The 45972-nt window shown below is 57.5% G+C and carries 41 protein-coding genes, 5 tRNA genes and 1 riboswitch (1 of these 47 only partly in view); of the genes, 27 read left to right on the forward strand and 19 right to left on the reverse strand.

The window, feature by feature from the left end:
- Positions 1-298, forward strand: partial view of a 4-hydroxy-3-methylbut-2-enyl diphosphate reductase gene (gene ispH, locus IV01_RS17300; protein ID WP_032627402.1) — the end only. It extends 650 nt beyond the left edge of the window; 298 of the gene's 948 nt are visible here — the last part of the coding sequence; the start codon falls outside the window, past its left edge; its stop codon occupies positions 296-298.
- A gap of 232 nt (positions 299-530) precedes the next feature.
- Here the strand turns inward: ispH and IV01_RS17295 are convergent, their stop codons facing one another.
- Positions 531-1031 (reverse strand): GspH/FimT family pseudopilin, encoded by a 501-nt coding sequence (locus tag IV01_RS17295; RefSeq protein WP_032627468.1) that lies wholly within the window; start codon positions 1029-1031, stop codon positions 531-533.
- 133 nt (positions 1032-1164) lie between these two features.
- Between IV01_RS17295 and IV01_RS17290 the strand changes: the two genes are divergently transcribed.
- Genes IV01_RS17290 through thiO form a run of 7 tightly spaced genes read left to right on the forward strand, consistent with a single transcriptional unit; the run spans position 1165 to position 8141 of the window.
- Positions 1165-1626 carry a GspH/FimT family pseudopilin gene (locus tag IV01_RS17290; RefSeq protein WP_032627403.1) on the forward strand — a complete coding sequence of 154 codons (462 nt, stop codon included), beginning with the start codon at positions 1165-1167 and terminating at the stop codon, positions 1624-1626.
- 19 nt (positions 1627-1645) lie between these two features.
- On the forward strand, positions 1646-2167 hold the full coding sequence (gene pilV, locus IV01_RS17285) for a type IV pilus modification protein PilV (RefSeq protein WP_032627405.1): 522 nt from the start codon (positions 1646-1648) through the stop codon (positions 2165-2167).
- Positions 2164-2868: a PilW family protein gene (locus IV01_RS17280; RefSeq protein WP_032627407.1), complete on the forward strand. Its 705-nt coding sequence runs from the start codon at positions 2164-2166 to the stop codon at positions 2866-2868. Before pilV ends, IV01_RS17280 begins: the two co-directional genes overlap by 4 nt.
- Positions 2869-2882: 14 nt before the next feature.
- A complete protein-coding gene (locus IV01_RS17275) occupies positions 2883-3377 on the forward strand; it encodes a pilus assembly PilX family protein (RefSeq protein ID WP_032627408.1) in 495 nt (164 codons plus the stop codon).
- Positions 3364-6603 (forward strand): pilus assembly protein, encoded by a 3240-nt coding sequence (locus IV01_RS17270; protein WP_032627410.1) that lies wholly within the window; start codon positions 3364-3366, stop codon positions 6601-6603. Before IV01_RS17275 ends, IV01_RS17270 begins: the two co-directional genes overlap by 14 nt.
- A 12-nt stretch (positions 6604-6615) precedes the next feature.
- Complete coding sequence (locus IV01_RS17265) at positions 6616-7011, forward strand: type IV pilin protein (RefSeq protein ID WP_032627412.1); 396 nt, start codon at positions 6616-6618, stop codon at positions 7009-7011.
- A 23-nt stretch (positions 7012-7034) separates the two neighbouring features.
- On the forward strand, positions 7035-8141 hold the full coding sequence (gene thiO, locus IV01_RS17260) for a glycine oxidase ThiO (protein WP_032627414.1): 1107 nt from the start codon (positions 7035-7037) through the stop codon (positions 8139-8141).
- A 115-nt stretch (positions 8142-8256) separates the two neighbouring features.
- Here thiO and IV01_RS17255 read toward each other — a convergent pair whose 3' ends face one another.
- From IV01_RS17255 to IV01_RS17240, 4 genes are all read right to left on the reverse strand, one after another.
- On the reverse strand, positions 8257-9588 hold the full coding sequence (locus IV01_RS17255) for a sigma-54-dependent transcriptional regulator (RefSeq protein ID WP_032627416.1): 1332 nt from the start codon (positions 9586-9588) through the stop codon (positions 8257-8259).
- 2 nt (positions 9589-9590) lie between these two features.
- On the reverse strand, positions 9591-11183 hold the full coding sequence (locus IV01_RS17250; protein ID WP_032627417.1) for a sensor histidine kinase: 1593 nt from the start codon (positions 11181-11183) through the stop codon (positions 9591-9593).
- Positions 11173-11418, reverse strand: a complete 246-nt coding sequence (locus tag IV01_RS17245; RefSeq protein WP_032627419.1) for a PP0621 family protein — start codon at positions 11416-11418, stop codon at positions 11173-11175. The genes IV01_RS17250 and IV01_RS17245 overlap by 11 nt, the downstream gene beginning before the upstream one ends.
- A gap of 246 nt (positions 11419-11664) precedes the next feature.
- Positions 11665-12678, reverse strand: a complete 1014-nt coding sequence (locus IV01_RS17240) for an outer membrane protein assembly factor BamD (protein ID WP_032627421.1) — start codon at positions 12676-12678, stop codon at positions 11665-11667.
- Between the two features lie 148 nt (positions 12679-12826).
- On the opposite strand from IV01_RS17240, the gene rluD reads away from it, so the two are divergent.
- The 7 genes from rluD to IV01_RS17205 all read left to right on the forward strand — a co-directional run bounded on the left by rluD (position 12827) and on the right by IV01_RS17205 (position 17967).
- On the forward strand, positions 12827-13789 hold the full coding sequence (rluD, locus tag IV01_RS17235) for a 23S rRNA pseudouridine(1911/1915/1917) synthase RluD (RefSeq protein WP_032627422.1): 963 nt from the start codon (positions 12827-12829) through the stop codon (positions 13787-13789).
- On the forward strand, positions 13786-14514 hold the full coding sequence (gene pgeF, locus IV01_RS17230) for a peptidoglycan editing factor PgeF (RefSeq protein ID WP_032627423.1): 729 nt from the start codon (positions 13786-13788) through the stop codon (positions 14512-14514). The genes rluD and pgeF overlap by 4 nt, the downstream gene beginning before the upstream one ends.
- Before the next feature lie 171 nt (positions 14515-14685).
- A complete protein-coding gene (gene clpB / locus IV01_RS17225) occupies positions 14686-17250 on the forward strand; it encodes an ATP-dependent chaperone ClpB (RefSeq protein WP_032627424.1) in 2565 nt (854 codons plus the stop codon).
- Positions 17251-17535: 285 nt separating this feature from the next.
- Positions 17536-17611, forward strand: a tRNA-Asn gene (locus tag IV01_RS17220).
- Between the two features lie 21 nt (positions 17612-17632).
- Positions 17633-17709 (forward strand) — tRNA-Pro (locus IV01_RS17215).
- A 5-nt stretch (positions 17710-17714) separates the two neighbouring features.
- A tRNA-Lys gene (locus IV01_RS17210) sits at positions 17715-17790 on the forward strand.
- 100 nt (positions 17791-17890) lie between these two features.
- Positions 17891-17967, forward strand: a tRNA-Pro gene (locus IV01_RS17205).
- A gap of 233 nt (positions 17968-18200) precedes the next feature.
- On the opposite strand, the gene IV01_RS17200 is transcribed toward IV01_RS17205, so the two are convergent.
- Positions 18201-19691: a diguanylate cyclase domain-containing protein gene (locus IV01_RS17200; protein ID WP_032627425.1), complete on the reverse strand. Its 1491-nt coding sequence runs from the start codon at positions 19689-19691 to the stop codon at positions 18201-18203.
- A 177-nt stretch (positions 19692-19868) separates the two neighbouring features.
- A riboswitch (yybP-ykoY riboswitch) is annotated at positions 19869-20040 on the forward strand.
- 4 nt (positions 20041-20044) lie between these two features.
- On the opposite strand from IV01_RS17200, the gene mntP reads away from it, so the two are divergent.
- On the forward strand, positions 20045-20611 hold the full coding sequence (gene mntP / locus IV01_RS17195; protein ID WP_032627428.1) for a manganese efflux pump MntP: 567 nt from the start codon (positions 20045-20047) through the stop codon (positions 20609-20611).
- A 153-nt stretch (positions 20612-20764) separates the two neighbouring features.
- On the opposite strand, the gene IV01_RS17190 is transcribed toward mntP, so the two are convergent.
- The 4 genes from IV01_RS17190 to IV01_RS17180 form a co-directional block, all read right to left on the reverse strand.
- Entirely contained in the window at positions 20765-22063 is a 1299-nt protein-coding gene (locus IV01_RS17190; RefSeq protein WP_032627429.1) for an NAD(P)/FAD-dependent oxidoreductase, read from the reverse strand.
- A 69-nt stretch (positions 22064-22132) separates the two neighbouring features.
- Complete coding sequence (locus IV01_RS0124830) at positions 22133-22306, reverse strand: DUF3094 family protein (protein WP_032627431.1); 174 nt, start codon at positions 22304-22306, stop codon at positions 22133-22135.
- A gap of 23 nt (positions 22307-22329) precedes the next feature.
- Positions 22330-22839 carry an MOSC domain-containing protein gene (locus IV01_RS17185; protein WP_032627433.1) on the reverse strand — a complete coding sequence of 170 codons (510 nt, stop codon included), beginning with the start codon at positions 22837-22839 and terminating at the stop codon, positions 22330-22332.
- Positions 22836-23465 carry a DUF1780 domain-containing protein gene (locus IV01_RS17180; RefSeq protein WP_032627434.1) on the reverse strand — a complete coding sequence of 210 codons (630 nt, stop codon included), beginning with the start codon at positions 23463-23465 and terminating at the stop codon, positions 22836-22838. Before IV01_RS17180 ends, IV01_RS17185 begins: the two co-directional genes overlap by 4 nt.
- A gap of 251 nt (positions 23466-23716) precedes the next feature.
- On the opposite strand from IV01_RS17180, the gene IV01_RS17175 reads away from it, so the two are divergent.
- Together IV01_RS17175 and IV01_RS17170 are read left to right on the forward strand one after the other, a co-directional pair.
- Positions 23717-24184, forward strand: coding sequence for a hypothetical protein (locus IV01_RS17175; RefSeq protein WP_032627436.1), 468 nt, complete (start codon positions 23717-23719; stop codon positions 24182-24184).
- Complete coding sequence (locus tag IV01_RS17170) at positions 24181-24867, forward strand: energy-coupling factor ABC transporter permease (RefSeq protein WP_032627437.1); 687 nt, start codon at positions 24181-24183, stop codon at positions 24865-24867. The genes IV01_RS17175 and IV01_RS17170 overlap by 4 nt, the downstream gene beginning before the upstream one ends.
- Before the next feature lie 167 nt (positions 24868-25034).
- Here the strand turns inward: IV01_RS17170 and yacG are convergent, their stop codons facing one another.
- The 5 genes from yacG to pilB are packed head-to-tail and all read right to left on the reverse strand — an operon-like array spanning position 25035 to position 29647.
- Complete coding sequence (gene yacG, locus IV01_RS17165; RefSeq protein WP_032627438.1) at positions 25035-25235, reverse strand: DNA gyrase inhibitor YacG; 201 nt, start codon at positions 25233-25235, stop codon at positions 25035-25037.
- Complete coding sequence (coaE, locus tag IV01_RS17160; RefSeq protein ID WP_032627441.1) at positions 25232-25855, reverse strand: dephospho-CoA kinase; 624 nt, start codon at positions 25853-25855, stop codon at positions 25232-25234. The genes yacG and coaE overlap by 4 nt, the downstream gene beginning before the upstream one ends.
- Positions 25852-26724 (reverse strand): prepilin peptidase, encoded by an 873-nt coding sequence (locus tag IV01_RS17155; RefSeq protein WP_032627442.1) that lies wholly within the window; start codon positions 26722-26724, stop codon positions 25852-25854. The genes coaE and IV01_RS17155 overlap by 4 nt, the downstream gene beginning before the upstream one ends.
- A gap of 2 nt (positions 26725-26726) precedes the next feature.
- Positions 26727-27947 carry a type II secretion system F family protein gene (locus IV01_RS17150; RefSeq protein WP_032627444.1) on the reverse strand — a complete coding sequence of 407 codons (1221 nt, stop codon included), beginning with the start codon at positions 27945-27947 and terminating at the stop codon, positions 26727-26729.
- A 2-nt stretch (positions 27948-27949) separates the two neighbouring features.
- Complete coding sequence (gene pilB, locus IV01_RS17145; protein WP_032627447.1) at positions 27950-29647, reverse strand: type IV-A pilus assembly ATPase PilB; 1698 nt, start codon at positions 29645-29647, stop codon at positions 27950-27952.
- Between the two features lie 224 nt (positions 29648-29871).
- Between pilB and IV01_RS17140 the strand changes: the two genes are divergently transcribed.
- Complete coding sequence (locus tag IV01_RS17140; RefSeq protein WP_032627448.1) at positions 29872-30303, forward strand: pilin; 432 nt, start codon at positions 29872-29874, stop codon at positions 30301-30303.
- A 61-nt stretch (positions 30304-30364) separates the two neighbouring features.
- A tRNA-Thr gene (locus IV01_RS17135) sits at positions 30365-30438 on the forward strand.
- Positions 30439-30504: 66 nt separating this feature from the next.
- Here the strand turns inward: IV01_RS17135 and IV01_RS17130 are convergent.
- On the reverse strand, positions 30505-30783 hold the full coding sequence (locus tag IV01_RS17130) for a hypothetical protein (RefSeq protein WP_195758766.1): 279 nt from the start codon (positions 30781-30783) through the stop codon (positions 30505-30507).
- A gap of 234 nt (positions 30784-31017) precedes the next feature.
- The gene (gene nadC, locus IV01_RS17125; RefSeq protein ID WP_032627451.1) at positions 31018-31866 is read right to left on the reverse strand and encodes a carboxylating nicotinate-nucleotide diphosphorylase; all 849 of its coding nucleotides are present in this window, start codon (positions 31864-31866) and stop codon (positions 31018-31020) included.
- Between the two features lie 325 nt (positions 31867-32191).
- Between nadC and IV01_RS17120 the strand changes: the two genes are divergently transcribed.
- The 3 genes from IV01_RS17120 (at position 32192) to ampE (ending at position 36084) form a co-directional block, all read left to right on the forward strand.
- Positions 32192-34456 carry a DUF1631 domain-containing protein gene (locus IV01_RS17120; RefSeq protein ID WP_032627452.1) on the forward strand — a complete coding sequence of 755 codons (2265 nt, stop codon included), beginning with the start codon at positions 32192-32194 and terminating at the stop codon, positions 34454-34456.
- 227 nt (positions 34457-34683) lie between these two features.
- Entirely contained in the window at positions 34684-35232 is a 549-nt protein-coding gene (gene ampD / locus IV01_RS17115) for a 1,6-anhydro-N-acetylmuramyl-L-alanine amidase AmpD (RefSeq protein WP_032627454.1), read from the forward strand.
- A 15-nt stretch (positions 35233-35247) separates the two neighbouring features.
- Positions 35248-36084: a regulatory signaling modulator protein AmpE gene (gene ampE, locus IV01_RS17110; protein ID WP_032627456.1), complete on the forward strand. Its 837-nt coding sequence runs from the start codon at positions 35248-35250 to the stop codon at positions 36082-36084.
- Between the two features lie 164 nt (positions 36085-36248).
- Here ampE and IV01_RS17105 read toward each other — a convergent pair whose 3' ends face one another.
- Both IV01_RS17105 and cra read right to left on the reverse strand, forming a co-directional pair.
- Positions 36249-37028, reverse strand: coding sequence for a TatD family hydrolase (locus IV01_RS17105; RefSeq protein WP_032627457.1), 780 nt, complete (start codon positions 37026-37028; stop codon positions 36249-36251).
- Between the two features lies 1 nt (position 37029).
- Complete coding sequence (gene cra / locus IV01_RS17100) at positions 37030-38025, reverse strand: catabolite repressor/activator (protein ID WP_032627459.1); 996 nt, start codon at positions 38023-38025, stop codon at positions 37030-37032.
- Between the two features lie 350 nt (positions 38026-38375).
- Here cra and ptsP point away from each other — a divergent pair, with 350 nt between their 5' ends.
- The 4 genes from ptsP (at position 38376) to IV01_RS17080 (ending at position 45834) form a co-directional block, all read left to right on the forward strand.
- Positions 38376-41237: a phosphoenolpyruvate--protein phosphotransferase gene (gene ptsP / locus IV01_RS17095; RefSeq protein ID WP_032627460.1), complete on the forward strand. Its 2862-nt coding sequence runs from the start codon at positions 38376-38378 to the stop codon at positions 41235-41237.
- Positions 41238-42179, forward strand: a complete 942-nt coding sequence (gene pfkB / locus IV01_RS17090; protein WP_032627461.1) for a 1-phosphofructokinase — start codon at positions 41238-41240, stop codon at positions 42177-42179.
- 180 nt (positions 42180-42359) lie between these two features.
- Entirely contained in the window at positions 42360-44102 is a 1743-nt protein-coding gene (locus IV01_RS17085; protein WP_032627462.1) for a PTS fructose-like transporter subunit IIB, read from the forward strand.
- A gap of 169 nt (positions 44103-44271) precedes the next feature.
- The gene (locus IV01_RS17080) at positions 44272-45834 is read left to right on the forward strand and encodes an alkaline phosphatase D family protein (RefSeq protein WP_032627464.1); all 1563 of its coding nucleotides are present in this window, start codon (positions 44272-44274) and stop codon (positions 45832-45834) included.
- Positions 45835-45972: the final 138 nt, after the last annotated feature.

Here is a 45972-nt window from a genome sequence, read left to right on the forward strand (position 1 = left end):
GGTACTGGTGGTCGGCAGCCCGAACAGCTCCAACTCCAATCGCCTGCGGGAACTGGCTGAACGCATGGCGACTCCGGCTTACCTCATCGACGGCGCCGAAGACATGCAGCGCAACTGGTTCGATGGTGTTGAGCGCATCGGCATCACGGCAGGTGCCTCGGCGCCTGAAGTCCTGGTGCGTGGTGTGATCCAGCAACTGCACGCCTGGGGCGCAACCGGCGCAGACGAACTGGCTGGCCGCGAAGAAAACGTCACCTTCTCCATGCCCAAGGAGCTGCGGGTCAAGTCGTTGTTGTGATGCGCTGAAGTTGTAGGGTTGGAATAAAGCTACACGTGGGAGCGAGCTTGCTCGCGAAAGCGGTGTTCCTCTCTCAACAGATGTTTTTTCCGATCCGGCCTCTTCGCGAGCAAGCTCGCTCCCACGGATCTTGCGCATTTCCAGAGATAAAGCTGTCCTGGAGGCGCCAAACGTCTTGGCGGGGCGGTGTGTAAGGTTCCGCGCCTCGCCAATACGTTGGTTCTTACCGGTTTCAGCCACAACGCTCTTCGGGCTTTTTCTGGCTTTCAATCGTCACACGCCCGGTAACTGCAATGATCACCTCGTAATGGCTGACAGCTTCCTCTTGATCGCAGATGAATAGCCTGCCGTTCGACGTACTTGTAGCCCCCAGGCTATTGAAGCTTACGTAAGGTCTGTGTCGAAGCCTCGCCGCTATCGGAATTTTTCCGCCAAAGCTTCGTTCTGTCAGCAGCACATTACGCTCATCACCCGCACCCTTGCCGCTAGGGTTGGTGCTGATCCTCCAGCCTTTGCTCCAGTCCTCGTCGATTGCGTGCAGCAGTATGACCTGATGGCGTGTAATCGCTTCAACCCGCGCCGTGCGTAATCCACTCGCCAACTGCTGCGCCACATCAAACCGTCTCTGCGCCGTGACCATTTCAGCCATCGCGGGAAGCGCGAGACTCGCCATAACCCCAATCACCACCAACGTTACAAACAGCTCGATCAGCGTAAAACCTGACTGTTTCATGTGCTTTCCTCCCTGGAAATATTTTCCGCAGAACCCCATCCGGGCATTCGTCCCAGCCAAACAACCGTATATCCTCCTGTCTGCCTTGGGACGCGACTGCTGCCCTATAGTCGTAACGTTAAGGAGACACTCAATGACCCGCCGCGCCAAGGGCTTTACCCTCATCGAATTGTTAATCACTGTGACGCTGGTGGGGATACTGGCGGCCATTGCTGTGCCGAATTTCAGCAGCATGATTCAGAAATCCAAGGCCGATTCCGAAGTGAGTGACCTGCAGCGGGCGCTCAACTTTACGCGGTTAGAGGCGATAAATCGGGGTGTGAACATGACGGTGTTGCCGAGCACAGGCGCCACCTGGACCACCGAATTGAAGGTGGTGTTGTCGTCTGACACGACCACCGCTATCCGGGTCGTTGCCCCTATGAGCAGTGGCGCCAAGGTGGCCATGGCGACCACGGGCGGTACCAGCGTGAGTGCCCTTCAGTTTAATAACCTGGGCGGTCTGTCTGCGCCTGCCGAGGCTGTCGTAATGACTTACACATTGGGCAGCAATGTCAGGACCTTGAATATAGGCTTGAACGGTCGAATTCAATAGCTTTGAGTGGAAACTGAATATGCGCAAGGGATGTAAACGTCGCCAGAAAGGCATGACGCTGATCGAAGTACTGGTTTCAGTATTGATTCTGGCCATTGGCATATTGGGTGCCGCAGCAATTCAATTGAATGCCCTCAAATACACCGACAGCTCGGCCATGACCAGCCAGGCGAGTTTTATTGCCTACGACATGATGGACAGAATTCGGGCGAATGTGGACGGCAACGCAGTGGGTAACGGGGCAACCAATGTCTTGGCAACTTATGCTCTGAGTTCGCTGGCGGCTGCGCCTGCCGCAGGCAGCGACGCCAGGTCTGAGGACTTGGCGAACTTCAGGGCCAATGTCTCTGCATTTGCAGGCGCCGATGGCGCGAACAGCAGTATTGCCATCAATGGTCGTGAGGTGAGGATTACCATCTTCTGGAATGATGCCCGAGCTACGGGGGCCAGCGACGTTGCCCTCACCGGTTCCGCAACGAGCGGTACTCAGAGAAGTTTTGTGCTGATATCTCAGGTTGGCGTGAATGTGGTGACACCATGAAGAAGTATTCCAGAGGCTTCGGCCTGATCGAAATCATGGTTGCCCTTGTGCTGGGGCTGGTGATTTCCATGGGAGTGATCCAGATTTTCGTTGCCTCCCGTGGCACCTACACCACCCAGAACACCTCGGCCCGAATGCAGGAAGACGCTCGGTTTGTGTTGAGCAAATTGATGCAGGAAATCCGCATGACGGGCATGTTCGGCTGTTTGAGCGTGGATAACCTTACGGTGGCAAACGGCTCGATGCCTGTGAAGCCTGCAGCGTTCAACACTCCTATCCTCTGGAATAACGCCAACAACACGTTGACCCTTATCACCGCCGATATCGGCGGGTCCGGCGGTGTACCAAACTGGACGGTTGTGTCGAACTGCCAAAGCACCACTGAGCTCTACGCAGGTAACCGGGCACCGGCAGCAGGCCAAGTCGCGTTTCCGCTGCGTCAGCTGATCTATGTGCTCAACGGCCCGGTGTTAGGCGTGGGTCCTGACGCGAACAACATTCAGCCATTACTCAACAACGTCGGAGGCTTGGTGATCGACTTTGGTATTGCAGGTACACCAATGACCTATACCCCCGTAATCAACGCTGGCAACGCCGCCAATATCCGCAGTGTGCGCATCCGACTGACCCTCACCGACCCCAACGGCAGGGTCAGAGATCAGGTTTATAACGTAGTAGCTGCCGTGCGTAACCGGTTTTGAAGGGGCTTCATGCAATGAGTACACAAAGACGCAGTTTACCGTCGTCCCAGAAAGGCATGGTGCTGGTGGTCAGCCTCATATTCCTGCTGTTGCTGACATTGCTGGGCGTATCGGCGATGCAGAACGCAACCATGCAGGAAAAAATGTCCGGCAGCGTGATGGTGCGTAATCAGTCCTTTCAGTTTGCCGAGGCGGCGTTGCGGTTGGGCGAGTCAGAGATACAGAAGACGGGCTTCGTTCTCGCGAAATGCGCCCCGGTAGCGAACTGCGCGCCCCCTGGCGATTCCACTGGTTTCCCGAGTGCGGGCGGTGGTGCTTCAGGTGTGACCTGGGTCCAGGCCGGCACAAATGCGGTATACGCTTTGCAAAATATCGGCACTACGACAACACCTGTTGCCCGCCCCCCCACGTGTTCCTCAGGGAGTTCTGTGACGCTTTATAGAGTGACCGCATCCGCCAGACAAGGCTCGTCGATAACGGTTCTGGAGAGCATTTATGCCAATTGCTAAGACGCTACGCTGTGGGTTGAAGTATTTCTACGGGGTGTTGTTGGCGTTGTATTTCATTGTTCCTGCGCAGGCGGCGTTTGCTCCGTCGCAAGTTCCGTTATTGAGTGCCCCAGCGGTACCTCCAAACTTGATGCTGTTGGTGGATAATTCGGGCAGTATGAATAACATCATTTGGGCGTCGGATTTCAATCCGAATACGGTGCGGCCTAAAATAACGTATTTGTATAAATACAATGTTTGTGGCTGGTATTATTGTGATGGTGAAAAAGATATATTGGGTGATGACACTTTAATTTTAAGTCAGGCCTCCTCGAATCGTTGTGATTCGGGTTATTATTACATTAAACGTAATGGCGTTGAGTATTGTTTCAAACTTCCGGATCCGGTGGATGATGCTAATGAAGGGTCGACTCGATATACAGCAGACTACCTTTCATATCTGATCGATCTGGCGCCAACCGTAAAAAAGAAAGATTTTACGAAAGGTCTTATTCCAAACGATTTCCGCATGAATGTCGCTCGTGCCGTTGCTAAGGATCTTGTTGTTAACACCACCAAAATTCAGGGTAATACCAGTATTCGAATTGGATTGGCAAATTTCAATCCTCCTACGAATGACGATGCTGGTCCTGGCGGCAAAATTTCGGTAGACGTAAAAGACCTTGCTGAAGTTAAAAAAACAACTTACCAGGCAGCAGTTTCTGCGACTACGGCTGCGCAGAACGTGACGGATCTGACGACGGCAATTGGTAAGTTGAGAAGCGATTCCAATACGCCGCTTGCGGAAACATATTATGAGGTAACGCGATATTTCAGGGGCATGAAACCGTACTACAACACAACACCCGCTAAATATACGAGCCCTATACAATATCGCTGTCAGAAAAACTTCACTGTTATTGTTACCGATGGTCTTCCGACCTATGATCGTAATTTTCCCGCTCCTGATGAGGACCCTGACGATAAGCTGAACACGGACAGGTCGTTACCTAACTGGGACTTGAAGGCCAATGATGGTGCCAATCCGAAAGGGGATGGCGAGGGAGACACGCTTTACCTGGACGATATTGCAAAATTCGCCTATGACATTGATATGCGCAAGCCTGCCGATGGAACTGATTTGACGCTGAAGAACTGGGATACCGCGGGTTTCAACCCTCAGAACATGATCACCTACACGGTTGGTTTTACCGTAGCCAATCAGATGCTGATGGATGCTGCTGATATAAATCATGGGCACGGTACTTATTTTCAGACAAATGACAGTGCCGGTCTGACTAACTCTATGGCAGCAGCATTGAGGGATATCAACGCCAAGGCTGGTTCCGGTGGTGGCGGGGCTACGAACTCGACAACATTGGTGCCGGGGATAAAGTTCTATCAAACCCTCTATGATCCCGCTGATTGGCGCGGGACAATTAAAGCCTACAACATCAATACAACCACGGGGGCGACTGAAGGGCTTGCCTGGAATACGGATGAGACGATTACGTCGGCCGCGCCGAAGTATGAGTCTTTCAATACTTCAACCTTCAAGCCGATTCCCCTGTTGATGACACGTTTTTCTACAGACCAGCAGACGGTATTGAATAACGCAGTTACTCAGAATCAGCGCACCCAATACGGAATTGTAGGTTCAGATTTCATCGCATGGGCGGCGGGCACCAACAAAACAGGGTTGCGTCAGCGGACAAGGTTACTAGGAGATATCGTCAACTCGCCCCTCACTAGCGCATTGCCTACCAGCAAAACCGCCTCCGACCTAGCGGACGACACCAGCTATACAAACTATCTCAATACAAAAGCATCCGGCATGTCTTATAGCCTTTTGGTGAATGCCAATGATGGGTTCATGCATGTAATTAATCCGGTGGACGGATCGCGGCGATACGCCTATATGCCATCCACGGTTTTACCGTCGCTGGTTACCTTGTCCGCGCTTGATTACGGTGGCGGCTCTCATAAATTTACCGTTGATGGGCAGCTTTCAGTGATGGACGTTAAACCATCACTATCCGCCCCTTGGCAGACCGTAGCGTTTGGCGGGACGGGAGCGGGTGGTAAAGCCTATTACGCGGTGAACCTGTACACGGCGGGCAGCAATGATATTTCGGCCCTTTGGGAAGTCCAGGCTCCCGCATCCGCCAATGCTTTGAACGTGTTCAACGATTTAGGCTTTGCTTATTCAAAACCGGATGTCGCCAGCATGGCGGATGGCACCGGTATCGTCGCTATTGGTAATGGGTACGGGAGTAATACAGGACTGGCTGTGCTTTATATCTTGAACTCCACGACGGGAGCGCTCATCTCTAAAATTTCGATACCCGCTAGAACGGGCGAAACTGATAATGGCCTGTCCTCGGTCAAACTGCTCACCGACTCAAAAAACGTCGTGCAGGCCGCCTATGCTGGTGATCTGAGAGGGCGGTTATGGAAGTTCGACCTGAGCTCCACTACGCCACTCGGTTGGAAAGTCGCTTACGGGACGGCATCAAATCCGTTGCCTTTGTTCACCGCCTCAGGCGGTGTTGCCCAGCCCATTACCGTACAGCCTGTGTTGGTTGATCACCCTAGTAGAACCGGAAAAATGGTCTACTTCGGGACCGGGAAGTTTATTGAAGCTGCGGACAAGACCACTACAGATCAACAGGCATTTTATGCCGTTTGGGATAATGGCGTGGGTAACCTGGCCGAATCCAATCTGGTTGCGCAAGCCGTCAACAGCACAGGTACTGCGGGTTCCGGGATCAATAACGGCAATACCTATTTCACATCGACAAGGAATGACGTCGACTGGGCTACCAAGAAAGGATGGTATTTACCATTGGCGACTTCATCACCTTACTTGGGTGAAAGGATTATTTATCCAGCGCAAACCAGTCGCGAACGGATCATTTTTACAACGGCCGCAGTCAGCTCGGGGGATCCTTGCGAAAGTACAGGTACGGGCAGGATTTTTGAGCTGGATGCCGCCAAGGGCGGCATGCTCAGCTACCAAGTGCTCGACACCAATGGCGACAACGACGTAAATAATTCTGACAGCATCGTTTCCGGGCTTGCGTTCAACTCTGGTATTCCGAATCTGGCGGCCATTGTCGCGGGCGTTTCTCCAGGCAATGACAACAAATACATCATCGACTCAAGTGGCGGTGGCGTTACTAAGCTTCTTGAAAAAGGCGGCACCGCCAACGTCTACCAACGCATCATGTGGCGACAAATTCAGTAAGGAGTGCGGTCCATGCGTTTCAGATCCAAAGGCTTTACCTTGATCGAGCTCATGATTGTGGTGGCGATTGTCGGTATTCTGGCGGCCATCGCTTACCCCAATTACACCGAGTACACGAAGCGTACCCAGCGGTCTGCCATCGCAAGTCTATTGGCGGAACAGACTCAGGCGCTGGAACGTTACTATTCAGGGGCTGGCAATGGCACGTATACCAACGCGACCGTCAGCGGAGGTAATGATTACTATACGATCGTTGGCACATTGACTCCCCAGACCTACTCCTTGGCTGCCACCGGCAAAGGCCTTATGGCTAACGATAAGTGCGGTGTTTTCACTATTACCAACACAGGTTTGCGAACCAACCCCGGTGCTACCGGGGTAACAACCAAAGACTGCTGGGGCCGCTGAGCCCTCTTCAAAACGAGAACACGATGTCCAAGCAGGTTGTGATTGTCGGTGGCGGTGTCATCGGTTTGTTAACAGCGTTTAACCTCGCCTCCGAGGCAGAGCATGTGACGCTGCTGGATCGTTCCGGGTTGGGGCGAGAGGCTTCCTGGGCAGGAGGCGGGATCGTTTCGCCGCTTTATCCCTGGCGCTACAGTTCGGCAGTCACGGCGCTGGCTCATTGGTCCCAGGACTTTTATCCGCAACTGGCCGAGCGTCTTTTTGCCCGGACGGGTATTGATCCTGAGGTCCATACCACTGGCCTGTACTGGCTGGATCTGGACGACGAGCAAGAAGCGCTGGACTGGGCCACTCGCGAACACCGGCCGCTCAGCGCGATAGATATTTCAGCCGTGCACGATGCGGTGCCTGTGTTGGGTGAGGGCTACAGCCGCGCGATTTATATGGCCAATGTCGCCAACGTGCGCAATCCGCGCCTAGTCAAATCCCTGAAAGCAGCCTTGATGGCCATGCCCAATGTCACGCTGATGGAACAGTGCGAAGTATCGGGCTTTGTCCGGGACCGCGAGCGGGTGACGGGCGTAACGACGGGCGTCGGCAACATTCTTGGGGATGAAGTTGTGCTCACGGCCGGCGCCTGGAGTGGCGAACTGCTCAAGACCCTTGGCCTTGAATTGCCGGTCGAGCCGGTCAAAGGGCAGATGATTTTGTACAAGTGCGCGGCGGATTTTCTGCCGAGCATGGTGCTGGCCAAGGGGCGTTATGCGATTCCGCGCCGGGACGGCCACATCCTGGTGGGCAGTACGCTGGAACATGAAGGCTTCGATAAAACCCCTACCGTTGTGGCGCTGGCAAGTCTGAAGGCTTCGGCGGTGGAGCTGATCCCTGCGTTGGCGGATGCCGAGGTGGTTGCGCACTGGGCGGGCTTGCGTCCGGGGTCGCCAGAAGGGATCCCTTATATTGGGCCGCTGTCCGGATTTGCCGGGCTTTGGCTAAACTGCGGGCATTATCGCAACGGTCTGGTACTGGCCCCCGCATCGTGTCAGTTGCTGGCGGATCTTCTGCTGGGACGTGACCCCGTGATTGATGCCGCCCCGTATGCGCCGCAGGGTAGGGTTCTGCAGAGCCATTAACGAACATGTGGGAGCGAGCTTGCTCGCGAATGCGGTGGGTCCGGCAAAAAAATACTTGTCGGATGTGCAGCCCCCTTCGCGAGCAAGCTCGCTCCCACGGGATACCGAGTCCCCTCTACTCCAACCCCAACTTCTTCAACCGATAACGCATCGACCGAAACGACAGGCTCAGGCGTTGGGCGGCGGCGGTTCGGTTCCAGCGGGTTTCTTCCAGTGCCTGGAGGATCAACTTGCGTTCGATGCTTTCCAGGTAATCTTCAAGGTTGTCGATGTCGGCGAGGTTGGCGCTGTCCTGTTCGGCTGGGGCGGTGTGGGCCAGACGCAGGTCGGAGACGTTGATCTGATCGTTTTCACACAGCGTATGGGCGCGCTCAAGGATGTTCTCCAGTTCGCGCACGTTACCGGGGAAGCGGTAGCTTTTCAGCGCTTCCATTGCCTGGGGCGCAAGATGAACGACGGCCTGAGTGCCCGTCAGGCGTTTGAGAACATGGGCGGCCAATTGCTCGATATCTTCCCGGCGTGCGCGCAATGAAGGGACCTGCAGCTCAATAACGTTCAGCCGGTAATACAGATCCTGACGGAAGCGTCCGGCAGCGACTTCAGCGCTCAGGTCCTTGTGGGTGGCGCACAGCACCCGAACATCCACCACCGACTCTTGTTGATCGCCAACACTCCTGATGGATTTCTCCTGAATCGCCCGCAGCAGTTTGACTTGCATAGCCATGGGCAGATCGGCGACTTCATCGAGAAACAGCGTTCCGCCATTGGCCGCCTGGAAGAGCCCGGGTTTGTCTTCGTGGGCGCCGCTGAAGCTGCCTTTGCGGTGGCCGAAGAACTCGCTTTCCATCAGTTCCGTCGGGATCGCACCGCAGTTGACCGGGACAAAAGGCCGGTCAACCCGTGGCCCTTGTTCATGAATCAGGCGGGCGACCAATTCCTTGCCGCTGCCGGACTCACCACTGATGTAGATGGGAGCCTGACTGCGGGCCAGTTTGCCAATCTGTTGGCGCAGGGCGCGAATCGGAGCGGAGTTGCCGAGCAGCTGCCGGTCGATGGCGCGTTCGGGTTGGCTGGGTGACTGCAGGCGTAAGGCGCTGCCGACCAGTTCCCGCAGGCGACCAAGATCAACAGGCTTGGTCAGAAAGTCGAACGCACCAGCCTTGAGCGCGTGGATCGCGGTATCAAGGTTGCCGTGGGCCGTGATCATAGCTACCGGCACCTGGGCATGGCGCTGCTGGATATGCTGCACCAGTTCCAGGCCATTGCCGTCGGGCAGGCGCATGTCGGTCAGGCACAGGTCGAACGGCTCCCGCGCCAGCCAGTCGTGGGCTTCCTTGACGTTGCGGGCGCTGCGGGTATCGAGTTTCATCCGGCCCAGCGTGATCTCAAGGAGTTCACGGATATCGGGCTCGTCATCAACAATCAGGATTTTTGGCCGTTGGCTCATGGTCAACTCAACTTCAACGGGTGGGCGAAGGTAATCCGCAGGCAACTGCCGCCACCTTCCCGAAATGTGTAGTCCAGATGCGCCTGATTGCTCTCGCAAAGCTCCCGTGAAAGATAAAGGCCCAGGCCGGTGCCTTTACTTTCGGTGGTGAAAAACGGTTCGAACAGCTTGGTCATGTGCTCACTCGCGACGCCGGGGCCATCGTCAAGTACTTCCAGAATCGGCTGGTCGTTCAACGGGTCTTGGAACAGCCTGAGCCAGACCTGCGCTTGCTCGTGATGCTTACCACTGTAGCGCAAAGCGTTTTGCAGCAGATTACTCAATACCTGATTGAGCTGTTCGGCGTCCATGCGCGTGGTCAACGATGCGGGGTAGATTTCCAGGTGAATGCTTTGATGCGGCGCAATGTGGCACCGAGCTTCGCCGACGAAGGCCTCCAGCCAGGTTTGCAGATCCAGCAACTCGGGTTCGGCATCGCGTCTGCGGGACAGCTGCAAGACGTTTTCGATCACCCGGTTCATGCGGCGTGACTGGTGCTGAATGATTTGCCCTAGGCGACGATCCTCGCTGTCCAGCTCCTCGGACTCGTTGAGCAACTGGGCCGCGTGGCTGATCGCGCCTAAAGGATTGCGGATCTCGTGGGCAATACTTGCGGTCAGCCGGCCCAGTGCCGCGAGTTTGAGCTGCTGGGCCTGGCGCGATACCAGAGACAAGTCTTCAAGGAAAATCAGTGTCTGACGCTGGTCCCCGCGATTGAGTGCGACGAAACCGGGTTGCAGGATCGGCCCGCTGGCGCTGGTGGAGATGCTGCGTGGGTCCAGCGCCGGGTTGACCAGCCATTGGCGCAGCCGCGTGACTAACTGGGGCGTGTAGCTATCAATGACCTCTCCAGTCAGATGATCGTGGCCCAGTAACGTGAGCGCGCTCTGGTTGGCCAGTAGCACCCGCCGCCTCGCGTCGAGGACGATAATGCCGGTGCGCATACGGTGCAGAATCAGCGCGTTCAGTTCTTCAAGATTGTCGACGTCGGCGGCACGTCGCTCTGCCAGGGCCTGGCTGATCAGCAGGCGACGGGTCAGGGCCTGGACCATCAATGCCGCGGCGAAACATAACGCCCCCAACGAGCCGGCTTGCACGTAGTGGTTGGCAGCGGAGGGGCTGTTGAAGCTGAGGTAAAACGTCAGATAGATAATGCCGATCGCCGATACAGCTGCGATCAGCAGGCCGATGCGACCGCGCAACAGCACGTTGCTGATGGCAACCGAGGCAATCAAGACGTTGCCGATACCACTGGGAGGGCCGCCGCCTGCGTAGAACAGCACGGAAAGCAGCAGCGCATCGGCCATGGCCAGGGCAAACAGTCGTCCGTTGTTGCTGGGACGGTCCAGCAGCACCACAACCAGAATATTGAATACGAGATACAACCAGCACCCGGCGCGAAACAGAGCCGGGTTGGCCATTTCCAGCAGCTCGGTATCGAGGCTGGTCGAAACCAACAGCACCAGCATGATGCCGATGGTCAGTCGATAGAGGTGATACAGCCGCAGTATTCGCTGAGCCTGAGGACTGCCGAGTGACAGTTTGTCAGCGATCACGTGCAGCAGGGCCTTCTAGCCGATGCGCCTCGCTGCAATACCATTGATTGGCCTCGCCAAGCGCTCGGTCCTGTGGCAGATGAACACCGCATTGGGCGCAGCGGACCATGGGCGTCGCGGCGTTTTCAGTGGCTGAAGCAGTGGGCTTGCGGCGCGGTGCGGGAGGGTTGATCAGACGCTTGATAAACCACACAGCCGCCGCGATCAGCGCGACCCACATAATTAAGCGAACCATGATTTCCAGCTTAGTGATTTGAGATTTTGGCAGTGTAGCGAAGGAGGGGGGTTGTGTCTCTGGGGGCGATACAGTCGTGGGAAAAACCTAACCTGTGGGAGCGAATTTATTCGCGAAGGCAATGATAAGGCCAACGAAGATGTTGGAATGTAATGGCCTCTTCGCGAATGAATTCGCTCCCAGAGTCATCCCGTATTCAAACCCAAAAAAAAGAGGCCCGAAGGCCTCTTTTTATTAACGCCTGGATCAGTCGAACAGACCCAGTGTCATGTAGCTGAACCACGAGCGATCGTTGTTACCTTCTGCTTCGTGTTCCTGTTCGTCGAGTTCGGCCTGATTTTCCGGCAGCAGCTCTTTCGGGATTGCGTCTTTGGCGTCCTGATACTGACGGATCACATCCTGGTTGGCGCGGGTCTGGCCCGGCGGCAGCGGCGGATTGCTTTCGATCAGACCCAATGTCGCCTTGGATAGCCACGAGCGGTTGTCGGCTTCAGCTTCACGAGGTACGAACTGACCGTCCACCAGTTGCGGGTGGTTCGGGTAGTTGGCTTTGAGCACTTCCAGACTGGTGGCAGCCAGGTCGTCCAGATGCAGGCGCTGGTAGGACTCGACCATCACTGCCAGGCCGTCGCCCACGGATGGGGTTTCCTGGAAGTTCTCGATCACGTAACGGCCACGGTTGGCAGCGGCTACGTAAGCCTGACGAGTCAGATAGTAGTCGGCTACGTGGATTTCATAGGAAGCCAGCAGGTTGCGCAGATAAATCATGCGCTGCTTGGCGTCCGGCGCGTAGCGGCTGTTTGGGAAACGACTGGTCAGCTGCGCGAACTCGTTGAACGAGTCACGTGCAGCGCCCGGGTCACGTTTGGTCTGATCCAGTGGCAGGAAGCGCGCCAGCAGGCCAACGTCCTGGTCAAAGGATGTCAGGCCCTTCATGTAATAGGCGTAGTCGACATTCGGGTGTTGTGGGTGCAAACGGATGAAACGTTCGGCAGCAGACTTCGCGGCCTCCGGTTCGCCGTTCTTGTAGTTCGAGTAGATCAGCTCGAGCTGAGCCTGATCGGCATAGCGCCCGAACGGATAACGCGACTCCAGCGCCTTGAGCTTGTCAGTGGCGGTCGAATAGCTGTTGTTGCCCAGGTCGGCCTGCGCCTGCTGGTACAGCTCGACTTCGCTGAGGTTTTCGTCGATCACTTCCTTCGACGAACAGGCAGCGGTGAGTGCGAGGATGGCGATCAGCAGCAGGTGTTTCACTTGCATGGCGGCTTGCGTCCCTATAACGGTCGCTGTCTTGGGCGAGACCGTCCTGTTATGATGAGCACCCCGCGGAACCCCCGGGGCAAAAGACGCCGTATTTAACCACAAGCGCGCTGCCGAAACCAAAGGCTAGCCGCCACCTAGTCTGGCCATGTCCGAAAATATAGAACTTCGCGCAGAGGTGCCGTCCGAATTGGGCGGTCAACGCCTCGATCAAGTCGCTGCACAATTATTCGCTGAGCACTCGCGCTCGCGCCTTTCTGCCTGGATCAAGGACGGCCGTTTGACGGTGGACGGAGGCGTATTGCGCCCTCGTGACATCGTGCACGGTGGTGCTGTTCTTCAATTGATTGCCGAGCAGGAGGCCCAGGGAGAATGGGTCGCCCAGGACATCGAGCTCGATATCGTCTACGAAGACGACCAGATTCTGGTGATCAACAAGCCCGCCGGTCTGGTAGTTCATCCTGCTGCCGGTCACGCCGACGGCACGCTGCTCAATGCCTTGCTGCACCACGTTCCTGACATCATTAACGTGCCGCGTGCCGGCATCGTGCACCGTCTCGACAAGGACACCACCGGTCTGATGGTGGTGGCCAAGACGATTCAGGCGCAGACCCAGCTCGTGACCCAACTGCAAAGCCGCACCGTCAGCCGCATCTATGAATGCATTGTGATCGGCGTCGTGACGGCGGGCGGCAAGATCGATGCACCGATTGGCCGTCACGGTCAGCAGCGTCAGCGCATGGCAGTGATGGAAGGCGGCAAGCAGGCGGTCAGTCATTACCGCGTGCTCGAACGTTTCCGATCCCACACTCACGTGCGGGTCAAACTGGAAACCGGCCGTACTCACCAGATTCGCGTTCACATGGCGCACATCAACTATCCGTTGGTGGGCGATCAGGCCTACGGTGGCCGCTTCCGTATTCCACCGGCAGCCAGCGTGACCATGGTTGATTCGCTGAAAACCTTCCCGCGTCAGGCGCTGCATGCACGCTTCCTGGAGCTGGATCATCCGACCACCGGTAAGCGCATGAGCTGGGAATCGCCACTGCCTGACGATTTCGTCTGGCTGCTGTCGCTGCTCAAGCAGGACCGTGAGGCGTTCATCGGGTGAATGACTGGCTGATCCCTGACTGGCCCGCGCCTGCGGGGATCAAGTCGTGCGTCACTACCCGTAGCGGCGGCGTCAGCCTGGCGCCGTTCGACAGTTTCAATCTGGGCGATCATGTCGATGACGATCCGGAGGCCGTTGCTGCCAATCGCCTTCGTCTGACCTCTCAGCTGGATATTAAGGCGGCGTGGCTCAAGCAGGTGCATGGCATCGTGGTAGCAGAAGCCGATCCGACTCAGGTTGTTGAAGCGGATGCCAGTTGGACCGCCACCCCCGGAATCGCCTGCACGATCATGACCGCTGATTGCCTGCCGGCCCTGTTCTGCAACAGGGCCGGGACTCGCGTAGCAGCAGCGCACGCAGGCTGGCGCGGTCTGGCGGCGGGCGTGCTGGAAGCAGCTGCCGATAGCCTCGAAGTCGCGTCCGACCAAATTCTGGTCTGGCTTGGCCCGGCTATTGGTCAGCCATCATTCGAAGTCGGTGGGGAAGTCCGCGAGGCTTTTATAAGCACCCATCCGCAAACCAGTGCTGCTTTTATACCGAGCAAGAATCCTGGCCGTTTCATGGCCGACATTTATGCCTTGGCCCGCTTGCGTCTAGCTGCTCACGGAGTTACTGCCGTCTACGGTGGTGGTTTCGACACCGTTACCGATCCACGCTTCTATTCCTACCGCCAAAGCGCCCGCAATGGCCGCTTTGCTTCCCTGATCTGGATTGATCGCGCCTGATCACCACGCAAGCTGTGCGCAAGCCAGCTAGGCTTGCTGGCATATCTCTGACCTGCATCAATCATGTCCTGCTTGAATCCCAGATAATTGCCCGCATGTACTGGGCATCCAGCAGGTTTTCGTTATAGGTGTGTTCATTGCTCCGGCCTGCTTATAGAAGGAAGGTGACTAATGCGTATCGATAGATTGACGAGCAAATTACAGTTAGCGTTATCGGATTCCCAATCCCTGGCGGTTGGTCTCGACCATCCGGCCATTGAGTCTGCGCACTTGATGCAGGCGTTGCTTGATCAGCAGGGCGGCACCATCAAGCCATTGCTGCTGCAGGTGGGCTTCGACATCAACAGCCTGCGTAAAGAGTTGAGCAAAGAGCTCGACCAACTCCCCAAAATCCAGAACCCCACCGGCGACGTGAACATGTCCCAGGATCTGGCGCGTCTGCTCAATCAGGCGGATCGTCTGGCGCAGCAGAAAGGCGACCAGTTCATTTCCAGCGAACTGGTGTTGCTGGCAGCCATGGACGAGAACAGCAAGCTGGGTAAGTTGCTGCTCGGCCAGGGCGTGAGCAAAAAAGCGCTTGAAAATGCAATTACCAACCTGCGCGGCGGTTCGGCGGTCAATGACCCGAATGTCGAAGAGTCCCGCCAGGCGTTGGACAAATACACCGTTGACCTGACCAAGCGTGCCGAAGAGGGCAAGCTTGACCCGGTGATCGGTCGTGATGACGAAATTCGTCGGACCATTCAGGTATTGCAGCGCCGGACCAAGAACAACCCGGTGTTGATCGGCGAACCTGGCGTGGGTAAAACCGCCATCGCCGAAGGTCTCGCGCAGCGCATCATCAATGGTGAAGTGCCCGATGGCCTCAAAGGCAAGCGTCTGCTGTCTCTGGACATGGGCTCGTTGATTGCCGGTGCGAAATTCCGCGGGGAGTTCGAGGAGCGCCTGAAGTCGTTGCTCAATGAACTGTCCAAGCAGGACGGGCAGATCATCCTGTTCATCGACGAACTGCACACCATGGTCGGCGCCGGTAAAGGCGAAGGCTCCATGGACGCAGGCAACATGTTGAAGCCCGCACTGGCCCGCGGCGAGCTGCATTGCGTGGGCGCCACCACGCTGAATGAATACCGCCAATATATAGAGAAGGATGCGGCTCTCGAACGTCGCTTCCAGAAAGTCCTGGTGGATGAGCCGAGCGAGGAAGACACCATTGCGATCCTGCGTGGCCTGAAAGAGCGCTATGAGGTTCACCACAAAGTGGCGATCACTGACGGCGCGATCATCGCTGCCGCGAAATTGAGCCATCGCTACATCACGGATCGCCAGTTGCCGGACAAGGCCATCGACCTCATTGACGAAGCCGCCAGCCGCATCCGCATGGAGATTGACTCCAAGCCGGAGGTGCTCGACCGTCTTGAGCGTCGCCTGATTCAGCTGAAGGTCGAATCCCAGGCATTAAAGAAAGAAGACGACGAAGCCGCGATCAAACGCCTGGAAAAACTTCAGGAAGAAATCGTCCGGCTCGAACGTGAATACGCTGACCTCGAAGAAATCTGGACTTCGGAAAAAGCTGAAGTCACCGGTTCGGCGCAAATTCAGCAGAAAATCGAGCAGTCGCGTCAGGAACTGGAATCCGCACGCCGTCGTGGTGATCTGAACCGCATGGCTGAATTGCAGTACGGCATCATCCCGGATCTGGAACGCAGCCTGCAAATGGTCGACCAGCATGGCAAGCCTGAAAACCAGTTGCTGCGCAGTAAAGTGACCGAAGAAGAGATTGCCGAGGTGGTGTCCAAGTGGACGGGCATTCCGGTGGCCAAAATGCTCGAAGGTGAGCGCGACAAGCTACTGAAGATGGAAAGCCTGCTGCACAACCGTGTTATCGGGCAGGACGAAGCGGTGGTCGCCGTTTCCAATGCGGTGCGGCGCTCCCGTGCCGGGTTGTCGGACCCGAATCGCCCAAGCGGCTCGTTCATGTTCCTGGGCCCTACCGGTGTTGGCAAGACCGAGTTGTGCAAGGCCCTGGCCGAGTTTCTGTTCGACACCGAGGAGGCCATGGTCCGTATCGATATGTCCGAGTTCATGGAGAAACATTCCGTGGCCCGTCTGATCGGTGCGCCGCCAGGTTATGTGGGCTACGAAGAGGGCGGTTATCTGACCGAGGCTGTGCGTCGCAAGCCTTACTCGGTGATCCTGCTGGATGAAGTCGAGAAGGCTCACCCGGATGTGTTCAATATCCTGCTGCAGGTGCTCGAAGACGGCCGACTGACCGACAGTCACGGGCGTACGGTGGATTTTCGCAATACCGTGATCGTCATGACCTCCAACCTGGGGTCGGCACAGATCATCGAGCTTTCGGGGGATCGCGAAGCGCAGCGCGCGGCGGTGATGGATGCGGTGAGTACTCACTTCCGACCGGAGTTCCTGAACCGGATCGACGAAGTGGTGATCTTCGAACCTCTGGCCCGCGACCAGATTGCCGGCATCACGGATATTCAGCTGGCTCGCCTGCGCAGCCGTCTGACCGAACGTGAGCTGTCGCTGGTGCTGAGCCCCGAGGCGATGGATAAGCTCATCGCCGTAGGTTATGACCCGGTGTATGGCGCACGCCCTCTTAAACGTGCGATCCAGCGCTGGATTGAGAACCCGTTGGCGCAGCTGATTCTGTCGGGTGGCTTTATGCCGGGTTCGAGTGTTACCGGCACCGTGGTCGATGACGAGATCGTTTTCAACTGATAGGATTCGCCGCTCAGGTTCGCCGGTGATGTTTTATCGCTGGCGACCCTGGCGCTGTGAAGAGACTCATTTGCGAGGGCTGAAAGGCCATCTGAAAAAAAATCGCAAATCATTGTCTTAAAAGCAATTTAAAGGGTTGACACCTCTTTTTAAAATTGTAGAATAGCGCGCCTCAGAGACGTGAACGCAGCGATGCAAACACATCGAAGAGGTTGAATTAACAAGTTAACAGCGCGTTAGTTCAAGGCTGTAAAGTTGTAGAAGTTGCATCTGAAATCGATAAGTTCCGCGATAGCTCAGTTGGTAGAGCAAGTGACTGTTAATCACTGGGTCCCTGGTTCGAGTCCAGGTCGTGGAGCCAGATTTCAATATGTAGCTGTATCGGGGTATAGCGCAGTCCGGTAGCGCGCCTGCTTTGGGAGCAGGATGTCAGGAGTTCGAATCCCCTTACCCCGACCATTTTTGGGTCGTTAGCTCAGTTGGTAGAGCAGTTGGCTTTTAACCAATTGGTCGTAGGTTCGAATCCCACACGACCCACCATTTTTGGCCTCAACAGCAATGTTGGGGCCGAATCTTACAGATTTGATGCCATTTGCATCAAATCGCAGACGGCTAGTTGAGGCGTCTTTAAAAGTTTCACCGGGGTATAGCGCAGTCCGGTAGCGCGCCTGCTTTGGGAGCAGGATGTCAGGAGTTCGAATCCCCTTACCCCGACCATATTTACAAAGAAGCCTGATTTAAGCCTTGTGCGCAGATCGGGCTTTTTTGCGTCCATACGTTTAGATCGTGAACAAGCTACCCCTGTAGGAGCCATCGGAGGTTACGACGGCGACGAATGCAGTTGTTCTGAAAACACACGACAACTGTAGGAGCTCACGAGCACCGCGAGGCAGCGATGGCTCGGTGTATCATGCAGATCGCCATCGCTGCCTCGCGGTGCTCGTGAGCTCCTACAGGAGGTTGCTGGCGTCACCCTCAGCTACTTCAACCCGATTACGTCCGCGCTGTTTGGCGTAGTACAGCGCCGTATCGGCAGCTTTCAGCAGGCCGGTGGTGGTGTTCTGTTCGTCGGGGATCATGAGAGCAACTCCCAGGCTGACAGTGAGAGTTTTGAACGGTGATGTCGCATGGGGCAGATTCAGGCCCTCAATGGCCTGACAAATCATCTCGGCGGTCATTATCGCGTGGCTTTCGCTGCCGGACTGAGAAATGATGGCGAACTCTTCGCCGCCGTAGCGCGCAACGAAATCGCCGCTACGACGCACGTGGCTCTGAAGCGCCAGAGCAACCTGGCGCAATGCATCGTCACCGGCCTGATGCCCGTAGTGATCGTTGTATTGCTTGAAATAATCCACATCGAGCATCGCCAGCATTAACCCATGGCCATTGCGTCGCGCGCGGTTCCACTCGCTCATGAGGGTTTGATCGAACTGACGGCGGTTGGGGATACCGGTCAAACCGTCGGTATTACTGATCGCCGCCAATTGCTGATTCGAGCGTTCCAGCTCCAGCGTCCGACCCCGAACGCGGCTCTCCAGCTCAAGCTCGCGCACCTGTAACTCCTCAAGCAAAACCGCAAAGCCGATGCCGATCAGACATAGCGTGAAGATAAACTCCTGCGCGCGCAGCACTTGTAATTGCATAGGCAAATCACCGAACGGCTTGAGCCCGGAGGTCATCATCAAGGTGATTGACAGGGAAATGATTGCTACGAAAATCGCTGTCCAACGGATGCCAAAGCGAAAGGCAATGACCGCAGCACCTGGCAATAGCAGCGTCGGTGAGACGGTAAACTCATCCATGCCGCCGCCATAGTTGGCGGCGGCGGCGGCAACCAACAGCAGGAGGGTGACGGCCAGCAGGATATGGTCGAATCGGGTAATGCGTTTTTGCTGGCGTAGTGGCTGGATGAATGCCAGCAACAGCGGGGTATAGATCAGCAGGCCAAGGGCGTCACCAAACCACCATAAGCGGACCAGCGTCAGATAAGCACTGGTTGCACCTGAGACCTGCTGCAGAACCAGGGCCGCCAGCAGACTGGCCGTCAGTGCGCCGATCAATGGCCCGACGAGGATGAACTTGACCAGATCTTCCAGGCGCTGCAATCGCAGGTTGGCACCGGTACGTTTCAATAACAGGAAGGTGATGGTGACTTCAGTCAGATTGACGGCGCTGAGCAGCACGGCTTCCATCAAGCCGAATTCACTTAGATTGCCCAGCACATCAGAACTGAAGGTGACGGCGGCCAGGAGCGGGGCGCGTCGACCTTCGGAGCGCAGCAGTGCCGCCAGCAGAACGGCATTGGGCAGCCAGACGACCACGACATTGTCCTGCGTAACGGCGCAGAGGAAAGTCAGCTTGACGCTGGCAAAGTGAATAAGCAGAAGCAGCGCGCAGAATAACCAACCGGGTCGCTTCCAGAATGTTTCCGAGGTGATCATCACCGCTTCCAGGTCCGGTTCGGCGCGAATGATCGTCTGGCGCTGCTTAGGTTGTCAACGTTGGGCACAGATCCGTACAGGCTCGTCGACTGGACAAGTCTGTAATCCGAACAGGCAGATGAGCAGTGAAAATTATCTGCGGTTTAACAGTATTTTCATAAAGGAGCGGCTATGATGCCGGTCCTCGTTGGGGAGTAACCTGCTTCTGAGTTATCTCGGGAGCGTTCGTATCAACATTCTCGGCAGCAGCCGTGGTGCGAACACCTTTTGGTTGGTGAGACCAGCGACACATCCATGCCGAAAGTCGGGCGTGTGGACGTGTCGTTGACTCATAGCCCGACTGAGAAGTAACCGTGAATCCCATTTCCCTGATTTTCCTTGCCCTGGCCATGTCCACAGACGCTTTCGCAGCGGCTATCGGAAAAGGCTCCAGTCTTCACAAGCCACGTTTTATCGAAGCCCTGCGCACCGGTCTTATCTTCGGTGTCATCGAGGCGATTACCCCTATCATTGGTTGGGCCATCGGCCACGCGGCATCGCGGTTTGTGGAAAGTTGGGATCACTGGATCGCATTCACGCTGTTGCTGATCCTGGGGCTGCACATGATCTATAACGGCTTGAAACACGAAGATGAAAGCGACGAAGAGAAACCCGGCCAGCATTCATTTCTGATTCTCGCCGTCACCGCGTTCGCGACCAGTATTGATGCGCTGGCGGTTGGGGTAGGGCTGGCCTTCGTCGATGTGAATATTCTGGTCGCCGCAGCAGCCATCGGTCTGGCAACCATGACCATGGTGACCATCGGCGTCATGCTTGGCCGAGTGCTGGGCACCATGGTCGGCAAACGAGCGGAAATCGTTGGTGGTGTTGTGTTGATGCTGGTGGGTGCGACGATTCTGTACGAGCATTTGTCGGTTTAAGGTCGTCGCGGCTCACTGATCTGGAGTGGAGCACCTGTAGGAGCGCGCTTGCCCGCGATAGCGTTGGATCAGGCGATAATTTTTCGACTGAACCACCGCTGGCGCGGGCAAGCGCGCTCCTTCGGATCAAATGGTCCTACAGGGTCAGGCCTGTCAATGCAGCTTCATGCGCGGCTCGGTGCCTTTGCCGATGCGGCTGCCCAGCATCAGCATCAGGGTGCGGAAGGTGCCGTATAGTGCCATCTGGTGCATACGGTACAGCGAAATGTAGAACATCCGCGCCAGCCAGCCTTCGAGCATTACGCTGCCGGTGAGGTTGCCCATCAGGTTACCCACGGCAGAGAACTTCGACAGTGAGATCAGCGAGCCGTAATCGGTGTACTTGTACTCCGACAATGGCTTGCCTTCGATGCGCTGGCGCAACGACTTGACCAGCAAGGACGCCTGTTGGTGCGCGGCTTGGGCTCGTGGCGGGACATTCCGGTCCGAGCCTTTCTGGGGACAGGCCGCGCAGTCGCCGAAGGCAAAAATATTGTCATCGCGGGTGGTCTGCAAAGTCGTGCGTACTTGCAGCTGGTTGATACGATTGGTCTCAAGCCCGTCGATTTCCTGCAGGAAGCCTGGCGCACGAATGCCTGCTGCCCAGACCTTGAGCTGCGCCGGAATCACTTGGCCACTGGCGGTGATCAGCGAGTCGGCGGTCACTTCACTCACTGCGGCATTGGTCAGCACAGTCACTCCGAGCTTTTCCAGGGTTTTGTGCACAGGCCCGCCGATACGCTCGGGCAGAGCAGGCAACACCCGCGGACCTGCTTCGATCACAGTGATGCGCAGGTTTTCCGGCTTGATCCGGCCCAGGCCGTAGGCCGCCAATTCGTGAGCCGCGTTGTGCAGTTCCGCCGCCAGCTCGACACCGGTTGCCCCGGCACCGACGATGGCGACAGTGATTTCCTTGGTGACATCGGTTTGCCCTGCGTGGGCACGCAGGTAGTGATTGAGCAGTTGCTGGTGGAATTTCTCGGCTTGCGCGCGGCTGTCGAGGAACAGGCAATGATCGGCCGCGCCCAGCGTGTTGAAGTCGTTGGTAGTGCTGCCGACGGCAATCACCAGCGAGTCATATTCAAGGCTGCGGGCCGGAACCAGTTCCAGGCCATTTTCATCCAGGGTTGCCGAGAGATGAATCTGCCGCGTCGTGCGGTCCAGGCCGGTCATGCGGCCGAGCTGGAACTGGAAGTGATTCCACTTCGCCTGAGCCACGTAATTCAGCTCGTCTTCATAGGAATTGAGCGAGCCAGCTGCCACTTCGTGCAGTAGTGGTTTCCAGATGTGCGTCAGGTTGGCGTCGACCAGGGTCACGGCTGCGCTGCCTTTTTTGCCCAGGGTCTTACCCAGGCGGGTCGCCAGCTCCAGACCGCCAGCGCCGCCGCCAACGATGACAATACGATGAGTCATAGGGATATCTCATAAGGTTTAAGGAATTCAGGGAGGCTGAGTCGATCTGCGCGAGCGGCCAAGTGCTGCTCATAGCGTCAGATAACTCAAAAGTCGGCTCAACAGGCCAAGGGCAACCACCACCGCAACCACCACGATCAGGAGCAGCCATGGCCGGAAAGGGCGGCGCTCGACTTGATGCTGCGGGGCTTGCAGGTACTCTTCGACACGCTTTTGGTCTTCAGGGTTCAGGCGGCTGGACATGGGAGCCTCACAAAAGAGGACGATTATTCAACGATGATCTCCAGCGGTTCGACACGCAACGGATCATCAAGGCGAATGATTCCGCTTTGTATCACTCGCGCAGTAATTCCGCCATGGCCGCGCACCGCCTGAAAAGTGCCGTGGCCCAGGCGCTGCTCAAGGCGGGCGCAGGGCTGGCACCAGCCGGTGGTTTCCAGAATGGCCTGGCCAATCTTGAAGCGACGACCCTTGAGGCTGAATAGATTGATGCCGCTGATCACCAGATTGCGCCGTAGGTCCTGAGGCACGATGGGCTGATCGGCGGGGCGATCCAGCAGAGAACTGACGACCGCCAAGTGTTCCCACTGAATCAGCGTCACCTGCCGGGCATTGCGTGGGCCTGGGCGGGCGTGGTCGCCGGTCAATCCAGCTTCACGGCGAGCTTCCACGGCTTCCAGCTCGATCATCTCGCCGCGTGATTCGGGGCGGACCCCGATCCAGCGCACACGGCCAGTCTGTGGTACATCGGCCAGGAGTTCTTGCAGGGGGCTCATAAGCTGATTCCAACATCAAATACGACACTGCGACCCAGGTTGGTCCGCAGGAAATCTGGTGCATCGGGGTGGGCAAACAACACGCGGGCAAAGGTCGGGCCGACCAGCGACAGCGAGCGCCAGCCCTGGCGCAGGTATTCGGTGGGCGGGGGAAAGTGGCTGTTCAAGTCCAGTACTTCGCGTTTCAGGCTGGTGAAAGCAATGATATCCAGCTCGCCAAGGTCCAGGCCGCGCTCTTTATAGTTTTGCGCTTTCTTGCGCAAGGTTGGCCCCAGACGTTGCAACAGCTCAGATGCGGGGATGCGTTTGGGCTTGGCTTCGCGGCGCACCAACTGGCTCAGGGAAAACGCCCCACGTCGCCGTGCCAGCTCTTCGCGCCACTCGTCATTCAGGCGACGGCCTTCGTCCAGCACAAAAAATACTTCGAAGCAGGCATCGCGAAACAGCACATCCGGGGGTTCCTGCCCGGCGGCGGTGAAGTCTTCGTTGCGGTGGGCGATGTTCAAACCTTGCAGTAATCGCTGACAAACCCATCGCTCACGCTCCCACTTTCGCGCATTGGAAAGAAACGCGTTGGCTTGTTCGGCCTGGATCGTGAGCAGGCGAAGGTAGTCTGAGTCATCCATAGGGCCAAGCTTAGCGTTCAAGTCGGGGGGACTGGAAGAACAAAGATACGCGTAGCCACAGCAAGTAATGACCCGTAGGAGCGCGCTTGCCCGCGATAGCAGAGTGTCAGCCGCAAGTCAGCAGCTGACACACCGTCATCGCGGGCAAGCGCGCTCCTGCAGAATCGGCCTTCACCCACCCGGATCAACCAACCTGGCGTCTATTTCCGTTATCTTGTTGACCCACGAATCCATCCGGGAGATTTGCACCCTTGAAACTCTGGACCTTTCTGCTGTTGATCCTGTTGCCGTTCACCGCTCAGGCCATTGAAATCGGCGATCCGCTGCCGTCCTGGAGCCTGTTCGATCAGTTCGACGAGCCTTATGTCATGGACCCGCCGAAAACCCAGACGATTCTGGTCGCCAGCAGCATGAGCGCGGGCAAGATCATGGAAAAGGCGCTCAAGGACAAACCAAAGGGTTTTCTTGAGGCCCGCAAAACCGTGTTCATCGCCAATATCGAGCCCATGCCGGCGTATGTCACCAAGTTCTTTGCGGTGCCGAAGATGCGCAAGGTCTACTCTTATCGGGTAGCACTGGATCGCGAGGCGCAGATCGCGCCGGGCTATGGCGGTGATCCGGCCGCCGTTCAGTGGCTACAACTTAAAGACGGCAAGCTGATTGAACGGCGTGAGTTCAATGGCCCTGACGCACTCCGCGAGGCACTTGAAAAACCATGATCGGCGCGCTGGTCCTGACCCCGCAAACCATGATGCTCGGCTGGCTACTGTATGTGCCAGTGTTGGTTTGCGCGGTCTGGCGGGCGTCGTGGATCGAGCTGTTTACCGATAGTCGTCGGCAACACGTGCTGTTTGCCACGGTGTTCGCGTTGTTTCTGCTGTGGCTGGTGCGCCGCGACTTCGATACCGGCGTGTCTTACCACTTCATTGGCATGACGGCCGTAACCCTGCTGCTGGATTGGCCGCTGGCGATGGTTGGCGGGTTTGCAGCGCAGCTGGGGCTGTTGGCCTTGGGGCGGCAGGATCTGGCTGCGTTGGGGATAAACGGCCTGTTGTTCATCGCCCTGCCTGTGGTGGTCACCGAAGCCTGCGCTGTTCTGGTAGAAAGGGCGCAGCCGAAAAGCCCGTTCGTTTACATCTTCTGCTCGGGGTTTCTGGCTGCTGCGCTGGCTAGCCTGCTGTGTTTGTTACTGGCGCTTGCGGTGCTCTGGTACGACGGGATTTTCGAGATGCCGATCTTTCTTGAGGACTTTATCGGCTATCTCTGGCTGATCATTTTTCCTGAAGCGTTCATCAACGGCATGATCATCAGCGCATTGGTGGTGTTCAGCCCGCAGTGGCTGGAGACCTTCAATCGAACGCGCTACTTGTCGGCGCCGTGGAAGGATGAGGGCGATATCTGAGGCCGATTCCTTTCAAATGAAGATTCAGATCTGAATTGGAATTTATGACCTGTGGGAGCAAGCTTGCTTGCGAAGGCAATGTATCAGCCGCCGCATCATAATGTGCCGACTGCACTGGCCCTTTCGCGAGCAAGCTCGCTCCCACAGGTCCTTCGGGTATCTAACGCTCAATGTCTCTCAGGAAAATCCCCGGAAAACATCTCGTCTTCAGCATCCGGGCTGACCGGGATCGCGTGTTCTTCGGATGCCCAGGCACCCAAGTCAATCAGCTTGCAGCGCTCGGAACAAAAAGGTCGGGCAGGGCTGGCCGCGCTCCATTCCACAGGCGCGCCGCAGGTAGGGCAGTCGACGGTCGTTGGTTGGCTCATGGCAGTTCTCCGGGCAAAGTTAAATAAAAATGATGCAGGCGCTCGACTTCGCTTTTCAGCCAAGCGTGGTCACGATCATTGACCAGCACATCGTCGGCTCGACTCAATCGTTCTTCACGACTGGCCTGGGCCTTGAGAATCGCCTGCACCTGCTCCTGGCTCGAGTTGTCACGCAGCATGGTGCGCTCCACCTGCAGTTGCTGGGGCGCATCAATTACCAGAATGCGGCGGGTCATCTTCCACTGACCGGATTCGATCAATAGTGGCGAGACCAGAATCGCATAGGGTGAATGGGCGCTGGCCAGATCGCGCTGGATCTCCTTGCCGATCAGCGGATGCAGCAGTGCTTCCAGCCAACGTCGCTGCTCGGGATTTTCGAAAATCAAGCCGCGCAATGCGCTGCGATTGAGCGTGCCGTCGGCTTGCAGCACCGTTGGGCCGAAGTGTTCGGCAATCAGCGGCAGCGCCGGGCGACCGGGTTCAACCACCCATCGCGCAGCGTGATCGGCATCCACGACATGAATCCCGAGGTCAATGAAGCACTGGGCAGCGGCACTTTTGCCACTGCCAATGCCGCCTGTAAGGCCAAGAATCCAGGGTTTGAAAGCGGTTTGGGTCATCTGAAACCGGCGAAGTGCATGTAAGAGTCGGTTATTTGACCACCCCAGAGCAAAGCGATCCAGCCCGCGATGGCCAGATAAGGACCGAAGGGGATCGGCGTGCTGGTTTCAGCATTGCGTAAGCGCAAGGTGATCACCCCCAGAACTGCGCCCACCAGCGACGACAACAGGATGGTCAATGGCAAAATCTGCCAACCGCCCCAGGCGCCGAGCATGGCCAGCAACTTGAAGTCGCCGTAACCCATGCCTTCTTTGCCAGTGACCAGCTTGAAAAGCCAGAACACCGTCCACAAAGTCAGATAACCCGCCACCGCGCCCCACAACGCATCGCCCAACGTGGTGAACAGGCCGAACGAGTTGACGATCAGCCCGATCCACAGCAGTGGCAACACCAGCGAATCCGGCAGCAATTGGTGGTCGGCATCAATCAGGCTCATGGCCAACAAGCCCCAGCTAAGCAGCAGCATCGCCGCTGCTGGCCAGCCGAAACCGAAATGCCAGGCGACAAAGGCCGACAACACACCGCAGCTCAGCTCCACCAGCGGATAGCGCTTGCTGATGGGGGTTTTGCAGCTTGAGCATTTGCCGCCCAGTACGAGATAGCTAATTACCGGAAGGTTTTCCCACGGGCGGATTTGATGAGCGCAATTCGGGCAGCGGGAGTGGGGTAGAACCAGATTGAAGGTTTCACCGCTGGCCTCTGCGGGCAGGCCGAGCATTTCCCGGGACTGAGTCTTCCAGTCCCGCTCCATCATGATCGGCAGGCGATAGACCAGCACGTTGAGAAAACTACCCACCAGCAAACCGAGGACTAGCGCGGATATAACGAAGGCCATCGGGGAGCTGGCCAGGAAGTCGAGGATCAACATGGTTAGACGACGTTTCCGAGCTGGAAAATTGGCAGGTACATGGCTAATACGAGACCGCCGACCACAACACCGAGGAAGGCCATGATAATGGGTTCCAACAGACTGGTCATGCTGTTGACCATATTGTCCACTTCCTCCTCGTAGAAACTCGCGACCTTATCGAGCATAGAATCCAGCGCTCCGGACTCTTCACCGATTGAGGTCATTTGAATCGCCAACGAAGGGAAAACTCCGGTGCTGCGCATGGAGTAATTCAGTTGCACACCGGTAGCAACGTCATTTTTGACCTTGTTCACTGCATTGCGAAACACCACGTTGCCGGTGGCTCCAGCAACTGATTCCAGCGCTTCTACCAAAGGCACGCCGGCGGCGAAGGTCGTTGCGAGGGTTCGAGCAAAACGGGCTACCGATGATTTATAGATGAGCGGTCCAACAATCGGGACTTTGAGCAGGATTCGATCTACCCGATTTCTGAAGTGTTCGGATGTTCTATGTAAGTGCTTGAATGTGAAGAACGCGGCAACGCCAGCGCCGACAATAATTAGCCACCACTTTTGCACGACCTCGGAAAGTCCAATCACCATTCGAGTAAATACTGGTAATTCAGCGCCAAAGCCGGCAAAGACTTGTTGGAACTGGGGGACAACTTTGATCAACAAAATAGCGGTGACGACGACCGCCACAATCAGGACTGCAATCGGGTAAGTCATGGCCTTTTTGATCTTGGCCTTGAGCGCCTCGGTCTTTTCTTTGTACGTGGCGACCCGAGCCAATAAGGTTTCCAAAGCACCTGCCTGTTCACCAGCACTGACCAGGTTGCAGTACAGGTCGTCAAAGTAACGCGGCCTTCTCTTCAAAGCGGCGGCGAAGCTGTTACCTGCGGCGACGTCATCGCGTAGCTCCTCGATCAGCTTGCGCATGTTGGGGTTGTCAGCGCCGTCGATGATGATGTCGAACGACTGCAGCAACGGGACGCCAGCCTTCATCATGGTCGCCATTTGCCGGGTAAAAAAAGCGATATCAAGGGGTTTGATTTTTTTACCCGACCCACCAAAAAGCGAAATCGGCTTCTTGCGCACTTTGGTCGGGTTAATACCTTGCTTGCGCAATTGCGCCTTGATCAGTGCCGGATTCGTCCCGCTCATCTCACCAATGGTTTTCGCGCCTTGCCTATCCGTGCCTTCCCAAGTGTAAACAATGACTTTTGCTGCTTTGCTGGCCATGCTTAATCCTTGGTCACGCGGTTGACTTCTTCGAGGCTGGTTATGCCTTGCATGGCTTTGATGAGTCCGGAGGTGCGTAGATCGTTAAAACCGTCTTTGCGCATTTGAATGGAAATATCCAGCGAGTTGCCTTCTTCCATAATGATGCGCTCCAGTTCTGGAGTTTTCTTGACCACTTCGTAAATCCCCACCCGGCCTTTATAGCCGCCGTTGCACAGGTTACAGCCAACGGGTGCATAAAGCTTGAAGGTGCCGATCCTGTTCTCCGGGAAGCCTTCCTTGATCAAGGTCTCCCGAGGAATATCTGCTTCCTTCTTGCAGTGGGGGCACAGTTTACGCGCCAGCCGCTGGGCAATGATCAGGTTGATGGCGGTGGCAATGTTGAAGGCTGCCACGCCCATATGGTGCAAGCGGGTCAGGGTTTCTGCGGCGCTGTTGGTGTGCAGCGTCGAGAGCACCATGTGCCCGGTTTGCGAAGCCTTGATGGCGATTTCAGCGGTTTCCAGATCCCTGATTTCGCCGACCATGATGACGTCGGGATCCTGACGGAGGAAGGCCCGCAACGCTTGGGAAAAGTCCATTCCTTGACGCGGGTTGACGTTGACCTGGTTGATCCCTTCCAGGTTGATTTCTACCGGATCCTCCGCTGTAGAAATATTGATGTCCACAGTGTTGAGGATATTCAGGCCGGTATACAGCGACACGGTTTTACCCGAGCCGGTCGGGCCGGTGACCAGGATCATGCCTTGGGGTTGCTTCAGCGCCTCCAAGTACAGCTTTTTCTGCTCCGGCTCGTAACCCAAGGCGTCAATACCCATTTGAGCGCTGGTCGGGTCGAGAATCCGCATGACGATTTTCTCGCCCCACAGAGTCGGCAAGGTGTTCATCCGGAAGTCGATAGATTTGGTCTTCGAAACCCGTAACTTGACCCTGCCGTCTTGGGGTTTGCGCCGCTCGGAAATATCCAGCCCAGCCATGACCTTGAGGCGTGCGGCGATGCGGTTGGCCAGATTGATCGGCGGTTTGGCCACCTCATGGAGGATGCCGTCGGTTCGCAGCCGGACCCTGAACGTCTTTTCATAGGGTTCAAAGTGCAAATCCGACGAGCCCAGACGAATGGCATCCAGCAACATTTTATTGACGAAACGCACCACTGGCGCATCGTCGGCGTCGTCCAGCCCCGCAATCGATGTTTCTTTGACGTCGGTGGCCGACTGGCTCTCCATGTCGAGGTCGACATCGGCCATTGCCCCTAGCGCACCGTTGCTGTCGAAAAGCTTCTCGATGGCCTCGGTCAGCTTGTCATCCTCGACCAGGATCGCTTCGACGTTGAGGCCCGTGCTGAACTGGATATCCGTCACCGCCTGATGGCTCGTCGGGTCGGAGATGCCTATATAAAGCTTGTTACCGCGCCGCCATAAAGGCAGGGCATGATGTTGGCGAATGAGTTTTTCGCTGACCAGTTCTTGGGGCTGGCCTTCCTTGTCGATCGCATTCAGGTCGACGAAGGGCATGCCGAACTGATCCGAAGCCATCTCCGCCAGAGTCAGCGCCCTTACCAGTCGGTTTTGTACCAGATAATTAATCAGTGAAACCTTGTCGCGCCGCGCTTGTTGATAAGCCTGCTGCGCCACTTTTTCATCAACAAGTTCGGCGACAACCAATTGTTTGGCCAGACCGGTCAGGACCACTTCACTCATAACACCACCAGACCCATACAGTGCGTGGTTTATAGCCTAGTCAGGCGGCGCTGCCAATGACACAGCGCAAGGTGACGAAAATTGTCAGTTTATGCTGCGGTTTGGTTGCCATCTGAGTGCCTGTGGAAGGGGATTAGCAACAAAGCATGATAGAAAGCAGATTGGCATGACCTATGCTAAGACCTGTTCACGCACCGCCTTATTGACACATCGGAGTAGTACCCATGAAAGCAGTACAAAAAGGTTTTACGTTGATCGAGCTGATGATCGTCGTAGCTATCGTCGGCATCCTCGCAGCGGTGGCCATCCCCGCATATCAGGACTACACAATCCGTGCACAGGTTTCTGAGTTGGTGGCGCTCGCGGATGGTGCGAAGGTCGCCGTCGCTGAGTCTTTTCAAACCAACGGTGTGTTCCCGGCTAACAACGCAGCGGCAGGTTACAGCGGCGCTGAGGGCACCTACACCGCCAGTGTTGCAGTCGGCGCTAATGGTGTAATTACCGCAACCGCTCGTGGCGCTGCACCTGTTAACGCCCAAATTTTCGGTGGCACTTTCGTACTGACACCGGCAGCTGGTGCGAACAACAGCGTAACTTGGGTTTGTAATGCCAACAACACTATCGCCGCCCAATACCGCCCAGCCAACTGCCGTTAATTAGCAGTCGGGATGAGTGCGCTGACTGCCTTTGCTGCTAGCGTTATCTATTGAGGCAACCGCCGAAATAGCTCAGCCCGGTAGAGCAGCGCACTCGTAACGCGAAGGTCGCAGGTTCGATTCCTGTTTTCGGCACCGCAGACCTAAAAAGCCCGATCCATCTGGATCGGGCTTTTTCGTTTCGCCATTCCGCAAATGGAGTCAGGCCTTGACCTTGTACAGACCGAATTTCCTGCCATCCACGCAGCGCACTTTGGGGCCGTCTATGTAGGCCATGTCGTGGCCGTCGTGGTCGACCAGGCGCTGGGGGGCGGAGAGGACTAGGATACCGATGTCGCCGCTCCAGTCGCGGCGCGGATCATGTTCGAGGTAGGCGTAGACCCTGCGATTCTGGATGCGCCATACAGGGTTGCGCTGGTCAGAGGCGCGTACGTCGTAGGTGGCAGCGGGGTCGAGTTTGAACTGAGCAGTCATTGGCATGTTTCCTTCTCAACCTGTGCCGACTGCTCAACGATTCAGGCCGATGCGTAGTTATTGTTAAATGCTGTGTTCAGGTTAGTACAAAATTGTTCAGGGGTACGCGGTCGATGTGGGAGCGGTGCTTGCCCGCGATAAGGCCGCCAAAGATATTAGGTTAATCGCGTCCAGCCTTATCGCGGGCAAGCACCGCTCCCACAGAGAAACATCATTCCAATAATGAATTCGCTGCCAGCTTTACAAACTCAACCGCATCGACAAATCCACTGCCTTCACATCCTTGGTCATTGCACCGATGGAGATGTAATCCACGCCGGTTTGCGCAATTACCACCAAGGTGTCGTCGTTGATGCCACCGCTGGCTTCCAGTTTGGCGCGGCCGGCATTGATGCGAACGGCTTCGCGCATGTCGTCGAGGCTCAGTTCGTCGAGCATCACGATGTCGGCCCCGGCGTCCAGTGCCTGACGGAGTTCGTTCAGGTTTTCCACTTCGATCTCCACCGGTTTGCCGGGTGCGATCTTATGGGCGGCGCTGATTGCCTCGGCGATACCGCCACAAGCGGCGATGTGGTTTTCCTTGATCAGAAACGCGTCGAACAAACCGATGCGGTGGTTATGGCAACCGCCGCAGGTCACCGCATATTTTTGCGCCATGCGCAGGCCGGGCAACGTCTTGCGAGTGTCCAGCAGTTTGACCTGAGTATCGCTGACCATGTCCGCGTAATGCTGCGCTTTCGTGGCAACCCCCGACAGCATCTGTAGAAAATTCAGTGCGCTGCGTTCGCCAGTCAGCAGCGAACGAGCCGGTCCCTCCAAATGGAACAACGCTTGATTGGGCTGCACTCGATCCCCATCCATGACCTGCCAGTGCACCGCCACTCGAGGATCCAGTTGACGAAACACCGCATCGACCCACGCCGTGCCAGCAATAACCGCAGCATCCCGGGAAATGATCGTGGCTTTGGCTAAGCGTTCGTCGGGGATCAACTGCGCGGTGATATCGCCACTGCCGACATCCTCCAGCAACGCACGGCGCACGTTGGCTTCGATTTCGGCGGTCAGGGTGGCGAGTTGTAAATTCGGCATAGCGGACTCCAATTTCAGATGGCCGGAGTATAAGGCAGGTTAAAGCCCACACCACAGGCAACAAGTCTGGCACGGGGCCGGAGACATTCATCTGAATGACAGCTGGTCGGTTTTTTTTATAACCCTGCGATGGATCGCATTTTTCGCGGTCTATGACTGCACACGTTAATCCATCGCAACCGGACCAGTGCTGACTGAAGACTTCGCTGGCTAATCGGATATCGTTTGCAACATAATGCGCCTTGTATTTGGCGTCATACATTTGACGTAGTGCGAAGTGCCCGGTTTTAGAGAGGTCGACTGATGTTCGCTGGCAGGTGGATTGATGCAAAACGACGATAAAGTAGTGCCTTTGACTAAGGCGAACGCTGACCAGGCGGTTAATTCGCCGTTGGCGCGGCTGCCTGTCGTTTTACTTCAGGTCCGGGACAAAGCTGCCCAGCAGCTCAAGGATGCGCTTCAGGAACTGTTCGATAACGCAGACGACACGCTGTTTGAAATGGCTGATCGGGCGCACAACAACACCGAGCAGAACTCATTTTTTGAAGCCATGCGCGATTTGCGTCTCAAGCGCAAAAGTATCGAGCGTGCTTTTCTCGATAAGTTCTACGAAGCCTTCCTGCGCATCGGCCAATACCAGATTGTCGAACCGACGATTCCGGCAGCAGTGTCCTTTGACAAGCTGTCGCTGGTGCATAACGACGATCTGGAGAAAACCGTCGCCGTGGATGCCATGGTCGCCAAGGTACTGAGTCGCGACGGCATCGCCCTTGACCAGCTGACCACCCGCCTGAACCACCTGATTACCCAGCCCTTGACTGTCGAAACCAACCCTATGGGGCCGGCGCTGTTATGCGAATTTTTCCTGCTGGCGGGGAAAAGTCTGGGGGTTGAGATCAAGGTCAAGCTGATCATCCTCAAGCTGTTCGAGAAGTACGTGCTGGCCGACGCTGATCACCTTTACGGCGAGGCCAACCAACTGCTGATTGCCACCGGCGTGCTGCCTGAACTCAAGGCGTTGCCCGCCCGCCGCGCCACTGACCGGACAGCTCGACCGGCCCGTGAGCGGCCCAGCGAGCAGTTTGCAGATCCGGGCCTGGCCCAGGCCGCGGATAAGCTGGACCAAGGTGTGCAGGAGGTGTTTTCGGCCCTGCAGGAGTTGCTGCTGCAGGTCCGTGGGAACCTGGTCACACGTCATGATGCCAGTGCCGAGCCTCGACCAATTTCCAGTCAGGATCTGCTGCGTTTGTTGTCGCATATGCAGCAGTACGTGCCGGCTGCAGATGCGCCGGAAGACTTCGACCTGCGCAATCAGCTGGAACAATTGCTCGCGCGAGTCAGTATGAAGAGTGGCAAGTTTCGGGTGGTCGGAGCGGTCGATGAGGACGTCATCAACCTGATCGCGATGCTCTTTGAATTCATCCTCGACGATCGTAACTTGCCACTGTCGCTGCGTGCCTTGATCGGCCGTCTGCAAATCCCGATGCTCAAGGTTGCGGTCATCGACAAAAGTTTTTTCAGCCGTGGCAGCCACCCGGCGCGCCGGTTGCTGAACGAAATAGCTTCTGCCGCCCTGGGTTGGGGTGGGCGCGACGATTACCAGCGTGATTCGTTATATGTGCGCGTCGAGCAGATCGTGCAGCGCTTGCTGAACGATTTTGTTGACGATCCAGCGATATTTTCCGAGTTGCTGGTGGATTTCCTGGCGTTCACCAGCGATGAGCGCCGCCGCAGCGAGTTGCTGGAGCAGCGCACCCGCGACGCCGAAGAAGGCCGCGCTCGCGCAGAGTTGGCCCGTCAGCGGGTACAGCAGGAGTTGAATGAGCGGTTGCTGGGTAAAGTCTTGCCTGAAGTCGTCGTTCGTCTGCTGCAGGAAGCCTGGAGCAAGGTGTTGTTGCTGACTTGCCTCAAGCATGGCGATGAGTCCAGCGAATGGCAGGCCGGACTGGTCGCCATGGATGATCTGATCTGGAGCGTTGAGCCGCACGAAGAAGCTGACGCGCGCCAGCGTTTGCTGGATCTGGTTCCTGGCTTGCTTAAAGCACTGCGCGAAGGGCTGGCCAGCGCCGCATTTGATCCGTTTGCCACCAGCGAATTCTTCAGCCAGCTGGAGGCCCTGCATGTGCAGGCCTTTCAGCATTTCTCGCGCTTGCAGGACCCACAAGACGGCGCCGATGACAGCGCTCCAACTGTGCATGAAGGCGACTTGCCTCCAGGGCCGGTGATGATTGAGGTGGTCGAGGAAATTGTCTTGATCGCACCGGGCGAGCAGTTCCTCAACGAGTCGGTAGTGCGCCTGCCCGATGATGACGCTGGGCTGGCTCAGGTCGACAAGTTGCGTCTGGGTGGCTGGGTCGAAATTCAGGAAGACGAAGATCACCGGCTGCGTTGCAAGCTGGCTGCCATCGTTGAACCGAGTGGACGCTATGTGTTCGTTAACCGCACCGGGATGAAGGTCCTGGAAAAAACCCGCATGGGCCTGGCCGTGGAGTTTCGTCGTGGCAGCATCCGCCTGCTGGACGATGCCTTGCTGTTCGATCGGGCGCTGGAGTCGGTGTTGGGGAATCTGCGCAAGCTCAAGGGTGCATAATTACCTGGTTTGAAATGCGATCTTGTGGGAGCGGTGCTTGCCCGCGATAAGGCTGGACGCGATTCACTTTAGCCCTCACTGCCCTTATCGCGGGCAAGCATCGCTCCCGCATAGTAATTCCGCAGCACCGGACACCTCCTACACACTCCATCGCCGATTTACTCCCCCCTGTCTCGTCTATCGCGGGCATACTTGGCCCTGTCGATTTATCTGTGCAAGGAACCTTCATGCAACTCGATTGCGCAAGCGGCTGGTGCCACGGCGTGCATCATTGCCCATCGCCCAATTTCAATGCGCGCCCTACGGGTGAAGTGTCTTTATTGGTTATCCACAACATCAGCTTGCCGCCCGCGCAGTTCAAGACCGGTAAAGTCCAGGCATTTTTTCAGAATCAACTGGATGTCACCGAGCATCCGTATTTTGCAGGGATTGCCGATTTGCGGGTGTCGGCGCATTTTCTGATTGAGCGTGATGGCGAGGTCACTCAGTTCGTCTCTTGTCTGGATCGTGCGTGGCATGCGGGCATTTCCAGTTTCGAAGGCCGGGAGACCTGCAATGATTTCTCCGTGGGCATCGAGCTGGAGGGCACCGATGAACAGCCGTTTACCGACGCTCAATACGTGGCGCTGGTCGATCTGACCCGGCAATTGCAGTCGGCATTTCCAGCTATCACAACGGCTCGCATCTGCGGCCACAGCGACATCGCGCCCGGTCGCAAGACTGATCCGGGACCTTATTTCCAATGGCCGCGTTATAAAGCGGCCTTGCAGGATTGATGTGAGGAGCACGCAATGAGTTTTCTGGTGTTACTGCTGGCCGTCTTGATAGAGAAGTTCTCGGCGCTACGCCAACGTGTGCAACGTGACGGGATCTGGCTGGCTGAATTGGCCAGCCTGGAAGCAAAGCCGCGAACCGCTGCGCGGCCTTGGCTGATCCTGGGTTTGATGGTGTTGTTGCCGGTCTTGCTGCTGGCGCTGATTCTGCTGGTGTTAGGCTCTGTCGCCAATGGCTGGCTAGCGCTGCCGGTGCATGTGCTGGTGTTGATTTACAGCCTTGGCCGAGGCGATCTTCTGGCGGCGCTCGGCCCGTTTCGTGACGCGTGCCGACGCGGCGATGCGCAGGCGGCGGTGCATGTTGCCGAGCGCGACATGGGCGTTCAGGCCGACAGCTCTGAAGAGCTGCTGCAGGGCGTGCAGAGTCATCTGCTCTGGCAGGCTTACCAAAGTTTCTTTGCAGTGATTTTCTGGTATGCCCTGCTCGGGCCGTTTGCAGCGCTGGCTTATCGTTTACTGGCGCTGGCCGCCGAACACAGCAAAACTGCCGGTGTGGCGGAAAACGCCAGTCAGCTGCGCCATGCCTTCGATTGGGTGCCGGTGCGTCTGCTGGCGGCCAGCTTCGCTCTGGTTGGCAACTTCGTGGCGGTAAGCCGGGTGATGCTGCACGAGCTGCTCAACTGGAATATCAGCGCGGCACAGCTCATCAGCAAAATCGGTTGTGTGGCAGGTGAAGTTCCAGCTCCAGTCGTAGGCGCGGAGGGCGTCAATAGCCTGGACGTACTCTGGGAATTGCTCGTGCGTGCGGCGATCGTCTGGTACGCGGGATTTGCGTTGTGGACGTTGTTGATTTGAATGGTTTTGCGGGCCCTGCAGCCCTCAGGACCCCGGGTTAATCAGATCCCTGTGGGAGCGAGCTTGCTCGCGAAGGCAATGTTCCTGTTACCAGAAATATATTTGGATGTCCCGGCCTCTTCGCGAGCAAGCTCGCTCCCACAGGGGCGGGCATGGCGTCTGAATCAGTCCCACCCAAACAACTCGCACGCATTACGGGTACTGGCCTCAGCCAAAACCTCCGCCGACACCCCCATCAACTGCGCCAGCGCCTCACAGATATCCGGCAAATGCTCCGGGCTGTTGCGTTGGCCGGGGTACATGGCGGGTGCCATATCAGGGGAGTCGGTTTCCAGTACCACACTGTCCAGCGGCAGCTCGGCAATGACCCGATGCATGCGCAACGCTTGCGGCCATGTTGCTGCCCCGCCCAGGCCAAGTTTGAAACCCAGCTTGATGTATTCCCGCGCCTCTTCTCGGCTGCCCGCAAACGCATGGATGATGCCGCTTCGCGCGAGCTTGAAGCGCTTGAGCGTGGCGATGACATCCGCGTGGCTGCGCCGCACATGGAGCAGGGCGGGTAGATCGAAATCCGCTGCGAACTGCAGTTGGGCTTCGAATACCTGCTGCTGACGTTCCCGGTCGAGACTCTCGACGTAGTAATCCAGCCCGATTTCACCCACCGCACAGAGCTGGGGATGACCCTGCAGCCGGGATAGCCAGTCCCGCAGTTCGCTTAGATGTCCGGGCTGATGCTCATCGATGTACACCGGATGCATGCCAAACGCGGCGTAAAGCGTCGGGTTTTCCAGGGTCAGATCCCACACTCGTTGCCAGTTGCGCTGATAGACCCCCAGAACCACCATGCGCTCGACGCCCAATGTCCGACAGTTATCGAGAATCGCGCCGCGATCTACGTCGAAGTCCGGGAAGTCCAGATGGGTATGGGTGTCGATGAGTTTCACATCAAGCCTCGTGGATACGTTGTTTAAACGTGCGCACGATGGCGTGTACGCCGGGCTCGTAAAGGTTCTTTTCGACGGCCGCCAGGGCAAACTCAAGGGCGGCGCTGGCTATCAGCTGGTGCTGCTGAGCCATGGCATTGACCGGCAGCGGCAGGAAGTCCAGCAACTGAGTATCACCGAACGTACCGAGGTGGAACTGAGCCGGGTTGACCGCACGGCTTTGCAAGACATCGAAAATCCCCTGCAACAAGACGTAGGACGTGGTGACCAGCGCATCAGGGAAGTGGCCGAGGCGGTCGAACACCTCGCGCATCAGTCGTTGGCCGCACTGCCGGCTGAAGGCTTCGCCGTGCTCAATGATTACCTGGCCGTCGAAGCCATTGAGCGCATGCTCGAAACCACTGCTGCGCGCTCGGCTGATACTCAATTCGGGACGCGCGCCAATCAACGCGATGTTAGCGGGGCGGGTCTGCAACAGGCTGCGGGTCAGTTGCAGGCTGGCGTCGTGGTCGTCGCTGACCACGGAACAGAAGTGGTTGGCGTCCATTTCCCGGTCAATGGCGATGATTGGCATCCCCTTGCTTTGCAGCTCGCGGTAACTGTCGTCGCTGGCGGGCAGGCAACTGGCGACGAATAGTGCATCACAGCGTCGGGCACGAAACAGCTGAAGCAATTGCAGCTCGCTGACCGGATCGTCATCGGAGCTGGCAATCAGCAGTTGATAGCCGTGGGCCCGTGCGCCTTGCTCGAGCAATTTAGCGATTCGCGCATAACTGGGGTTTTCCAGGTCTGGCAGGATGAAACCCAGCGTGCGCGTATGACGGCTACGCAAGCCTGCTGCCTGGGGGTTGGGGCGAAATCCATGTTCTTCTACAACGGCCTGAACCCGTTCAACGGTCGCATTGCTGATGCGCTGCTGTTCGGCCTTGCCATTGATCACGTAACTGGCGGTCGTCACGGAGACTCCGGCCAGACGTGCAATATCACTGAGCTTCACTCGTGATTCCTTTTGTTATTAGCGCCTCTGGATTCGGCGGCAATTCTCACTGATCTTGGCTGATCTTGACAGCAGACCATGCTCCACGGGGAAGTTCTCACTTTTTTTTGCTATTGCCAGACGGCATCGGGCCCGGAGTAGGACAAACGGGCTTCAACCCACGGACATAATCGAGTAACGTGCCGGACAATTCAGATTAAACGATTCAGCAACATTTTTTCGGGTTGCCGTCATTGCGCCCAAGTTGATGTCACATGTTCATTCCCGGACATCACCTAAGCTGTCGATCAACTCATGATCGTTCTTAAAACAAGAAACAAGCGCCCACCCGCGCTGTTAAGGAGACAGGCATGCTCGAGCTCACCGTAGAGCAAATATCCATGAGCCAGACGGCTGTGGATAAATCCGCCGCGTTGCAACTGCTTGCTGACCTTCTGGTGGCCGACGGGCTTGTGGCGGACGGCTATCTGACAGGTCTGCAGAACCGTGAAAAACAAGGTTCGACCTTCCTCGGTCAAGGCATTGCGATTCCCCATGGCACCCCGGAAACCCGTGACCAGGTGTTTGCCACCGGGGTGCGCCTGATGCAGTTCCCGGAAGGGGTGGACTGGGGTGATGGTCACATCGTTTACCTGGCGATTGGTATCGCTGCCAAATCCGACGAGCATCTACGCCTGCTGCAACTCCTGACCCGCGCCCTCGGTGAAACCGATCTGGGCGAAGCCTTGCGTACTGCCGAGAGCCCCGAAGCGCTGCTCCAGTTGCTGCAAGGTGCGCCGCAAGAACTGGCGCTGGATAACCAACTGATCAGCCTTGGGGTTTCCGCCGACGATTTTGAAGAGCTGGTCTGGCGGGGAGCACGTTTGCTGCGCAAGGCCGATTGCGTGAGTAACGGCTTTGCTGCCGTGTTGCAGCAAGTTGAAGCCTTGTCGCTGGGTGATGGCCTGTGGTGGTTGCACAGCGAACAGACCGTCAAGCGTCCTGGCCTTGCTTTCGTGACCCCGGACAAGCCGATCCGTTATCTGGGCCAGCCGCTGACCGGCTTGTTCTGCCTGGCGAGCCTGGGTGAAGCGCATCAGGCCTTGCTTGAGCGGCTGTGCTCGTTGCTGATTGAAGGCCGTGGCCACGAATTGGGTCAGGCCACCAGCAACCGTGCCGTGTTGCAGGCGTTGGGTGGTGAGCTGCCCGCCGAATGGCCGACCCAACAGGTGCCGCTGGCCAACGCCCACGGCCTGCATGCCCGTCCGGCGAAGATCCTTGCCCAACTGGCCAAGGAATTCGACGGCGAGATTCGTGTGCGTATCGTCGAAACCGGCGAAAGTGCAGTCTCGGCAAAAAGCCTGAGCAAGCTGCTGAGCCTTGGCGCACGTCGTGGTCAGGTATTGGAATTTGTTGCCGAGCCGAGTATCGCCGCCGATGCACTGCCTGCGCTCATTGCTGCGATCGAGCAGGGGCTGGGCGAAGAAATCGAGCCGCTGCCGTCCGGCGTCTCGCCTGCGCCCACTGCTGCCATTGTGCCCAAGCAAGTCCTTGCGCCAGCCGATGGCAGTCAGCTCGTGGCCGTGCCTGCGTCGCCGGGCATTGCCATTGGCCCGGCTCATATACAAGTGCTGCAAGCGTTCGACTATCCCATGCAGGGTGAGTCGGCTGTTGTTGAACGCGAGCGCCTGGAAAAAGCCCTGGCCGAAGTGCGACAGGACATTCAGGGCCTGATCGAGCGCAGCAAGGCAAAAGCGATCCGCGAGATTTTCATCACCCACCTGGAAATGCTCGACGACCCGGAACTCAGCGGCGAAGTGGGGTTGCGCCTGAAACAGGGCGAAAGCGCAGCTGCGGCCTGGGCCAGTGTGATCGACAGCGCCGCCCGTCAGCAGGAGCAGTTGCATGACGCGCTGCTGGCCGAGCGTGCGGCGGACTTACGTGATGTGGGCCGGCGCGTGCTGGCACAGATCTGTGGTATCGAAACCCTGGCCGCGCCGGATGAACCGTACATTCTGGTGATGGATGAAGTCGGGCCTTCCGATGTTGCGCGTCTGGACCCTGCGCAGGTCGCCGGTATCCTCACCGCCCGTGGCGGCGCGACGGCGCACAGTGCAATTGTTGCCCGGGCCTTGGGCATTCCAGCCTTGGTTGGAGCGGGCGATGCGGTTCTGCTACTCAAACCTGGGACCGTGCTGTTACTCGACGGCCAGAAGGGCCGCCTGACGGTTGCCCCGGATGCTGACACCCTGCGTCGTGCCGCTGAAGATCGCGACAACCGCGAGCAGCGTCTGCAAGCCGCCGCAGCAAAACGCATGGAGCCTGCCGTGACCCGCGACGGTCACGCGGTGGAAGTGTTCGCCAATATCGGCGATAGCGCCGGGACGCCAGCCGCTGTTGAGCAAGGAGCGGAAGGCATTGGCCTGCTGCGCACCGAATTGCTGTTCATGGCCCACTCTCAAGCGCCAGACGAAGCAACCCAGGAAGCCGAATACCGCCGCGTGCTGGACGATCTGCAAGGTCGTCCGCTGGTGGTGCGCACCCTGGACGTGGGTGGTGACAAACCGCTGCCATACTGGCCCATCGATAAAGAAGAAAACCCCTTCCTCGGTGTGCGCGGTATCCGCTTGACCCTGCAACGTCCCGACGTCATGGAAAGTCAACTGCGTGCCTTGTTGCGCGCTGCCGACAATCGCCCGTTGCGAATCATGTTTCCCATGGTCGGCACCGTCGAGGAATGGCGTCAGGCCCGGGACATGACCGAACGCCTGCGTCTGGAAATTCCGGTGGCCGACTTGCAGATCGGGATCATGATCGAAGTGCCTTCGGCTGCGTTGCTGGCACCGGTGCTCGCCAAAGAAGTCGACTTCTTCAGCGTTGGCACTAACGACCTGACGCAGTACACCCTGGCTATCGACCGTGGCCATCCGACGCTCTCGGCCCAGGCCGATGGTTTGCACCCGTCGGTGCTGCAGTTGATCGACATCACGGTGCGTGCCGCCCATGCCAACGGCAAGTGGGTAGGTATTTGTGGCGAGCTGGCGGCAGATCCGCTGGCGGTACCGGTGCTGGTCGGCCTGGGTGTTGACGAGTTGAGCGTTTCGGCGCGCAGCATTGGCGAGGTCAAAGCCTGTGTGCGGGAATTGAATTTGAGTAGCGCAAAACAATTGGCGCAAACCGCGCTGACGGTGGGCAGTGCCGCCGAAGTTCGCGCTTTAGTGGAGGCTCTGTAAATGGCCAGGATTCTGACTTTGACCATGAACCCGGCGCTGGACCTGACCGTGCAGTTGGGCCCGTTGCAGCTGGGGCAGGTCAACCGTAGCGAGGCCATGCTTACCCACGCTGCGGGCAAAGGCCTGAATGTGGCCCAGGTGCTGGCTGATCTGGGGCACCAACTCACCGTTGCCGGTTTTCTGGGCATCGACAATCAGCAGCCGTTCGAAGCACTGTTTGCCCGTCGGGGTTTTGTCGACGAGTTCGTTCGCGTTCCCGGTGAAACCCGCAGCAACATCAAGTTGGCCGAAACCTCCGGGCGTATCACCGATCTGAACGGCCCAGGCCCGATGGTCAGTGAAGAGGCTCAGCAAGCGTTGTATGTCCGCGTCGAGCAGATTGCCGAGCAATTCGATGCCGTGGTCGTCGCTGGCAGTCTGCCCCGTGGCGTCAGCCCGGAGTGGCTGCACAAGTTGCTGGTGCGCTTGAAGGACCTGGGCCTGAAAGTGGCGCTGGACAGTAGCGGGCTGGCGTTGCGTGCAGGTCTTGCCGCAGGTCCATGGCTGATCAAGCCCAACACCGAAGAGCTGGCCGATGCACTGGACGCGCCGATCATTTCAATCGCCGCCCAGGCCGAAGCTGCCGCCAGTCTGCGTGCGCGAGGCATTGAGCATGTGGTGATTTCCCAGGGTTCGGAAGGCGTGCACTGGTTCAGCACCAATACGGCACTGCAATCGCTGCCGCCGAAAGTCACAGTCGCCAGCACCGTCGGTGCCGGGGATTCGCTGCTGGCAGGGATGGTCCATGGTTTGCTCAGCGGCCACTCGCCGCAACAGACCCTGCGCACTGCGACGGCAATTGCCGCCATGGCGGTGACTCAGATCGGGTTCGGGATCAATGATCCTGCGCAGTTGAAGCGGCTGGAAGGCGGCGTCAGCGTGCGGACGTTGGCCGAAAAGTGAGAGTTCAAAGTTGGTGCCAAACCTGTGGGAGCGGTGCTTGCCCGCGATAAGGCCGGACTCGATTGACCTGATATCCGCGTCGCCCTTATCGCGGGCAAGCACCGCTCCCACAGGTCAGCGCCTACAAGAATGCATTTCAATTCAGTTGGTCGTGCACTGGATAACAAGAGAGAACTTGTAATGAATTTAATCATTGTGACAGCCTGCCCCAATGGCAAGGTCAGCAGCGTACTCAGTGCTCGTCTGCTCAATGCCGCCGCCCAGCGCATGGGCTGGAGTACCAGCGTTGAAGTGTTTGACCCTCGCAATCCCGAGCCCAAACTGACTGCCGGACAGATCGCGGCCGCGGATTGGGTGCTGGTGGTCAATACCGGTGAAGTAGACCTGACGCGTTTTGTCGGCAAGCGCCTGTTTCAGGACACGCCTGCCCATGCATTACAGGACGTGGATGGGTTTCTGCACCGTGCCTCCGAACAAGCCGCCTTCTACGCGGCGCCGGACGCTTCGCTGGCACCTGTAGTTGCAGGCGCTACCAAGGTGCCGCATCTGGTTGCGGTCACCGCTTGTCCCACCGGCGTTGCGCATACTTTCATGGCTGCCGAGGCGATTCAACAGGCCGCCAAGCGTTTGGGCTACGAGTTGCAGGTCGAAACCCAAGGCTCGGTTGGCGCCCGTAATCCGCTGACAGCGCAGGCTATCGCTGAGGCTGACGTGGTGCTGCTGGCGGCCGACATCGAGGTCAACACCGAGCGTTTCGCTGGCAAGAAGATTTATCGCTGCGGCACCGGCATTGCCCTCAAACAGTCCGAAGCGACCCTCAAGAAAGCTCTGGCCGAGGGTCAGGTCGAATCTACCGACAGCGCTTCCAAAGCAACCGCGAAACAGGAAAAGACCGGCGTCTACAAACATTTGCTCACTGGCGTGTCGTACATGCTGCCCATGGTGGTGGCGGGTGGTTTGCTGATCGCGCTGTCGTTTGTTTTTGGTATCGAAGCGTTCAAGGAGCAAGGCACGCTGGCTGCTGCGCTGATGCAGATTGGTGGCGATGCGGCCTTCAAACTGATGGTGCCGTTGCTGGCCGGTTACATCGCCTATTCCATTGCAGATCGTCCTGGCCTGGCGCCGGGCATGATCGGTGGTCTGTTGGCGAGCACGCTGGGGGCGGGCTTCATCGGCGGTATCGCGGCGGGATTCATCGCGGGCTACAGCGCATGGGCGATCAATCGTTACATTCGTTTGCCTGCCAGCGTTGAAGCGCTGAAACCGATTTTGATCATCCCGCTGCTGGCCAGCCTGATCACCGGTCTGTTGATGATTTACGCGGTGGGCAAACCGGTAGCCGGGCTGCTGGAAAGCCTCACGCACTTTCTCGAAACCATGGGCACCACCAACGCGATTCTGCTGGGCGTAGTGTTGGGCGCCATGATGTGTATCGACCTGGGCGGCCCGATCAACAAGGCGTCCTACGCGTTTTCGGTGGGTTTGCTGGCGTCCCAGAGCTACGCGCCGATGGCCGCCGCGATGGCTGCCGGGATGGTGCCGCCGATTGGCATGGGCATCGCCAGTTTTATCGCCAGGCGCAAATTTGCCCAAAGCGAGCGTGAAGCGGGCAAGGCGGCATTCGTGCTGGGCTTGTGCTTCATCTCCGAGGGCGCGATTCCGTTTGCGGCCAAGGATCCGTTGCGAGTGATCCCGGCAAGTATTGCTGGCGGTGCTCTCACCGGTGCGTTGTCGATGTATTTCGGCTGCAAACTGATGGCGCCCCATGGCGGGCTGTTCGTGATGCTGATCCCCAACGCCATCAACCACGCGCTGCTGTACCTGCTCGCCATTGTCGCGGGCAGTCTGGTGACCGGCGTGGCATATGCACTGCTTAAGCGGCCGGAAGTGGTGGACATGGAGGTTGCGCCGGCAAGTGCATGATGGCGAGTCGTGGGACCGGCTTCAGCCGGGAAGAGGCCGGTGTGTCTGCTACATTTTTGTCGCCTGAGACGCAGCCTTCCCGGCTAAAGCCGGTCCCACGGGAGCACTGTCACATTTCCCCAACCTTGCACTGCTAGCTTTCCCCCTTACTCTTTAAGGGGGAATCACCATGACTCAGTTCGATCTGACACGCCGTCGCATCATTCAGGCAGCAGGCGCTGGCCTTCTGCTGCCGGGTCTGGCGCCGGCCGTTATCGCCTCGGTTCAGGATCGGCCGAAGATTACCGACGGTGTGCAATCCGGCGATGTGCTGGGGGATCGCGCGGTGGTCTGGAGCCGCAGCGACCGACCCTCGCGCATGGTGGTGGAGTGGGACACCCGCAGCATGTTCAGTAATCCGCGCCGAGTGGTTTCAGCCCTTGCGGATCAGCGCACCGACTTCACCGCCCGGGTCGAACTCAGCGAGCTGCCCGCTGATCAGGCGATTTTCTACCGCGTGCAATTCGAAGATGCGCAATCGGGTGTGACCAGCGAGCCCTGGTTCGGCCATCTGCGCAGCGTGCCGCAACAACGCCGCGACCTGCGCTTTGTCTGGAGCGGCGATACCGTCGGCCAAGGCTTCGGTATCAACCCGGACATCGGCGGCATGCGCATTTACGAAGCCATGCGCCTGCGCTTGCCGGATTTCTTTATTCACAGCGGCGACACCATTTATGCCGATGGCCCGGTTCCCGCGCAGATCACCACCGAAGGCGGGCGTATCTGGCGCAACCTCACTACGGAAGCCAAGAGCAAGGTCGCCGAGACGCTGGACGAATATCGCGGCGCTTATCGCTACAACCTGATGGACGATAACCTGCGTCGCTTCAACGCCGAGGTGCCGCAGATCTGGCAGTGGGACGATCACGAAGTGACCAACAACTGGTCACCCAGCAAGCAGTTGGATGATCGCTACAAGGTCAAGGATGTGCAGTTGCTGGCTTCTCGTGGGCGACAGGCGTTCCTCGAATACGCGCCGATGCGTTTGCAGCAGGCCGATAACGGCGGGCGTATCTATCGCAAACTGAGTTACGGGCCGATGCTTGATGTGTTTGTGCTGGACATGCGCAGCTACCGCGATGGTAACGACGCCAACCTCGCTGACAAACCTGGTATCACCACGGCATTCCTGGGTCGCACGCAACTGGATTGGCTCAAGGCTGAGCTCAAGGCATCCGGTGCGCAGTGGAAAGTCATTGCCGCGGATATGCCCATTGGCCTCGGCGTGCCAGATGGTGAAGTCAGCCCTGGTGTGGCGCGTTGGGAGGCCATCGCCAATGGCAACGACGGACCGGCTGCCGGACGTGAGCTGGAGGTCGCGGAGCTGCTGGGCTTTTTGCGTGCGCAGAAAGTCCGGGATTGTGTGTGGCTGACTGCCGATGTGCATTACTGCGCAGCGCATCACTACCAGCCTGACCGGGCGGTTTTTCAGGACTTCGACCCGTTCTGGGAGTTCGTCGCCGGGCCGCTCAACGCAGGCAGTTTCGGCCCTAACCCACTGGATAAAACCTTCGGCCCCGAGTTGGTCTTTCAGAAAGCCCCGCCGGCACAGAACACTTCGCCCTTTGCGGGCTTTCAATTCTTCGGCGAAGTGAACATCGATGGCCAAAGCGCCGAGATGACCGTGACCTTGCGGGATCTGGATGGGGTTTCGGTGTTTGAGAAGAAGTTGGTTCCAGCGCGGGAGGCTTAAAAACGCAAAATTTCCCAACTGCAATTCGAACCTGTGAGATCGACCCCGGCCGCTCCCACAGGCGTGATCTCCACATTTTGGCGCGACGACGTGGGACCGGCTTTAGCCGGGAAGAGGCCAGTACATCCACCCGATCTT

Origin of the sequence: Pseudomonas syringae (genome assembly GCF_000737245.1) — a bacterium.
GTDB lineage: Bacteria > Pseudomonadota > Gammaproteobacteria > Pseudomonadales > Pseudomonadaceae > Aquipseudomonas > Aquipseudomonas syringae_J.

Coding starts and splice junctions, on each gene's coding strand:
- IV01_RS17295 (WP_032627468.1), bottom strand. CDS start 1,031: ATGAAACAGTCAGGTTTTACGCTGATCGAGCTGTTTGTAACGTTGGTG.
- IV01_RS17290 (WP_032627403.1), top strand. CDS start 1,165: ATGACCCGCCGCGCCAAGGGCTTTACCCTCATCGAATTGTTAATCACT.
- pilV (WP_032627405.1), top strand. CDS start 1,646: ATGCGCAAGGGATGTAAACGTCGCCAGAAAGGCATGACGCTGATCGAA.
- IV01_RS17280 (WP_032627407.1), top strand. CDS start 2,164: ATGAAGAAGTATTCCAGAGGCTTCGGCCTGATCGAAATCATGGTTGCC.
- IV01_RS17275 (WP_032627408.1), top strand. CDS start 2,883: ATGAGTACACAAAGACGCAGTTTACCGTCGTCCCAGAAAGGCATGGTG.
- IV01_RS17270 (WP_032627410.1), top strand. CDS start 3,364: ATGCCAATTGCTAAGACGCTACGCTGTGGGTTGAAGTATTTCTACGGG.
- IV01_RS17265 (WP_032627412.1), top strand. CDS start 6,616: ATGCGTTTCAGATCCAAAGGCTTTACCTTGATCGAGCTCATGATTGTG.
- thiO (WP_032627414.1), top strand. CDS start 7,035: ATGTCCAAGCAGGTTGTGATTGTCGGTGGCGGTGTCATCGGTTTGTTA.
- IV01_RS17255 (WP_032627416.1), bottom strand. CDS start 9,588: ATGAGCCAACGGCCAAAAATCCTGATTGTTGATGACGAGCCCGATATC.
- IV01_RS17245 (WP_032627419.1), bottom strand. CDS start 11,418: ATGGTTCGCTTAATTATGTGGGTCGCGCTGATCGCGGCGGCTGTGTGG.
- IV01_RS17240 (WP_032627421.1), bottom strand. CDS start 12,678: ATGCAAGTGAAACACCTGCTGCTGATCGCCATCCTCGCACTCACCGCT.
- rluD (WP_032627422.1), top strand. CDS start 12,827: ATGTCCGAAAATATAGAACTTCGCGCAGAGGTGCCGTCCGAATTGGGC.
- clpB (WP_032627424.1), top strand. CDS start 14,686: ATGCGTATCGATAGATTGACGAGCAAATTACAGTTAGCGTTATCGGAT.
- IV01_RS17200 (WP_032627425.1), bottom strand. CDS start 19,691: ATGATCACCTCGGAAACATTCTGGAAGCGACCCGGTTGGTTATTCTGC.
- IV01_RS17190 (WP_032627429.1), bottom strand. CDS start 22,063: ATGACTCATCGTATTGTCATCGTTGGCGGCGGCGCTGGCGGTCTGGAG.
- IV01_RS0124830 (WP_032627431.1), bottom strand. CDS start 22,306: ATGTCCAGCCGCCTGAACCCTGAAGACCAAAAGCGTGTCGAAGAGTAC.
- IV01_RS17185 (WP_032627433.1), bottom strand. CDS start 22,839: ATGAGCCCCCTGCAAGAACTCCTGGCCGATGTACCACAGACTGGCCGT.
- IV01_RS17180 (WP_032627434.1), bottom strand. CDS start 23,465: ATGGATGACTCAGACTACCTTCGCCTGCTCACGATCCAGGCCGAACAA.
- IV01_RS17170 (WP_032627437.1), top strand. CDS start 24,181: ATGATCGGCGCGCTGGTCCTGACCCCGCAAACCATGATGCTCGGCTGG.
- yacG (WP_032627438.1), bottom strand. CDS start 25,235: ATGAGCCAACCAACGACCGTCGACTGCCCTACCTGCGGCGCGCCTGTG.
- coaE (WP_032627441.1), bottom strand. CDS start 25,855: ATGACCCAAACCGCTTTCAAACCCTGGATTCTTGGCCTTACAGGCGGC.
- IV01_RS17155 (WP_032627442.1), bottom strand. CDS start 26,724: ATGTTGATCCTCGACTTCCTGGCCAGCTCCCCGATGGCCTTCGTTATA.
- IV01_RS17150 (WP_032627444.1), bottom strand. CDS start 27,947: ATGGCCAGCAAAGCAGCAAAAGTCATTGTTTACACTTGGGAAGGCACG.
- pilB (WP_032627447.1), bottom strand. CDS start 29,647: ATGAGTGAAGTGGTCCTGACCGGTCTGGCCAAACAATTGGTTGTCGCC.
- IV01_RS17140 (WP_032627448.1), top strand. CDS start 29,872: ATGAAAGCAGTACAAAAAGGTTTTACGTTGATCGAGCTGATGATCGTC.
- IV01_RS17130 (WP_195758766.1), bottom strand. CDS start 30,783: ATGCCAATGACTGCTCAGTTCAAACTCGACCCCGCTGCCACCTACGAC.
- nadC (WP_032627451.1), bottom strand. CDS start 31,866: ATGCCGAATTTACAACTCGCCACCCTGACCGCCGAAATCGAAGCCAAC.
- IV01_RS17120 (WP_032627452.1), top strand. CDS start 32,192: ATGCAAAACGACGATAAAGTAGTGCCTTTGACTAAGGCGAACGCTGAC.
- ampD (WP_032627454.1), top strand. CDS start 34,684: ATGCAACTCGATTGCGCAAGCGGCTGGTGCCACGGCGTGCATCATTGC.
- ampE (WP_032627456.1), top strand. CDS start 35,248: ATGAGTTTTCTGGTGTTACTGCTGGCCGTCTTGATAGAGAAGTTCTCG.
- ptsP (WP_032627460.1), top strand. CDS start 38,376: ATGCTCGAGCTCACCGTAGAGCAAATATCCATGAGCCAGACGGCTGTG.
- pfkB (WP_032627461.1), top strand. CDS start 41,238: ATGGCCAGGATTCTGACTTTGACCATGAACCCGGCGCTGGACCTGACC.
- IV01_RS17085 (WP_032627462.1), top strand. CDS start 42,360: ATGAATTTAATCATTGTGACAGCCTGCCCCAATGGCAAGGTCAGCAGC.
- IV01_RS17080 (WP_032627464.1), top strand. CDS start 44,272: ATGACTCAGTTCGATCTGACACGCCGTCGCATCATTCAGGCAGCAGGC.